Source organism: Hymenobacter metallicola (genome assembly GCF_004745645.1).
Taxonomy (GTDB): domain Bacteria; phylum Bacteroidota; class Bacteroidia; order Cytophagales; family Hymenobacteraceae; genus Hymenobacter; species Hymenobacter metallicola.
On record NZ_SRMB01000005.1, the window covers coordinates 167,979 to 225,649 of the forward strand.

Here is a 57,671-nt window from a genome sequence, read left to right on the forward strand (position 1 = left end):
GATGGGGCTGGCCGGTATTATTGAGTTGGTCGGCGGGCTGCTGATAGCCGTGGGCCTGCTTACGCGCGTGGCTGCTTTTATCAGCAGCGGCACTATGGCGGTGGCTTACTTTATGGCCCATGCGTCCAACGGGCTGCTGCCCATCATCAACCAAGGCGAACTGGCAGTGGTATACTGCTTCGTATTCCTCTACATCTGGGCCCACGGCCCCGGTATCTGGAGCATCGACAGCATGATTCGCCGCCCTGACCCGGTTCCGGTGCGGTGAATTGCCGGCTTTTTGCTTTCCATACCAGCTGCCCCCGATTATTCCGCTTTGGCTTAATCGGGGGCAGTTCGCGTGTAGGCGGATCGGGCAGGCAGTTGCGGAAAGGTGGCCTCCGCCTTGGCTGGTGTCGGCTCCGGCCGAGCCAACTGCCCAGCTAGAGCCGGAGTGATTTATAAAACCTGGCTGGCGTCCAGCGCCGTTTGTCCGGCTACTGCGCCGGGCAGCTGGGTGCGGCTTAACAGCTGCGCTAGCCGCTTGGGCAGCTGGGCCACTGTGAGGGGCAGCGCCGGCCGGGCCACGAGGTGGTAGCGGGTATCGGCCCGCTCGTGCAGGCGGGTTTTCTCGAAGGAGAACAGGCCACGCCGGGCGTAGCGGGCAAAGCTCTGGTAACTGCCGGCTTCTTCGGAGCCGTCTTCTACTTCCGCCGCGGTGGCGGCCGTCGTGTCGGGTAGCGTCAGGAAGTACTGGTGCAGCTCCAGCAGCACTTCCTGGGAGGCCGCCACCGACTCGGGCAAAATGCCGCCGCCCGAGGCTACGTGCAGGATGTGGCCCTGAATATCGGTGGCAAACCAATCGATGTCGGCGTCTTCCTGGTCTAGTTCGTCGATGCGCATAGCGGGGGCGAGAGGAGGTGAGGCGGCAAAAGTAGCGGGAAAGTTTCGCTGGCGTTTCTGCTTGGGGCAGGCAGTGCGCTTAGGAAATCTGCACCACGCCTTCAATATGGGTTACGGCCCACTGGTCGAGGCGGCGCAGGATGGGCGCCAGCTCGGCACCCTTGGTCGAAAGCTGGTAGGTGACTTCGGGCGGGAAACCGTTGTGCACGGTGCGCTCCACCAGCCCGGCCGCTTCCAGCTGCCGCAGCTGCTCGAGCAGCACTTTCTTGGATACCCGCGGAATGTCGCGCCACAGCTCGGAAAAGCGGCGCGGGCCGGAAAACAGGTGGAAGAAGATGATGGGCTTCCACTTGCCCGCCAGCAGGCTCAGCGCCACGCGGGTGGCGCAGAATTCAACGTCGTGGTAGGTATGGCGCATAGGGAGAAACAGAAGGGGAAACAAAAAGGTGAACAGGTTACCAGCCGGTAACCTTCTTGGGCCGAGGGTCGGGGTCGGGGTACTTTTGACGGGTTCGGGTCAGGCCCGAAACTGCACCAGTTCGACTTGGTTCCATGTACACCCAGACCACAACGTAACCCGCTTTCTCCATTCTCCATGCAAGTTCAATTAATTCGCAATGCCACGCTGCTCGTGAAGGTAGCGGGCAAAACCCTGCTGGTCGACCCGCTGCTGGCCCCGCGCTTCCAGTACGACCCGATACCGCAAACGGCCAACCCGGTGCGTAACCCGGTGGTCGACCTGCCGTTTGCGGCCGCCGAGCTGCCCGCCCTGCTGGCTTCCCTCGACGCGGTGCTGCTCACCCACACCCACCTCGACCACTGGGACACGGTAGCCCAGCAGCAGCTTCCCAAAGACTTGCCCATCCTGAGCCAGCCCGCCGATACCGAAACCCTGCGCGCCCAGGGCTTCACTCAGGTGCTGCCCATCGACAGCCAGCTCGACTGGGCAGGAATCCGCTTCTACCGCACCGGCGGGCAGCACGGCCTGGGCGAAATCGGACGGCGCATGGGTATCGTGTCAGGCTTCGTAGTAGAAGCCGAAGGCCAGCGCCTTTACGTAGCCGGCGACACCATCTGGTGCGAAGAAGTGCGTCAGGCCCTCGACCTCTACCAGCCCACTACCATCGTGGTAAACGCCGGCGCAGCTCAGTTCCTGCAAGGCGGCCCCATCGTGATGACGGCCGCCGATGTAGCCCAGGTGGCCCAACACGCCCCGCAAGCCACCATCTACGCCGTGCACCTGGAAGCCGTGAACCACTGCGCCGAAGACCGCGCCACTACCCGCGCCTACCTGTCCCAGCAGGGCCTCACCGCCCGGGTCCACGTGCCCGCCGACGGCCAGTGGCTGACTCTGTAGCGTAACCCTGGTTCCAGTCTGTCATTCCGAGTCCCGCGAGGAATCTCGCGTGCTGATGTTGTTTTCTCGGTCGTCCTAAATGCATAAAGGACCTTCTCACGCTGGAACGAGTCGGATCAACGATAATCGTGCTAGCATGAGAAGGTCCTTCGCAAGCTCAGGATGACAGACGAGGAATGCGCAATCCAGCTACCTAGCTGGTATGAATCGGCCTCAGAGCCGCAAGAGTGGATGCAGAAGCGGCGGAGACTTCTCTCGTGGTTATTGGATGATGCTGGTATCAAGGATAGCCACCTCCGCTACTGGCAAGGGTAGGGTGACTTGAGCTATAAGTGTAACAACGGCAGCAGGTAAAGTAGACAAGGTAATTCTTTGCATAGGAGCACCTACAAGATGATAATTAGTGTCCAGCAGCTGGTTGAGAGTTGTCTTATCGAAGGAGTAGAGGCCCCGCTGCACGTACTGGGTAAAGCTGCTCAGGTCGCCGCCGGTGGCAGCAGCTTCTGGCGTCACCTGGATTTGGTGCGTTAAGACTGGCAGGGATGTAAAGTAGTTGGCTATGTTCAGTATGGTTTTCTCCGGTAGCCGCCCCACTGCTGCGGGAACCAAGCCACCGCCAGACGCGAAATGGATCAGGTGGCCTTGGATGTCCACGGCAAACCAGTCAATATCCAGCCCGAAGTAGGCCTCTTGCTCGGGTGCGCTATGCATGGTTTCAGTGGGGATGGTAGTTGGGAAGGTAGCAAGTGGCTTGAGAAGCGGCGGGGGTAGAAACGAAAATGCCCTTTGCAGTCGCTCGGCCGTACCCACTTCTTTCGCATCGAGAAGATCTGCTACGAATTAACCTGTGCTAAGAATAGCAACTTAGCATTGTGGGAAGCTCGCAACAGAGTCGTTCTGGCGTAGGAGTCACTCGGCCTGGCCGAGCGGCTGTGGAGGCGCGCCATAATATTCCAGCAGTTTGCTGGTTAATATAGCTTCAACAGTTTCTGTATTTCGAGATTTAAAAAAGTAGTCCGTTATATCAGTGCCGTTCATAAAGCTGTAGCTGTCTCCATTATGAAAGTGTATAGTTGAATAGAAAGGAGCTGCCTTTGAAAAATTTGAAAAATGCTGAAAGCTATAATGCTTTGTTGACCAAAGTTTTTGAATTACTATAGCCTTCTCTGTAAGCGTGACGTTTATTGTAAGCACTAACACTAGTATTAGCACAAAACCTAACAGGCAAACCAGGCCTATGCTACTCAGAGGTCCCTGGAGTAGAAAATATTTGGCTGCTATTAAAGTAAGCATAGGTAATAGGAATATTAGGATAAGCCACTTCTTTATTCTGGACGAATGAAAGCCTAACGGGATATTTTGCATATACTTTTGTGCTGTATTTATCAACCTTTACTTTGCAGTAATTCGGCACTGCTGAATGACCGGGGGTTGTTGTTTACTGATGCAAACTTACTAGTTCATCGTTGCTCGCAAGAGTAGCCATCATGCTACCGATGGTATCTCTGTATTGAGCCGTGTTGGGGCTGTATATTGTGAGGTCGGTAGCAACTCGGTTTTTAACAAAGGATATGTTTTCTATATAATATAGCCGTTGACTACCATCGGCGCTACCGAGGCACCTCATGGCTATATAATTATTTAAGGTGTCAATAGTTATAGACAATAGCCTTAATGTGTTTCTGGTTCTTGTGTCCAAGGTAACTATACTGGAAGCTGCTGTTCTATTGATGTTGGTGAATGTTTGACGGCTTGTTCTGGAAAACAGCATGCAGTTGTTAACTCCTTCCGCCCGCACATTATAGGTAGTGTCAGTGTTAGAAATAATAGTGTCATAAGTGCTCGGTATGATTTGCCAATGTTTAGGTGTATTAATGGTGGCGTATTTATTCAAAGCAATCTTCTGGCTCAAAGCATGAGTAATGTCATTGGTTTTGTTATCTGATTGGCAGGAGATGATTAAAAAGCCGATAGTGATTAGTGTAACCGGCAATGAGGTGGGGAATCTGTTGCTGAACTTCATTGCTAATTAAGTGTGAGGTGGCATCATAATAGGATACAAAAAAGCCAAACGGTTACGCTTGGCTTTTTTGTACAAGTAAACTTTGGGAGCTATCTACTCCTCCAGCTTCCGCAGAATCTCCTGCGCCGCTACGGCAATAACCGTCCCGGGGCCATAGACGCCGACCACACCGGCTGAGTAAAGGAAGTCGTAGTCCTGGGCGGGGATGACGCCGCCGGCAATGACGAGGATGTCTTCGCGGCCGAGCTGGCGCAGCTCCTGAATCAGCTGGGGAATCAGGGTTTTGTGGCCGGCGGCGAGGCTGCTCACGCCCACTACGTGCACGTCGTTTTCGGTGGCTTGGCGGGCTACTTCGGCGGGGGTCTGGAACAGGGGCGCGATATCCACGTCGAAGCCCACGTCGGCAAAGGAGGTGGCAATGATCTTGGAGCCCCGGTCGTGGCCGTCCTGGCCCATTTTGGCCACCATCATGCGGGGGCGGCGGCCTTCAGCGGCGGCAAAGGCATCGGCGGCGGCCCGGGCCTTGGCAAACTCCTCGTCGTAGTTCATCTCGGCCGAGTACACCCCCGAAATAGCCCGGATGGTAGCCTGGTGGCGGCCGTACACGGCTTCGAGGGCATCGGAAATCTCGCCCAGCGTAGCGCGCAGGCGGGCCGCGTTGACGGCCAGTTCCAGTAGGTTGCCTTGCCCGCTGCGGGCGGCGTCGGTCAGGGCTTGCAAGGCGGCTTGCACGGCCTCATTATCCCGCTCGGCCTTGATTTTGGTGAGGCGGGCAATCTGGGACTCGCGTACGGCGGCGTTGTCGATGTCGAGCACGTCGATTTGCTGCTCGCCTTCGAGGTGGCGGTCGGTGAGGCGGTACTTGTTCACGCCCACCACCACTTCCTTGCCGGAGTCGATGCGGGCCTGCTTGCGGGCCGAGGCTTCCTCGATGCGCATCTTGGGCAGGCCGGTTTCAATGGCCTTGGCCATGCCGCCCAGGCTTTCCACTTCCTGAATCAGGGCCCAGGCTTTGTCGGCCAGCTCGTGGGTCAGGCTCTCGACGTAGTAAGAGCCACCCCAGGGGTCCACGACGCGGGTAATGTCGGTTTCGTGCTGGAGGTAGAGCTGGGTGTTGCGGGCAATGCGGGCCGAGAAGTCGGTGGGCAGGGCAATGGCCTCGTCGAGGGCGTTGGTGTGCAAACTCTGGGTGCCGCCCAGGGCCGCGGCCAGGGCCTCAATGGCGGTGCGGGCCACGTTGTTGAAGGGGTCCTGCTCGGTGAGCGAGTAGCCCGAGGTCTGGCAGTGGGTGCGCAGGGCCAGGCTTTTGGGGTTCTTCGGGTCGAACTGCTTCATGAGCTTGGCCCAGAGCAGGCGGCCGGCCCGCAGCTTGGCAATTTCCATGAAGTGGTTCATGCCGATGGCCCAGAAGAAGGAGAGGCGGGGCGCAAACTGGTCGACGTCCATGCCCACGGCCAGCCCGGCGCGCACGTACTCCAGGCCGTCGGCCAGGGTGTAGGCCAGCTCAATGTCGGCCGTGGCCCCGGCTTCCTGCATGTGGTAGCCCGAGATGCTGATGGAGTTGAACTTAGGCATGTGCTTGGCCGTGTAAGCGAAGATGTCGGCAATGATGCGCATGCTCGGCTCGGGCGGGTAGATATAGGTGTTGCGCACCATGAACTCCTTCAGAATGTCGTTCTGAATGGTGCCCGCCAGCTTCTCGGGGCTCACGCCCTGCTCCTCGGCCGCCGTGATGTAAAAGGCCATAATCGGCAGCACCGCCCCGTTCATGGTCATCGACACCGACATCTGGTCCAGCGGAATCTGGTCGAACAGAATCTTCATGTCTTCCACCGAGTCGATGGCCACGCCGGCCTTGCCCACGTCACCTTCCACGCGGGGGTGGTCGGAGTCGTAGCCCCGGTGAGTAGCCAGGTCGAAGGCTACGGAGAGGCCCTTCTGGCCTCCGGCCAGGTTGCGGCGGTAGAAGGCGTTGGATTCCTCGGCCGTGCTAAAGCCCGCGTACTGCCGGATGGTCCAGGGGTTCTGCACGTACATCGTGGCGTAGGGGCCGCGCAGGTAGGGCGCCGTGCCCGCCCCGAAGCCCAGGTGGTCGAGCCCAGCCACATCCTCGGCCGAGTAGTGACTTTTCACCGTGATGCCCTCGGGCGTGGTAGTGCCTTCCGTGGCAGGCGCGGCAGCAGGGAGCGGAGCGGCATTGTAGGGAATGTGGGCAAAATCAGGTTTCATCGGGCAAGCGAAAGGACGGGTGGTCGAAAACGAATTAAGGCAGGAAAGATACTTGGTTTAGCGCGAAAGAAAGTTTTGAGTGGTGTAGCAAGTAGATCTAATTATTCTATATTTGATTATTATTTCAATTGTTCAATATTCTATAACTGAATGACTACAAACTTACTTTCTCTATTTTCGTGGGTATCATCGGCGTTAATTGGCGTTGCCATGCTGACCGCTACCCCAACCTGTGCCCAGGTGGGGCGACAGCCCGGCTACATTTTGCCCCTGGCCGGCGACACCGTGCGGGGTATTGTGGTAATAGGCCGGGGCCAGAGCAATGCTCAGCTCTGCCAGTTTGAAGCCAGCGGGCAAAGCCAGACCAAGCAGTACACCCCCGGCGAACTGCGGGGCTACGGCACCACGGCCGGCCAGAGCTACGAAAGTCAGGCAGTCGTAGTGCCGCCTGCTCCTACTGCCCAGCCCGTATTCTTGGAAGTTGTCACGCGTGGTGCGCTGACTTTGTACGTGTTGCCGAGTGGCAACGCGGAGCGGTTTTTTCTGGCGGGCTACCGTCCCGGCAAGCTGGTGGAGCTGGAGCTGCGCACGGCCATGATTCAGCGCAGGGCCCAGCAGTTCCTGGCGAAGCAGCGGATGTACCAGGATACGCTGGCCCGGGCCTTTGCGGCTTGTCCGGCCCAGGCCAAGCGGTCGGCTACTGTCGAATTCCGGCTGGCTGATCTGGAGAAAGCAGTGCGCGGCTACAACTTGTGCGCCGCCCCCCAAACCGTCGGCAAGCGGGCCGCCAAGCGCGGCAGCTTCAGCTTCGGTGTCGTAGCCGGCTTAAGCGTGTTCGACCAGTTAACCTTGGGCGACGGCAGCAACACCGGAGACTTCAATCAGCAGTACGGCGGCAAGAATGCCCTGCGGGGCGGTTTGGAGGCCGTCTTCACGCCTGGTTTTAAGGGCGCCCCTCTGACGGTGCGCGTCACAGCGCTCTACGAACCCGGGCGCACCTTCACTTCCGAGCGTAACTTTTTCCCCCAGCAGTCTTACAATAAAAAGGCGGTGCTGGAATTTGACTACACGTCGTTTGCAGCGATACTGCGCTACCGCCTCGGGCAGCACCGCCTGCGGCCGTACTTCGAGGCGGGACCGGCTATTAATATGATTACCCGCGTAAAGCAGGATTATCTGACCTTTACCTCAACCACCTCCGGCAGCAAGCCCTACAACGAGAAGCTGCTGGGTGACTATAACTACTTCACTCTTGGCGGCGGGGCCGGGTTCGGGGTAGAAACGCTGATGCCGGGCGGTAATACTTTATGGCTGGGCGTACGGGCGGCATCCACGGCAGGCCCAGCCAAAGGCACGGAACGCTCGGGGGTAAAAAGCGTGTCCCTACTGGTGGGCTACACGCTGGGTCGCTAAGGTGGGCTGAGTAGGCCTTTACTGCGGCTTCTAATGGCTGTGCCTACCGACTTGCTCTACCCATCACTCTTTTCGGCATCGGCAGTGGAATAGCCGCTCAATGAGGAGGGCGTTGCCGGGTAGTCCCACAGGATTCCTTACCTACCCGGCTGTTTTCTCCACTCATAGCCTGGGTTTTAGGCATAACAAAAGGGTCCGCTACCGAGTAGCGGACCCTTTTGTATTCTGCATCACCTAGCGCCGGCCCTGCAGGCGGGCCAGTACGTCTTCGGTACTGTAGCCTTCCACGTTAAATTCCTTAAAGCCGAACAGCGACACGGCTTCCTGCATCGTGGCCAGGTCGGCGGTGAGCAGGGTAGGGGGAATAAAGTCGGGCTCGTCGACGGGCACGCGGCACACCACCCGGGCGAAGTGCCCAAACTGGTCGGGGGTGGCATACATCAGGGTGGCCGCCTCGGGCGTGGAAAATAGCACCGACAGCGTACCCTCCGGGTGGCTGGCTTTCAGCGCTAGACGTTCCTGGGTGGGCAGCAGCCGCAGAAACGACTCCAGAATCAGTTGATTGGTGTGGGTACCCAGTAGCACTACTGCTGCCCGCCGCCGCTTTTTCTCCCGGCGCTGAAAGTGCAGGGCGGTAGCCAGGCGCAGCACTTCGGACGGATAAGCGGCCCGCGTCGAATCAAACTCCTTGCTGCGCAACAGGCGCTTGGGGTTGTAGTCGAAGTGCTCCTGAGGGTTCTGAAACCGGTTGGTGCCCACAATAACCTGCTCGCCGGCGGCAATGCGCTGAAACTGGCTTTGGGCCACGGTGTGCAGTTCCTGCAGTACCATGCCAATAGCCGAGGGCAGGCCACCGGCCGCTTCCACCCGCTGAAAGGTAGCCCAAGCCTCGCGGGCCAGCTGGTCGGTAATGGTTTCCAGATAATAAGAACCGGCGGCGGGGTCGGCCACGCGGTTCAGCCCAGACTCCTCGCGCAAAATAATGGGCAGGTTGCGGGCTAGGCGGCTTGAAAACTCATTCGGGCTCTGGTAGAGCTGGTCGAAAGGAGCTACGCTAACCGCATTGGCCCCGCCCAGCACCGCGGCCATGGTTTCGGTCGTGACGCGCAACAGGTTGGTGTGCGGGTCAAGCGTCGTTTGTGACCAGGTCGAGGTTACGGCAAACAAGCGCAGGGCTGCCGCGGCCTCGGGAGGTAGCCCATAGGTGTGGAGCAGGGTAGCCCACAGGCGGCGCAAAGCCCGCAGTTTGGCTATTTCAAAAAAGTAGTTGGGGTTGAGGGCTACCTGTACCTGGAAAGCAGCCGCTACTTCCGCCACCGACACGTCTTCCGAGGGGAGCTGCTCCAGATACGTGGCTGCCGCGGCCAGGGTAAACCCAATCTGCTGGGTGATGGTCCCGCCACGGTTAGCAAAGAAGGCCCCGTTAAGCGTCAGCGCGCGAAACTCGGGCAGGTGGCGCGTCAGGCTGATAATCTTGCGCAGGCTGGCCAACTGCTGGGGCAGATCGGGGGTGTGGTCGGTTACGGGGTCGAAGCGCAGAAAGCCCCGCAGCCCAGCCGTGCCGGTAGCCAGCAGCCGCTCAACGAAGGCCAAGGCCCCTAGGCGGACGGAGAAGCCCAGGTAGGTAGTGGCCAATGGAAGCTTCTCGTGCAGGTAATTCACGTCAAAAGCCGGGGCATCTACCAAGTCGAAATAGATGCCGTCGGCGCCCCGGCTGAGTGCGTCGGCGGCCAGGTCGATGGCCTTATGGCCTTTATCGGCAGCGCCAACGGCATAGGTCGGGATATTCAGCCAGGCCCGGGCCGCATCAGTGGTTACAACAGCCGGAGTGAGGTCGGCCAGGGCCTCCCGATGGTAGAAGGGCTGCACGGTAAAGCCTTCATTGGTATGCCATTCCAGCGTGGCCGGGTCGGCCCCCTTCAAGTCACGGCTGATGCGCTCCTGCCAGGCAGCAGTGCTGATAGAATCAAATTCGGAAAATGAGACAGGCGTGGAGCGCGGTGTATCGGCCATAACGGAAGACGGTAATACGGGTGGATTGCGGCGCCATGGCGCGGCTTAAAGATACCGGATTGCCTGTAGAACCCCGCAGCAAGACTTGAATTCGGGAATTAGGGAAGTAGCTTTGTAGGTTGGCTGATGCCCATCGTGTGCTGATTCTTTTACCTATTGCTTTGTTGCATGTTCAAATTCTTACCCCTTACCCTGCTGGCTACGGTTGCCAGTGTTTCGTCCGTTATTGCCCAAAACGACTTCCGACCCGGCTATGTCGTGCCCACCTCCGGCGACACCATCCGCGGCTTGATCGACAACCGCGGTACCGTAACCCTGGCCCGGCAGATTCGCTTCAAGGCTTCGGCCGAGGGCTCTGTTACCGAATATGCCCCGGCCCAGTTGCGGGCCGCCGGCTTTACGCCGGGTCAAAATTATGAGTCCTTGTCAGTAGATGGCGGCCAGGCTTTCCTGGCTGTATTAGCTAAAGGACCAGTTTCGCTTTACCGGTATTCAGACCCCAACGACCGGCAGCACTATTATGTGTTGAGCGCAACCCGCCCCCTCACAGAATTGCTACAGCGTGATACGGTGCAGGAAGCTATGGTAAACGGTGCTGCCAAGCGCGTTAAAGTCCGCGCCTATCCTTTCCGTAAAGTGTTGGCTTCTTCTTTTACAGGCTGCTACACTATTACTGGTGATCTTGCCCGGGCCGAGTTAAAGGAATCTACGCTTATTCGGCTGTTCCAAAGTTATTACAGCTGCCAGGGCGGTGCCAGCACAGGCACAATCCGAACGCGTCGGGAGAGCAAGCTTAGGTTTAGCGTTGTTGGGGGCCTCAATCAGGGTTCGTATCTCTTTGCCGAATACAAGAATACGAGCGTGGATATAAAGTCAAAGCAGCGACCTATTGTTGGGATAGGCTTAAGCTATACTCCGGGTAGCTTCAATGAAAAGTTTGCTATTAGCATGGAGGTGCTACATTTTAAAAATCACACCATTGGCTATTACGAGCGGATGGGTGGGGGCACCAATACCTTTGGAACTGCTAAAGTCACTGTTGACTTGAACTGGACATCCATATCTGTTCCAGCCATGTTTCGCTACACATTCGCGCCTAACAGAGCAATTACTCCTTTCTTCCAAGTTGGTCCGCAGGTTTCCTATCGGCTGAGTCCGAAGGCTAGCTATACCATCCGGGAAGACCTAAATAATGGAGATAAGTTTCAAGTTACGAATGAATTAGCCGTGAAGCAGCTAAGTGTGTACGGAGTAATCGGTGCTGGGGCGCAAATCTCACTCGGCCACCTTGGGACCATTCGTCCAGAGGTACGCTATATGGCTACTGATAAATCCTCAGATACCGGCCAACTTTCCAATGAAAATATCCTCAACTTTCTGCTGACCTATAGCTTCGGCAAATAACCAGCCGAGCCTTTTGACAACGAGCAGTGCTGCCCGCAAGCCGGGCGGCACTGCTCGTTGTCGGTTAGTAGTGCCACACTTAGAACCCTGACACTACCTGTTTTGCCTGCCCGATGCCGGACAAGGAATATCAAATGCTGGTAAGTTTATACGCGCTATAGTCAACGTCGCAAATCGGGAACGGTACGGGGCGAAAACTGTGTACTAGGCGTATCTTTGCGGCCTGCCTTTCCAACTCCTATGCAATTTCTCCGTTCCCGTGTTGCTGCCCTTAGCCTGCTGACGGCTACTTTTCTGGTTTCAGCTTGTCAGCGGGGTGGCTACCAGGCCACGCCCCAACTGGCGCCCGTAACGGCTCAGCCCGTCAGCAAAACCCAGCCTGAAGACCCCAAGGCGGCCGCTACCATTGAGCCCTACCGGCAGCGCGTCACCCAGCAGATGAACGAAGTACTGGGCGTAGCGCCGGTTGCCATTACCAAAAACAACGGGGAGTCGCCGCTGGCCAACTTTGTGGCCGACTTGCAGCGGGAGCGGGCCAGCGCAGTTCTCAAGCAGCCCGTGGATGTAGGAGTCATGACCAATGGGGGCTTGCGCGCCAGTTTGCCCGCCGGCCCCATTACCATGGGCTCCGCTTTCGAGCTCATGCCTTTCGAGAATGAGCTGGTTGTGCTCGACACGCCCGGCCCGGTAATGCAGGACATGCTCAACTACGCGGCCCGGATCAAAATGGCGCTGTCGAATGTGACCTACACGGTGGGAGCCGACAACAAGCCAACCAACGTGCTGATCGGCGGCAAGCCCTTCGACCCAGCCCGCACCTACACCATCGCCATTTCCGACTACCTGGCCGGTGGGGGCGACCAGATGGTGTTCTTCAAGTCCATCAAGCCTCGCAGCACCGGCGTATTGCTTCGTAGCGCCATCGTCGACCACATCCGCGGCCTGACCAAAGCCGGCAAGCCCGTGGAAGCCAAGGTCGAAGGCCGGGTGAAAGTAATGTGATTTGCGGAGGGGAGAATGTGCCCGGGTGCTCAGGAATAGCTCGCCGAGAGGCGGCAGCAGCAGCCCAACGCATTATCCACCCCACATTATCACATCAGCACAGTAATCATTAGCCCAGTAATCCCATGAATCGTCGCGATTTTCTCAAGCATACATCCCTCGGTGCGGCTGGCCTGGGCCTGATGGGCCTCAGCCTGCCCGCCGTAGGCCGCGATACGAAGAATGTGCGCCTAACTATTCTGCACACCAACGACATGCACTCGCGCATCGAGCCGTTTCCGGACAATAGCGCGCAGTGGGCCGGTATGGGGGGCATGGCCCGGCGCGCCAGCCTGATTGAGCAAATCCGGAAGCAGGAGCCCAACGTGCTGCTGCTCGACTCGGGCGACATCTGGCAGGGTACGCCCTACTTCAACTTTTTCAGCGGGGAGCTAGAGTATAAGCTCATGACCCAGATGGCCTACGACGCCAGCACCCTGGGCAACCACGACTTCGACAACGGGCTGGAAGGTTTGAAAAAGCAGCTGCCCAATGCGGGCTTTCCTTTCCTGATTGCCAATTACGACTTCTCCCAGACCATTCTGGCCGGACAGTTCAAGCCCTACAAAGTGTTTGAAAAGGCGGGCCTGCGCATTGGCGTGTTCGGCATCGGCATCGAAATGCAGGGCCTGATTTCGGACCGCAACATTGGGGGCACCAAGTACCTAGACCCGGTGGCTACTAGCCAGTCCATGGTCACGCAGCTGCGCGGCCCCGAGCGGTGCGACATGGTTATCTGTCTTTCCCACCTGGGCTACAAGTACGAAAGCGCCAAAATCGACGACCACAAGCTGGCTGCCCAAGTGCCCGGCATCGACCTGATTCTGGGCGGGCACACCCACACCTTCCTGGAGAAGCCGGACGTAATCCTGGGGGCTGGTGGTCACCAAACCCTGATTAACCAAGTGGGCTGGTCGGGCATCAATCTGGGCCGCCTCGACTATTCCTTTGAACACGGCTCGAAGCGCCTGGCTGTCGCCAGCTCATCCGTAGTGCCTGTAACGACGGCGTGAGAAAAACAAGGAAAAGAGGGTTTTTTTGTGTCCTGACTTTTCCACATTTTTGTCTCCCCCTAGAAAAAACGGGCTGTTTTCGCCCCGTTTCTGACCCTATTGTCCGCCCTGTAAGCACTTGTTGCTTTTGTCTTAACTAATTGATGCTGAAGGATTGCCGAACCGTATGGGCCAACTGTCTTCGCGTCATCAAGGCTAATATTGGTGAGCAAAGCTTCCGCACGTGGTTTGAGCCAATCGTGCCGGTGCAGCTCCACAATAACGTCCTGATCATCCAGGTGCCCAGCCAGTTTTTTTACGAATGGCTGGAGGAGCACTATGTCGATGTCCTAAAGAAAGGTATCTACCAGGAGCTAGGTCCGGAAGGCCGCCTGGAGTACTCTATCGTCGTCGATCAGGGCAACAGCCAGAACAAGCCCCGCACGGTCAATATCCCGACGGCCCGCAAAGCGGCGGCGCCTACGCAGGCGGCTACGCCGGCCGCCGCCATTGCCGCCAGCGCCCTCACCGGCTCGGCCCGCAACGTGGCCGCGGCTGCTGCGGCCCCCGACACCAGTAACACCCTGCGTAACCCGTTTGAAGCCACCAAGGCCATCGACCGGAACTACGTGAAGTCGCAGCTCAACAACACGTATTCCTTCGAAAACTACGTGGAAGGCGACTGTAACCGCCTGGCCCGCTCGGCGGGTTTGGCCGTGGCCAATAAACCCGGCACGACTTCCTTCAACCCGCTGATGGTGTACGGCGGCGTAGGCTTGGGTAAAACCCACCTGGTGCAGGCCATTGGTAACCACATCAAGGCTACCTCGCCCGATAAGTTCGTGCTCTACGTCTCGGCTGAGAAGTTCACGAACCAGTTTATCGAAAGTCTGCGCAACAACGGGGTGCAGGACTTCGCCAATTTCTACCTGCTCGTCGACATCCTGATTCTGGACGATGTGCAGTTCCTCTCGGGCAAGGACAAGACCCAGGAAATGTTCTTCCACATCTTCAACCACCTGCACCAGGCTGGCAAGCAGATTGTGATGACCTCCGACAGGCCCCCCCGCGACCTGAACGGGTTGGAAGACCGGCTGTTGTCCCGCTTTAAGTGGGGCCTCACGGCCGACTTGCAGAGCCCGGACTTCGAGACCCGCATGGCCATCATCCAGAACAAGATGGAGCAGGATGGCATCGATATTCCGCCGCAGGTAGTGGAGTACCTGGCCCACTCGGTGAATACCAACGTGCGGGAGCTGGAGGGCGTCTTGATTTCCCTGGTAGCCCAGAGTAGCCTGAACCGCCGGGAAATTGACTTGGAAATGGCCAAGCAGGCCCTGCGCCACATCATTGAGGAAGTGGAGGCCGAAGTAAACCTGGACTTCATTCAGAAAACCGTGGCCGAGCATTTCGGCATTTCCTTGGACTTGCTTAAGGCCAAAACCCGCAAGAAGGAAGTTGTGACGGCTCGGCAGGTGGCCATGTACTTTGCCAAGGAGCACACCAGCCACTCGCTCAAGAGCATCGGTTTCCACTTCGGCGGCCGCGACCATAGCACCGTGATTCACTCCGTGCAGACCGTTTCCGACCTGATTGATAGCGACAAAAACTTCCGCAACACGATAGTAGACCTGCGGAAGAAGTTTGCTGGCAAGTAAGCTAAACGGTTTTTTCGGCTACCTGTTATCCGCACTCCTGCTTACCTCCTTGCCAAAGGCGTATACATGTAGAAAGCCCTTTACCATGCGCTGGTAAAGGGCTTTCTACATGTTATAGGACTGCCGCGGGCGGGCATGTCAACAGTTACAGCTTGGGAGCCGGGGCCGTTTCGCGCAGCGTGATGTTGTACTGGGCGGCAAAGCGGCGGATTTCGTTGCGGAAGTTTTCCCGGCGCTTCGGGCCTTTTACTTCCCGTAGGTTCAGGGTGTAGAGGTCGTTGGAGCGCAGGCGGATGCGTAGTTGCATGGGCGCCAGGTCGATGGCCTCAATCTCCTCGGCGGCAAATACCTGCTTGGGCCGGAACAGGCCGCCCTTGTGCACGATGTAGCCGGGCGTAAACTCCAGGTAGCTCTGCGTACCAAAAATGGGCGCGTTGTGCACCAGCACGTAGCCGATGTACACCAGGCTGAACACCAAGAACACGTAGTGCAGGAAGTGGTAGTCCTGCTCGCCCTGGCCGGCGGCAATCAGAAAGACGGTGTAGGCAATCCAGAGCGCGCCGATGAGCATCTGGCCCCAGAACGGAACCTTGGACGTGTCGGCGGGCCGCAGGCGGATGCGGGTGGTTTTGGTAACGCTGGGCATAGAGAGTAGAAGTCTGACAACAAAGTAAACGAAAAACCGGCAAGGCGCCGGGCCGTGCTGGTTTCTAGTTGTTCGTCGCTGGTTGCCCGTGGTTAGATCGTGCTGATTCCTACCAACGAACAACCAACAACTACTTCAGCGTCGCCGAAGCCAGCTCCATTTCCGGCACGGCCTTGAGCAGGGCCGAAATCGGGCAGTGCTCCTTGGCGTTTTCGGCCTGCTTCTGGAATTCTTCCTGGGTAATGCCTTCTACTTCTCCTTCGGTGGTGAGCGTGATTTTAACCACTTTGGGCACGTCGCCCGAGGTGTCGAGCGTCACTTTCGACTCGGTCCGGATCTGCTTGACCTGGGCGCCAGCCTTGGTGAGCTGGCCGGTCAGGAACATGGTGTAGCAGCCCGCGTGGGCCGCCCCGATGAGCTCCTCGGGGTTGGTGCCTTTCTGGCCTTCAAAGCGGGCCCCAACCGAGTAGGGCGCTTTCACCGTGCCGCTCTGGGTCGAGATTTCGCCGCTGCCTTTGATGTCGCCGTTCCAAACGGCATTTCCGCGCTGATTGATCATGATGGGTTGGTGTTAGGGTTGTGTGATAGTGTATACTGGTTGAGCTACGAAGGAGTTGACCAGATGTGACTATGTGGCGTCTGCTGCCTATTTTCACGGCTTATGCCCGCCCTTACTCCGTTTAGCGCTTCCTTACCCACTCAAATTCGCCGCTTGCTTATTGGCCTAAGTTGGCTGGGGTTGCTGCTGTCTGGGGTAGATCTGCTAGCCGCTGAGTGGGCTTACGAGACGACGAACCACGACCTGTTAAGGGTGTTTGATATTGTTAAAAACGGTTTTTTGGCGCTTTGTCCAATCGGAATGTGGCTGCAATTTGGGCCGCGGCTGTCAGCTAAGTGGCGTAGTCTGGCTGATCTGGCGTTGTGCCTGGTCCTTTTTCCCTGGTGGCTGTATTGCGGCCTGTTGCTGCTCAACGAAGACCAGTCGCCTTGGCAGGATGAGCGGGTGTTAGCGACGACCTCGGCGCCGCAAACCCGTATAGTTCGTCAATACCAAGATACTTTTGTCACGAGTAACACGCGCTACCGAGTCGTCCGGCTCACGCCGCTGGGCTGGTGGTGGCAACGGGTAGAGCCCGTTGATACATCTGAATTCCCTCTCTACTAAATGGGTCTGAAATCTGCCCTGAGCCGGCCGCTGGCGGCTTACATTCACCACCGCTACCACAAGTGGCAGCAAGACCCCGTCGCTACCCAGCAGCGCGTGTTCCGGGCCCTGATGGCTAAAGGCTGCCACACCGCCTTCGGGCGCGACCATGACTTTGCCAGCATTCGGACGCCCGCCGACCTGGCCCAGCAGGTGCCCGTGCGCGATTACGAAGCCCTGGCTCCGTACGTCGAACGGGTGAAAGCCGGGGAGGCCGACGTGCTCTGGCCCGGCAAGCCCGAGTACCTGGCCAAAACTTCGGGCACGACTTCCGGCGCCAAGTACATTCCCCTGACCAAGGACAGCATCCCGAACCACATCAACGGGGCCCGGGATGCGCTGTTTCACTACATCCACGCCACGGGCAACAGCCGCTTTCTGGACGGCAAGCTCATGTTTTTGTCCGGCAGTCCGGAGCTGGAGAAAGTGGGCGGCATTCACACCGGGCGGCTGTCGGGCATCGTCAATCATCACGTACCGGCCTATTTACGCCGCAACCAATTGCCCTCGTATTCCACCAACATCATCGAGGACTGGGAAACCAAGCTCGACCATATCATCGAGGAAACCCTGCCCGAAAACATGACCCTGATTTCGGGCATTCCGCCCTGGGTGCAGATGTACTTCGACAAGCTGGTCCAGATTACGGGCAAGCCGGTGAAAGACATCTTCCCGCAGTTCGACCTGTTCGTCTACGGTGGGGTCAACGTTGAGCCCTACCGGGCCAAACTCTTCGACACCATCGGCCGGTCCGTGGACAGCATCGAGTTGTTTCCGGCCTCCGAGGGCTTTCTGGCCTTCCAGGACGAGCCCGGCAACCCCGGCCTGCTGCTGCTGCTCGACGCGGGCATTTTCTACGAGTTTATTCCCGCCGAGCGGTTTTTTGAACCCAATCCGCCCCGGCTCACCATCGGGGAGGTGGAGCTGGATAAGCAGTACGCGTTGGTGCTCAATTCCAACGCCGGCCTCTGGGGCTATAGCCTCGGCGACACGGTGCGCTTTGTGAGCAAGACCCCATATCGGGTAGTCGTCAGTGGCCGCATCAAGCACTTTCTGTCGGCTTTTGGTGAGCATGTCATCGGGGAGGAAGTCGAGCAGACCCTGCGCGAGGCTATGAGCCGGTTTTCGGAAGTCGAAGTGGTAGAATTCACCGTGGCCCCGCGCGTAAGTGCCGACCCGCAACAGCCTTCGCGCCACGAGTGGCTGGTCGAGTTTGCCCGCCCGCCCCACGATGCTGCCGCCTTTGCCGCCGCCCTGGATGCCGGGCTGCGCCGCCGCAACGTGTACTACGACGACCTGCTTTCGGGCAGCATTCTGGCCCCGCTCCAGCTCACGCCGCTGCCGGCCGGGGCGTTTCAGCGCTACATGAAAAGCCTGGGCAAGCTCGGCGGGCAAAACAAAGTGCCCCGGCTGAGCAACGACCGTGTTATTGCCGACGCGCTGTCGGCCGTTTAAGTAGCTTGGTGAAAGCAGGACCACCGGGATATGCCGAACGAATTATTTCCAACCACTACCAATATGGCGAATGCACGAAGCTGGCCGGATCTACTCGGGCAAATCAGCCGGGAAGTCTTGTCTGATCCGGATTTTATCAGCGGAAACCGAGCTTCCCTGATTACCGAGGAGCAGCGCCAAAACCAGTGGCTCGGGGCGCCTGGGGCTACCACAGCGGCGCTAGAGGCTTTGGAGCAGCGTCTGCAGATACCGCTGCCGCCCTCGTACCGGGCGTTTCTACAAGCGTCGGATGGGTTTGGCCCACTCGACTACTTTATCTGGCGGCTGAAGTCCAGCGTGGAAGTCGACTGGCTGGTGAAGACGGAGGCTGAATTGGTGGAAATGTGGGAGGTTGACGTCGAAACCATCCCGAGCGTGCCCGACGAGGAGTATTTCATCTACGGCGATGGGCAAAACGAAATTCAGGTGCGCGGGGAGTATTTCCGGGGCCTGTTGATGATATCTGACTGGGGCGACGCCGGGTTCCTGGCCCTCAACCCCGATGTGCAGCACCAGGGCGAATGGGAAGCCTGGCATTTCGCCAACTGGATGCCGGGGGCCGTCCGCTACCGTTCCTTTGCCGAGCTGGTGCAGGCGCATTTGGCCAGCTACCAAGCCATGAAAGAAGGGCGCTCATAACAACAAGCACTACTGCAGATGGAAGGAAAGATTAAAGTTGCTGCCAGCGTAGACTATGATAAGGACTGCATTTTTGATGTATTCATCCGCAAGGACAATAGTGAAACGCATATCACCTTCGATGGAGCAGTTGATACGTGGCAGGGCTTTGCTAAGCAGTTGATAGGGTTTCCTAGAAACGTGGCAGATACGGCAGTTTTCAGTGTTGAGGGGAATAGCCATAGAGACACACTGTTGCTTGCCGCGTACTGCTATGATGGTGCTGGGCATACAGCCCTTAGGGTAGCGACTGATAATAATGCTGACTTGCCTGCTAGATGCAAAATGGAGTTCTCAATCCGGGCTGAAGCAGCATCCCTAAACAAATTGGGCCGGCTTCTATTGGGCTGGTCGGTTGAAAATGACTCTGAAATAGTATGGGAAGCCCAAACGAGTTAACAAAACAAACTCTCTACACGCTCTGCCAGCAATACGTCCAAGACCGGCTCGACGCGGTGCAGGCGGCCGTGCAGGCCGCCCAGGAATCGGCCAACAGTGAAACCAAGAGCAGCGCCGGCGACAAGTACGAAACCGGCCGCGCCATGGCCCAGAACGAGCGGGACCGGAACCTGGTGCAGCTTCAGCAGGCCCGGCAGCTGCAGGCCGAGCTGCTGCGCATCGACCCCACCAAGCCCTGCGACACGGTGCGGCCCGGGTCCTTGGTCCAGACCAGCATGGGCTGGTTTTTTATCAGCATCAGCGCCGGCAAGCTTACGGTAGATGCCACCGACTACTTCGCCGTATCGGCGGCCGCCCCGGTAGCGGCGGCTCTGAGTGGCAAGCGGGTTGGAGAAGAAGCGGTGTTCAACGGCAAGCCGCTGCGCATCAAAACTATCGGGTAACTTTATCCGGGTCTACAGCTTCGGCAGCAGACCCGAAATGCCTTTGATGTTGAGCCGCACGAAATTCTTGACCCGCTCGAACTTGGCGGTAGTTTCTTCCAGCTCCTCGTCCTTGTCGAGCTTGCTGGGGCGGTGGGTATCGAGCAGTACAAAGATGCTGTCGGCAATATCGATGTAGCCCAGAATCATGAGTAGCAGCAGCTTTTTTTCGTCTTCCTGGTAGCTTTTGGTCCGCACGGCCTTCACCAGACTGTCGAGCTGGTTGGTTTCGTCGATGAACAGGTCGCGGAGGTAGAGCCGCTGCTGCTGGTAGCCAGCTAGTTGCTCGGGCTCGGTTTGGGCGGCCGAGAACGGGAAGGAGGTCGTGAAGCTAACGGCAGCGCGGAAGTCTTTTTCGGCGGCGTACACGGTTTCCAGGTGCTTTTGCAGGCTGGTCCAAAGACCGTTGCGGGCTTTGTCGAAGGCGGAAGCTGGGGTAGGAGCGGAGCTAGTCATGGAAAAGGCGGAATACGGCTGCAAAAGTACAGGCTTCGGCCGCGCCTTCGCTGCTTTCCTCACAAATTCACCACGCCGGTTCCTGCGAGCGGCGGTTAGTCTGCCCGGTTTCGGCGCGGGCAGCCCGCGCCGAATGCCGCCAATACCGTTGGGCTTTCCCGATAACTGAAAGTTCGGCTTACTTTTGCCTACGGCAACCCCACCGTGCCGTGTAGCTGTACTTCTTCATGTCTTCTTCCTCCAAACGCGTCACCCTGCTGGGCTCCACCGGCTCCATCGGCACCCAAGCCCTCGACGTCATCCGGGCCAACCCCGGCCGCTTTCAGGTCGTCGCGCTGTCGGCCCAGTCCAATGCCGACCTGCTGATTCAGCAGGCCCGGGAATTTCGGCCGGCCGTAGTCGTCATCGGCGACGAACGGAAGTACGAAACGGTGAAAGCTGCCCTGGCCGGACAGAGCACCGAAGTCCTGACGGGGTCGGCCGCCCTGACCGAAGTAGCCGGCCGCCCAGACACTGACATCGTGCTGACGGCCATGGTGGGCTACTCGGGACTGCTACCCACGGTAGCGGCCATCCGGGCCGGGAAGGATATTGCCCTGGCCAACAAAGAAACCCTGGTCGTGGCCGGCCAGCTGATTACGCGCCTGGTACAAGAGCACGGCGTGGGCCTCTACCCCGTGGATTCTGAGCACTCCGCCATTTTTCAGTGCCTGGTAGGCGAGGAGCGCAACCCCATCGAGAAAATCATTCTTACCGCGTCCGGCGGGCCGTTTCGGGGGCGCACGGCCGAGCAGCTGGCCTCCGTTACCAAGGCGCAGGCCCTAAAGCACCCCAACTGGGACATGGGCGCCAAAATCACTATCGACTCGGCCTCGCTCATGAACAAAGGCCTGGAAGTTATTGAGGCCAAGTGGCTGTTTGGGCTGAATGACGACCAGATTGACGTGGTAGTGCACCCGCAGAGCATTATTCACTCGTTGGTGCAGTTTCAGGACGGCTCGTTGAAGGCCCAGCTGGGCTTGCCCGATATGAAGCTGCCCATTCAGTACGCCCTAGGCTACCCCGAGCGGCTGCCCTCCGATTTTCCCCGTTTCTCTTTTCTCGACTACCCCAACCTTACCTTCGAGCAGCCCGACCGGGCCACGTTCCGCAACCTGCCCCTGGCCTTTGAAGCCATGCGCCAGGGAGGCAATGCGCCCTGCGTGCTCAATGCGGCCAACGAAATTGCCGTAGCCGCCTTCCTGCGCGACGAAATCGGGTTTCTCGAAATGCCCAACTTAGTGGAAAGCTGCCTCACGAAGGTTTCGTACCTTGCCGAACCGTCGCTGGACGACTACGTGCTGACCGACCAGGAAACGCGCCGCGTGGCGCACGAACTGGTAGGCCGTCGGTAAGTGTTGTCCGGAAAAAGAATGTCATGCTGCGCAACGTCGAAGCGTGATATCGACCTGCTAATTTCCCTTTCTACTCAATACCAAGTTTCGCTTTGGAAGTATTAATCATGGCCGGCCAAATGCTGCTGGGCCTTTCTATTCTGGTGGGTTTGCACGAGTTCGGGCATTTCGCCGCCGCCAAGTACTTCAAGATTCGCGTCGACAAGTTTTACATCTTCTTCGACTTCCTCTTTCCCATGCCGGGCGTGCTGAACTTCGCCCTGTTCAAAAAGAAAATCGGGGAGACGGAGTACGGCCTGGGCTGGTTTCCGCTGGGCGGCTACGTCGCCATCCACGGCATGATCGACGAAACCACCGACGCCGACCAGCTGGCCGCCGAGCCGCAGGCCAACGAGTTTCGCTCGAAGCCGGCCTGGCAGCGCCTGATTGTAATGCTGGGCGGCATCATCATGAACGTCCTTACCGGCATCGTCATTTTCACGGCGCTTACCTTCAACTACGGCGAGAAATACCTGCCCGCTTCGGAGGCCCGCTACGGAGTGGTGCCCAACAAGCTGGGTGAGGAAATGGGCTTCCGCACCGGCGACAAAATCGTCAAAATCAACGGCCGGCCTTTCACCGAGTTTGATGAGGTGTATAGCACCGACGTGATGCTGGGCACCAACAGCTACTACACCGTAGACCGCAACGGGCAGCTGCTGGATATTCCGATTCCCAAGAACTTCATGGACCGCCTCTCCGACAAGGACCAAACGCCTTTCGTGCTACCCCTGAACCCCTTCGTGGTCGACCAGGTAGTATCGGGCAGCGGCGCGGCCAAGGGGGGCTTGCAGCCCAACGACCAGGTGACGCACGTGGCCGGCAAGCGCACCCAGTTTTTTCCGGAGCTGCAGGAAGCCCTGAAAGCCAACGCCGGCAAAACCGTACCGGTGCAGATCCTGCGCAACGACCAGCCCCAGACCCTGCAGATTGCCGTGGATGAGGAAGGCCACATCGGCTTTATGCCCAAGTCGTTGCTCAAGGAAGCTACCCGCACCTACACGCTGGGCCAGGCCATTCCGGCCGGTACCAAGAAGGCATTTGGCGTAGTAACGACCCAGATGAAGGCATTTGGTAAGATTTTCCGCGGCGAGGCTTCGGCCCGTAAGTCGCTGGGCGGCCCGATGGCCATTGCCCAGCAGTACGGCGGCGTGTGGGACTGGATGCGCTTCTGGACCCTGACCGGCATGCTGTCCATGGTGCTGGCCTTTATGAACCTGCTGCCCATTCCGGCCCTCGACGGCGGCCACGTGCTGTTCCTGCTCTACGAGATGATAGCCGGCCGCAAGCCCTCCGACTCCTTCCTGGAGAATGCCCAGAAGGTCGGCATGGTCATGATTCTGGGGCTGATGGTCTTCGTTATCTTCAACGACTTCTTCAAGCTGCTGTTCTAAGCGCTGAACTGAACGAAAAAGCTCCTGCCTTGCTTAAGGCAGGAGCTTTTTTATTTCGCGTATTTTCACGCCATGCGTCGACTTTTCTTGTTTCTGGCCAGCTGCCTCCTGAGCCTAGCGGCGGCGGCCCACGCCTACCACGCCAGCATTATGGAGGTGCGCTACAATTCCCAGAAGCAGCAGCTGGAAGTAGCCCTGAAGGTATTCACCGACGACTTCGAAAAAGCCTTGTCCGTGGGCCAGCCCCGCGCCATCAGCTTCGAACTAACCCCTCGGCCCCAGATAACCCAGCTGACCGCCGAGCTGCTGCGCAAGTCGTTGGCCTTCGGTACCAAGCCCGGTGAAACCTTGCCGCTGCAGCTTATCGGCTTCGAAAAAGACCACGAAGCGCACTGGCTCTACCTGGCCGTAAAACTGCCCAAACCCACCAACAACCTCGTCCTGCGGCACAAGCTGCTGGTCGATACCTTCCGCGACCAGATGAACATCGTGAACCTTGAGGCAGGTGGCAAAAAGCAAAGCGCCCTGTTTCGGGACGGCAATGAGGAGCAGAAGCTGGTATGGTAGGGGCCTAACGTGCTGATCGGCTGTCCTTGCGAGCAGCACGAAGTTATCCTTCCTCTGAAGTATGCTGAGTTTACTTCACTGAAAAGCCCCTAACTACACGCGGTAGTAAGGGGCTTGCTGGGTAAAGACTGCGACTACCCCCGCAGAGGACGGATTGCTTCGGCTGTGCCTCGCACTGACAGCCGATCAGCGCATTCAACGACATTAAAATTACTTCCAGTCCAGGGTGCCATCTACTGGCTTCTTATCGTCGCCGGGTTTGGGTTTGTCTTCGTCGGGCTTAATGAGCCTAAACTCGACGCGGCGGTTGATGCGGGCGTCTTCCTCGGTTATTTCCTCTTTCAGCGGCTGGGTGCTGCCGTAACCCATGCTTTCGATGCGGTTGGGCTTGAGCTTGCCCTTTTGCTCGATGTAGTGCCGGATGGCCTCGGCCCGGTCCTTCGACAGGCTTTCATTGAAATCCGGGTCGCCCTTGGAGTCGGTGTGGCCCTTAATGCTGAGGCGGAAGGTGGGGTGGTCGACCATGAACAGGGCAATGCGGTCCAGAATCGGGTGCATGGCCGGCCGGATGTTGGCCTTGTCCTGGTCAAACTCGATGTTCTTGAAAATCAGCGGCAGCCGGTAATCAATCGAGTTGGTCATGAGCTTCATCACCGTGTCGCCCTTCAGCTCGAACTGCTTTTCTACCGTGAAATAGTCCGGGCTTTGAATCAGAATGACGTAGTGAGAGCCCTCAATCAGGTCGAAGTCGAAGGAGCCGTCGGGGCGCACGTACTTGCTGGCTACCTCGATGCCGTTATCCGTGTCAATGACGCTTACAATGCCGTTGAGCGGCTTGCTGGTCACCGAGTCGACCAACGAGCCCTCGATGTGCGTGGTCGCCAGGGGCTGGGCCTCCATCGGCAGGGGGAAGGAATAGAGGTCCAGGTTTTTCATATCCTTGGCCTCGGAGCGCGCATAGTATAAGTCCTTGGATTCGGAGTCGATGGTAAAATAGTATTCCGAGCCCTTGCCGTTCACCAGCGGCCCGATGTTGCGCGGTTCCTGCCAGCGGCCCCGCACCCGGTAGGTTTTATAGATGTCGAAGTCGCCGTAGTTGAGCAGCTGCCCGCGGGAGGAAAAGTACAGCACGTTGTAGAGCGGGTGGTAGTAGGGGCTCACCTCACTTTCGCGGGTATTTACCACCGGGCCCAGGTTCTGGGCCTTGGTCCACTGCCCGGCCTTGTTCTTGGCCGAAAACCAGATATCCGACAAGCCAAAGCCGCCGAGCCGGTCGGAAGCAAAATAGAGCGTATCCTCGTTGCGCGACAACGTGGGCTGCGAGTCCCAGGCGGGCGAATTGACCGTGGAACCCAGAGACTTGGGTACCGTCCACTGTCCGTCTTTAAAGCTGGAAACGTACAAGTCGCAGTTGCCGTGGCAGGTGGGGCACTCACAGCGGGCAAAGTACAAGGTCTTGCCGTCCTTGGTAATGCAGGCCGAGCCCTCGTTGTACTGGGAATTAATGGGCTTAGGCAGGGGCTCGGCATCGGTCCACGACACGCCTTCCTTGTGAGACGTGTACAAATCCTCGTCCACGGCGTCGGCAATGCCCCGGGTTTTGCGCTTCGAGGAGAAAATCAGCTGGTCGGCCCCCGAGTTCAGCGTGGGGCCATAATCCTCGGCCTTGGAGTTGATGGCGTCGCCCATGCTCGTATACACGCCCTTGGGGGGGTGAAACGTGGCAATGCTCTTGCGGTACTCCACAATGTCGTAGTACACCTTCAGCGGCACGTAGAGGTCGGCTTCCTTCTGCTCCAGGGAGTCGTAGTAGAGCTGAATCTTCTTGACATCCTGCCGGTGGTGCTTCAGGGCCAGGCGGTAGTAGGCTTTGGCCTTCTCCTCGTTGCCAGCTTTTTCCCAGAGCTGAGCCAGGCGCCAGAGGAGGGGCGTATCTTTGGCAAAATTCTGAATGCCGAACAGGGATACGTAGCTTTCCAGCAGGCTGCGGGCCTGGTTGTAGTTGCGCCGCTTTTCGGCCTTCTGAATGGCCTTCAACGCTTTTTTGTCCTGGAAATAACCCAGTTTGTTGACGTTGATAAAATCGGGGGTGCCATCTGGGCGCACCCGCAGCTGCCGCGTCACTTTGCCCGTGAGCTTACGCGTTGGCGGGGCCGAGTTCTTTTGCTGGGCGTGCCCCGGCCCGAGGAAAACAAAAACGAGCAAAAGGGTGAGAAGTGAGCGTAGAGAGCGGAGCATAATTCAAGTAAGCACAACGGCCGACCCAAACGGCGCGGCGCAGGTTCAAAAATAGGGATTTTCTCATCTACTCAGCATGGTAGCGGGCTGCCGGAGTGGCGGACTTGTGTGCCGCCTTGGCGGGTTCTAATCCGGCACTAACCTATTCTCGTCCGTGGCATAGCACTTGACAAAGACGTATATTCGGAAGCTCGTTTGCTTCGTTCGAGGTGCTGCCGACTTTTGCTGTCATTCTGGCACCGCCTACCTATCCCCGCTACACATCCTATGAGTTCATACGACCCGCGCAAACCCAAGACGACTGCCCTGCTGATGAGTGAAGATCCTGCCGAAATGGTGTCCATTGTGGCCGCCGACCCGGACCAGCCCTTGTCGGAGCAAGAGTCGCCGGAGGTACTGCCGCTGCTGCCCGTGCGCAATACGGTGCTATTTCCTGGCGTCGTGCTGCCCGTTACGGTTACCCGTAAAAAAAGCATCCGGCTGGTGCGTAAGGCTTACCGCGGCAATAAGATTGTGGGCGTGGTAGCCCAGAAAAACACGCAGAGCGACGACCCCGCCCTGGCCGACCTGTTTGAAGTGGGCACCATGGCGCGCATTCTGAAGCTGCTGGTGCTGCCCGACGGCAACACAACTATCATCATTCAGGGCCAGAGCCGCTTCCGTATCGAGGAGCAGCTCCAGGATACGCCCTACCTCACGGCCCGGGTAAGCTACTCGCCCGAGACGTTTCCCAACAAGAACTCCAAGGAAGTAAAAGGCCTGGTGTCGTCGCTGAAAGATGCGGCGGCCAAGATGCTCAAGCTCAACCCCGAAATTCCCCAGGAGGCCCAGGTGGCGCTGGACAATATCGAGTCACCGGCTTTTTTGACCCACTTTCTCTCGTCCAACATCAACGTGGAAGTGGGCCTCAAGCAGAAGCTGCTCGAAATCAACGACGGCGTGGAGCGCGGCACCATGCTGCTGGAGATGATGATGAAGGAGATTCAGCTCCTGGAAATCAAGCACGAAATCCAGACCAAGGTCCACACCGATATCGACCAGCAGCAGCGCGACTATTTCCTGCGCCAGCAGATCAAAGTGCTGCAGGATGAGCTCGGTTTCGATGGCCCCGACCAGGAAATCGACAAGCTGCGGCAGCGGGCCAAGGATAAGAAGTGGCCCGAAGCCGTGGCCAAGCACTTCCACAAGGAGCTCGAAAAGCTGGCCCGCGTGAACCCGCAAGCCGCTGAATTTCCCATCAGCGTCAACTACGTGGAGTTTCTGCTCGACCTGCCCTGGGCCGAGTACACGAAAGACAACTTCAACCTGAAGCGCACCAAGAAAATCCTCGACCAGGACCACTACGGCCTGGAAAAGGTGAAGGAGCGCATCATCGAGTACCTGGCCGTGCTTAAGCTCAAGCAGGACATGAAGGCCCCCATTCTGTGCCTCTACGGCCCGCCCGGTGTGGGCAAAACCTCGTTGGGCCGCTCCATTGCCAAGTCGCTCGGCCGCAAGTACGTGCGCATGAGCCTGGGCGGCGTGCGCGACGAGGCCGAAATCCGCGGGCACCGCAAAACCTACGTGGGTGCCATGCCCGGCCGGATTATTTCCCAGATCAAGAAAGCCGGGGCTTCCAACCCGGTAATTGTACTCGACGAAATCGACAAGATTGCCTCCGACTTCCGTGGCGACCCGTCGTCGGCCCTGCTGGAAGTACTGGACCCCGAGCAGAACTCGACCTTCACCGACAACTATCTGGAAGTGGAGTATGACCTGTCGAAGGTACTCTTCATTGCCACGGCCAACTCTCTGGACACCATTCAGCCCGCCCTGCGCGACCGAATGGAAATTATTGACCTGACGGGCTACACCCTGGAAGAAAAAACCCAGATTGCTAAAAAGCACCTCTGGCCCAAGCAGCTCACCGAGCACGGCCTGAGCCAAAAGGATGTAACCATCACCACGCCCGCTTTGCAGCGCGTCATCGATGATTACACCCGCGAGTCGGGCGTGCGGAGCCTGGAGCGCAAGCTGGGGGCCGTGGCCCGCAACATTGCCAAGAACAAGGCTATGAAGGAGGCCTTTCCCGATACGCTGGAGCCCAAGGACGTGAGCCGCATCCTCGGGGCTGCCATCTTCGACCGGGATTTGTACCAGGACAATGAAACGGCTGGTGTGGTCACGGGCCTGGCCTGGACCAGCGTAGGCGGCGACATTCTCTTTATCGAGAGCCTGCTGAGCCGGGGTCGGGGCAAGCTCACCTTGTCGGGCCAGCTCGGCGACGTGATGAAGGAATCGGCTATTACGGCCCTTTCATACCTGCGCAGCCGGGCCGAGGAGCTGGACATCGACTACCGCGTCTTCGATCAATACGACTTGCACATTCACTTCCCCGAGGGTGCCGTGCCCAAAGATGGCCCCAGCGCCGGTATTGCCATCTTCACCAGCATTGCTTCGGTGTTTACGCAGCGCAAAATCCGCAGCCATTTGGCCATGACCGGCGAAATTACCCTGCGCGGCAAGGTGCTGCCGGTGGGTGGTATCAAGGAGAAGATTCTGGCCGCCAAGCGCGCCGGGGTTAAGGATGTAATCCTGTGCGAGAAGAACCGTAAAGACATCAACGAAATACCCGCCGACTACCTCAAGGACCTGACCGTGCACTACGCCGACCGGGTGGATGACGTGCTCAAAGTGGCCTTGCTCGACGAGAAGGTGGCGCACCCTATCAAGCTCGTTGTGCGCGATGAGCCCGCCTTGGCACCAACCTCGAGCGTGGAAGTAGCCTAGGCGAGGTAAGTGCCCGCTGCTAAAGAAACCTTCCGGGCCACGTGGTCCGGAAGGTTTTCTTTTGGCTGAAGCCATCTAACTCCTGCCTTTCACCGCTACAATAAAAGGCTGTGGTTTACGTCTTAGCTCCGAAACCCTGTATCTTAGAACAATGATTCGACTGCTACACCGCTCGGCTTTAGTCAGCTTTACTTTGTTGGGAGCCGGTTGGCTAGTGGCCCGGCCGGCCGCCGCCCAGATTGGCGGTCAGCAAGCCTTTTCTTTTCTCAACCTGCCCCCCAGTGCCAAGCTGGCGGGCTTGGGCGGCGTCAACGTATCCTCGCGCGACGCCGACGGGACTATGCTCTACGGCAACCCGGCTCTGCTCAACAAGGAAATGGATGGACGCCTGGCCCTGGGCTACGTCGATTTTCTGGCCGACATCAAGCAAAGTACCGCTACCTACGTGTTTAATACCGAGCGGGCCGGCCGCTTCGGCATCGGACTCACTTACCTGGATTACGGTCAGTTTGAGCAGTTCGACGCGGCGGGCAACAGTCAGGGGCAGTTTTCGGTCAGTGAATACGCCCTGGGTGTTTCCAATGCGTATACCAGCGGCAATTTTACCCTGGCCGGTACGCTGAAGCTGGCCGTGTCGGGCATAGCGGGCAACCATTCCGTCGCAACGCTGGCCGACGTGGGAGCCCTGTTTAAGCACCCCAGCCAGAATTTCAACGTGGGTCTGGTAGTGCGCAACGCCGGTATTCAGCTCAAACCCTACGCCGGCTCCGACCGGGAACCCATGCCGCTCGACGTGCAGATTGGTACCTCGTTTAAGCCGGAACATATGCCGCTGCGCATCTCGATTTCGGCCCACCACCTGCAGCAGCTCGACATCGTCTACCTCGACCCCAATCAGCGCGGGCAGCTCGACGAGTTCAACAACGAAGTCAAGCCCAAGAAAAGCCTGGGCGACAAGATAGCCCGACACTTTGTGGTAGGCGGAGAATTGATTCTGGGAAAGAACCTGAACGTGCGCCTGGGCTATAACCACTTGCAGCGCCGGGAGCTGCGCCTCGACAACACGGCCGGTGGCGCGGGCATCAGCTTTGGCTTTATGCTGCGCATCAGCCAGTTTCAGCTCGACTACACCCGGGCTGGCTACCATGCCTCAGGAGCGGCTAATTACTTCACCGTCGCTCGCAACATCGACACCCTGTTCAAGAAAAGCGAGTAGGAAGAATGCCGGATTTTTGGCACACAGCACCTTTTGTTTTCTCTATTCCTCTCCTATAACCTTGCCCGCCCGGGGCTGTTTGCTACCAACCTTCTGCCGCAGTTCCTGGTAATGGGAACTGCGGTCCTTTTACCATCCCGCACCTCTCTCCACCTATGCTAGATTCCGCCACGTTTCTCACCCCGGCCCAGATTGTTGCCGAACTCGACAAGTACATCATCGGTCAGCACGACGCCAAGCGCCACGTCGCTATTGCGCTACGCAACCGCTGGCGCCGCTTACACGCTCCCCTCGACATGCAGCGGGAAATCGTGCCCAATAATATTCTGATGATTGGCTCTACCGGCGTAGGCAAAACCGAAATTGCCCGGCGCCTGGCTAGCATTGCTGATGCTCCTTTCACCAAAGTCGAAGCCTCCAAGTTTACGGAAGTCGGCTACGTGGGCCGCGATGTGGAAAGCATGGTGCGCGACTTGGTCGAGCAGTCGGTGAACATGGTGAAGCAGCGCCGCAAGGAAGAAGTGAAAAGCCGCGCCGCCCAGACAGTGGAAGACATCATCCTCGACGCCCTGATTCCGCCCGTTACGGGAGGCGGCAGCCTGAGCACGCCCAAACCGGCCCTGGGCTTTGGCAATGAAGGGGGTATGCCTGAGTCGGACTATGAGCTAAACGAGCGGACCCGGGAGAAATTTCGCCTTAAGATTCGCAACGGGGAGCTTGAGGATCGTAAGATTGACATTCAAGTGCAGCAGAGCAACACCCCCGGTATCGGCGTAGTCGGTGGCCCGGCTGGCCTGGATGAGGCCTCACTTTCGGGCCTGCAGGATATGCTGGGTAGCATGATACCCAAGAAGACCCGTAAGCGGAAAGTTACCATTGCTGAGGCCCGCAAGATTCTACTGGACGAGGAGGCCGCCAAGCTCATCGATATGGATGAGGTAAAAGACGAAGCTATCCGCCAGGCCGAGAATGCGGGTATCATCTTTATCGATGAAATCGACAAAGTAGCCAGCCGGGCAGGCAAGGGTGGGGGAGGCCCCGATGTAAGCCGCGAAGGAGTGCAGCGCGACTTGCTGCCTATTGTGGAGGGCAGTGCCGTGAGCACCAAATACGGTATTATCCACACCGACCATATTCTCTTTATTGCCGCGGGTGCCTTCCATGTAGCCAAGCCCAGCGACCTTATTCCGGAGCTGCAAGGGCGTTTCCCCATCCGCGTGGAACTGCAAAGCCTGACCAAGGACGATTTTTTCCGCATCCTGAAAGACCCAAAGAATGCCCTGACCAAGCAGTATGAGGCCCTGCTCAAAGCGGAAGAAGTAGAGCTGTCGTTCGATGATGCGGCCCTAGAGCGGTTGGCTGAAATTGCCTTCGAGGTAAACTCTGAGGTCGAGAATATTGGCGCCCGTCGCCTACACACGGTCATGAGCCGCCTGCTCAACGACATCCTCTTCGACGTGCCCGACGTTATTGGCGCCCACGCCCGCATCCAGGTCACCCGCGAATTGGTGGAAGAGCGCCTGCGGGATATGGTCCGCAACCGCGACCTGAGCCAATATATTCTGTAAACGGTCGGCTCGAAAATAGCCGGTCGGGGCCAACGGGTGGCCTGGCCCCTACGTAACGCATGAAGGAGGCTGTTTACTCAGGTAGTAAGCAGCCTCCTTCACTGTTTTATTCTCTTTCTCATGCATTACTACATCATCACCGGCGCTAGTCGTGGACTGGGCAAGGCGTTGGCCGAAACCATCCTGCATCAGCCCGGTACCAGCGTTATTGGGGTTTCCCGCCACGCTGCCATCGAGCATGAGCGCTACATACACCAGCCGCTCGACTTATCCGATATTGCCGCTGTCGAAAATAACCTGCATAAGGTGTTCCCGCTTTTGGCCGACGCTACTAGTATCACACTCATCAATAATGCGGCTGTAGTCGGTGAAATCGGGTATGTGGGAGAGCAGGCCAATGAGCATTACAACTTTGTGTTCGACGTAAACGTCATTGCCCCGGCCATGCTGATGAACACCTTTCTAAGCGCTTATTCTGGCCTGAGTGTGCCGCGTACCATTCTCAATATCAGCAGCGGGGCCGCGCAGCGCCCCGTTGACGGCTGGGCTGCTTACTGCGCCTCCAAAGCTGCTTTGGAGGCCCTCACGACCACTGCTCAAAAGGAGCAGAACATCCGTGGTACCGGGGTCCGGATTCGGAGCTTGTCCCCCGGCGTTATCGATACCGCTATGCAAGAGCACATCCGGGCTGCCGATCCGGGTAGCTTCAGCGAGGCAGACCGCTTCAGCGACTATCACAGCCAAGGCAAGTTAGCCTCCCCGGACGAGGTAGCGACCAGAATTGTGCAGTGGCTGCAAGGAAACCGAAGCCAGGACGAGCCAGTGGTATTACGCTTAGCCGACCTATAACCAAATTTCAAAGCCATAAAAAAAGCCCTCACTACGCGTAGTGAGGGCTTTTTTGTGGGAAACCTAGCTAATTAATACCCGGGGTTCGGAGTAATGTTAGGGTTGGTCGTCAGTTCGCTGGCTGGAATAGGCCACAAGAACAGCGGGCTAGAATATGGAACCGCTGCAATGGCCGGAGCCGGAGCTGCAGTAGCAGAACCACAGGCGTAGAAGTCATACTTCGTAAGCTGACCACCGTTCCCGTCGATCTTAGCGGGAATACCGCCACCGGGTACGGGGCTGAAGGTTTTCTCGCCCGACAAGCGGTGAATGTCGTCCCAACGGAAGCCTTCTCCTACGAACTCGATACGACGCTCGTTCAGGATAGCCTGCGTGAGAGCTGTGCCAGTCAGGGAGCCCGGAGCGTAGCGGTCGGCGGCCGCAACGGCGCGGTTACGCACGCTGTTTAAGTGGGTCAGGGCCAGTGCTTCGTTGGTCGTGCCACCGAGGCGCGAAAGAGCTTCCGCCTGGTTCAACAGAACTTCTGCGTAGCGAATGAGCGGAGCAAAGTCGCTGCTGGTCGTGGCATCCGTATACTTTCTGATTACGTAAGCAGCAACCCGCAGACCACGGTCCTGCTGCATCAACTCCGTCCGACGAGTATCGGCGCAGGTGAAGAAGGGAGCGTTGTACAGAATCGGGCTCACAGCCAACAGAGCGCGGCCATTGATACCACCGTTTGCAATGGTAGCCGATGAGCCATATACGTTCGCCAAGGCGCCGTTTACACCAGCATTGTCATCAGAGCTGTTCTCAATGGAGAAGATGTTCTCTGCCGTTACGACAATTCCACCTGGGAAAGCGGCCCGGGGCGTAGCCGCCAGGGCATAACGGAAGCCGTTTGTGCCGGCAATCAGCTTATCGCCTTCGGCTACTGCTTTAGCCCACTCGCCCTGGTGCAGGTACAAGCGCTGCTTCAACGCAATAGCCGCACCCTTCGTGGCCCGAGCTACGCGCAGGCTACCGGCCCGAGTCCCCAGCAGATTGGTTTCCGCATAGTCCAGGTCAGCCAGCATCTTGGTGTAGTCCTCAGCTACAGTACCACGGCCCTGTGCTTTGGCTAGTTCTAGACCGGCAACGGTGTTAACTGGAATATCCCGGTAGGGAACCCCTGCCTGACTGCCCTTACCATCAGAGTAAGGACGGGAGAAGTGAATCACGAGTTCGTGATGCGACAAGGCCCGCAGGAAGCGCATCTCACCTTCGTAGTCGGCGGCCTGCTGAGCGCTGATAAGGCCGCTGGCTGCTGCCTTGCGAACCCCGTCGATAGCAACGTTGGCTTGGTTGATGACCGAATATAGGTTCGACCACATGTTTACCACGTTCGGGCTGGACGGGTTGATCGTGTTAGCGAAAACAAGACCAAAGAAGCCGGCCATATCCGAAATGTCTTCGCCACGGGCATCATCCAAAGCGTTAGCAGCACCTCCGAAAGGATACCCCCGAACTGCCAGACCAAGACCGTTCAATGGATCATAGTAACCCGACTGAGCGGCGTTATACACACCGGTTACGGCCAGGGCTATGCGGGCAGGATCTGTGAAGGCATCTCCTTCAGTCAAGGCCGTCTGAGGCAACAGGTCCGTTACTTCTTTATCGCAAGCACTCAGCCCTAAAGTTGCCGTAAGAGCTAAAGCCGCGAAACGTGCTTTGGGGAAAGAATTGATGAAATTTTTCATATGATTTCAGTAGCAAAGTTTAGAAAACAACATTTAAACCGCCCGTGAACACACGCTGCTGTGGGTTGCTGTTGTAATCGACACCGCCTTGCTGGTTGACAATCGTGTTGTCTGTTGAGTTGGCATTGGAGTTAACCTCGGGGTCAACACCTTTGTAGCCCGTAATGGTTGCAATGTTCTGAGCTTGTACGAAGAGGCGTACGCGGCTCAAGCTAACTACGCTGGTATAACGCTGGGGCAGGGTATAACCCAGGGTCACGTTCTGCAGACGGATGAAGTCACCCTTCTCCACGAAGCGGGTCAGTGCGTTGTTTTCCTGGTTGATGAAAGCACCATTACCCTGAACAACTTTGGGGGTGTTGGTGATATCACCTTCCTTCTGCCAACGGTCCAGGATTTCGGTCGAGTTGTTCACAAAGTCCATGCGCAGCAGCTGCTGACGGCTCTGGTTGAAAATCTTGTTGCCACCGCTGTAGCGCAAGAATACGTCCAGATCAAAGCCTTTGAAGGTAACCGTGTTCGACAGACCACCGAAGTACTTAGGGTTGGTCTGGCCCAGGATGAACTTGTCGCTCGTAGCCAAGGGAGCCGTGGCTACCAGAGCTGCGCCCGGGTTGTTGGGGTCGTAGAGGTAATAAGCACTCTGACGGGCACCACGGTCGGTGCTGGCCTGAATCAGCGTACCGTTGCCACGACGGTAGATAGGGTAGCCGTTAGCAGAGTTTACACCCTGGTAGTCGTAGCCGTACAGAGCGCCGATAGATTCGCCCACGCGGGTGATGTTGTAGGGAGCAACGATGTCTTCGTTGTTGCTCAGGGCCGTCACCTTGTTCTTGTTGGTCGAGAAGTTGAAGCTGGTCGACCACGTGAAGTTCTCCTTCTGGATATTCTGCGTGTTGATGCTTACCTCGAAGCCTTTGTTGTAGAGCGAGCCTACGTTAGCACGGTACGTGCTGTTGCCGGGTACACCCAACGAAAGAGGCGTTCTAACGCGTAGGATAGCACCATCAATGTTGTTTTCGTAGTAGTCCATTACCACGTTGATGCGGCCATTCAGGAAGCCCAGGTCAATACCGAAGTCGGTTTTCTTGGAAGTTTCCCACTTCAACCGGTCGTTGCCAAACTGAGTATAGGCAAGACCGTTTTGCGAGCCGTATTTGCCAGCGCCATAGAGGCCAATGTAGGGGTACTGGTCGGAGATGGCACCACCCAGGTCGGTGTTACCTACCTGAGCGTAGCTACCACGCAGCTTAAATTCACTCCAGAAAGAAGTCAGGCCCGAGCTTTTGAAGAAAGGTTCTTCCGATACACGCCAGCCCAAGGAACCACCGGGGAAGTAACCCAGACGGGTAGCTGGGGGCAGTTTCGACAGTTTATCAGCCCGTAGGGTGGCGCTGATCAGGTAGCGGTCTTTGAAGGAGTAGTTCAAACGGCCGAAGTACGATGCCAGACCGTTTTCGCTGTTACCACCGAAGATGGTGGGAGTAGACAGTGTGTTAGAAACGATACCATTCGGACCCAGAGCACGGTCCGACAGGCCCGTACCGTTAGCCTGGTAGAAGTAGTCGCTGGTCTTCTGGAATTCCGTACCGATTACAGCATTGATCTTGTGAACATCAGCGAAGGTCGTGCTATAGCTAGCCGTGTTTGCCAGGTTCCACCGAACGGAAGGACCGAAGCTCTGGAAAACCGAGCCGTTTACGCCACGGCCGTCACCAGCGCGCGGATCAAGGTACTGGAAGTCGTCGTTCATCTGGGTGTCCGTACCAATCTGTGAGCGGAGGCGCAGGCCCGTTACGGGTTCAACTTCCAGGTAGGTGTTGCCCAGGATACGGTAACCGATGGAACGGTAGATGTTGTTCTCGAGCGGGAAGATGATGTTCGTGTAAGCGAAGGAAATACCGGTGGCATTGTTTCCTTGGCCGATAGCGCCACCAGCATCCTGGTAAGGCGTGCCATCGGGGTTACGAGCGGGTACGTTGGGGAACAACGACAAAGCGTTGGTTACGTTACCCGACAGGGCGTTGGGGCTGGTGTTCAGGCCCAGGGTTTGGGTTCTGCTCAAGCCGAGGTTCATGCCTACGCGCAGCCACTTTTTTACTTCCGTATCAACGTTGGAGCGGAAGGTGAAGCGCTGTAAGGAGTTCTGTTTTACAACGCCATCCTGGTCGGTATAACCGGCCGAGAAGTAGAAGTTAGTTTTGTCGCTGGCACCCGAAACCGAAACCACGTGGTTTTGCTGGAAACCCGTGCGGAAAATTTCATCCTGCCAGTCGGTGCTTACTAGGTTACCGTTGGCGTCATAGAAAGGCGCGGCGAGCGGAGTCGTAATAGGAGCCGTGGTGGCGTTACGCTGCTTCTCGTTGCTGATGGTAATGAAGTCCTGAGCTCCGAGCACTTCGTAGCGCTTCAGGGTTTGAGCAACACCAAAATAGGTGTCGTAAGAAACCGACGTACGCCCGAGCTTACCTTTCTTGGTGGTAATCAGAATTACGCCGTTGGCAGCCCGCGAACCGTAAATAGCAGTCGAAGAGCCGTCTTTCAGAACTTCGTACGACTCAATGTCAGCGGGGTTGATGTCGGCCAGGGCGTTCGAGAAGCCTGCGCCCAATGCGCTGGTGTTACCCGTGAAAATAGGCTGACCATCCACCACAATCAGGGGCGAAGTACCCGAGGAAATCGAGTTGGTACCCCGGATCTGAATGCGGGGCTGCTGGCCTAGCAAGCCCGAGGGAGCCTGTACCTGCACACCGGCCGCACGACCAGCCAGCTGCTGGGCAAAGCTCGGAGTAGCTAAGTTGGCAACAGCTTCGCCCTGTACGGAAGCAATAGAGCCCGTTACATCCCGACGCTCCTGCGTACCATAACCAGTTACTACTACTTCACTCAGCGTTTTGCTGTCAACTGCTAAGCCAATATTTACCTGATCCTCCGTACCAATAGCACGTTCGGTCTGGATATACCCGATGGAGCTGAAAATCAACGTGCCGCCAGCCGATGGCACACTCAGCGCATACGTGCCATCCGAATTCGTTGATACTCCATTGGAAGTGCCCTTCAACAGAACCGTAACCCCAGGCAGGCCTTCACCTGTCTGACGGTCTGTTACCCGCCCGGAGATATTCCGGTTCTGGGCTGTCACCTGTTGTAATAAGGTGAACATGAGCAAAAGACTCATGAATAGAATTTTTTTCATGCAGAAAAAAGTTTGGGTTGGAATATTAGGCGGGGCGAAAGGACCGCTTTAGCTCCTTAAAAATAGGTATAGTTGACTTAAACCTAATCTTCGTTACTGTTTATTTTTACCGTATTGTCAGCGAATACCTCGTAGAGCTTGCCAATTCCGAGGTTAATAGGCGCTTTTTGTATAAAGTCTTTAATTTGGTTTTAATAAAAACTATAACTATTTTGATAATTTATTTTTATAAATATTGTGTGTTGTCTCTGACTAATAATTATTAAAAGATCAACTATCAGTATATCATCTTTGCCTGATATTGGCTGATTAAAATGATAAGGTATTGTGTTTCTTGGCTTGTTCAAGAGAAGACATGACTTCTATAGTCCGCAATCAAGAGCGAAAGCAGGAAGATGGGCGGGCGGTGCCGATAAAGATGGTTTAGGTATGTTCTTACTGTAAGCCCTACGCCGCCGCCACATCAGGCCAGGGTAATCTGCTGATGCGCAAGTGCGATATGAGTTGATAGATATGGCGCTTAATTGGGAATAGTTCTTTCTGTTAGTGCTCTAGGTTTTTATCTCAAAGGCACGGGCCTAGAGGTAAATAACTACAAAGGCACCGTAGCAACGTCATCATCTACGCCGCTACGGTGCCTTTGCACTCTGATATCTGAAAGAACTAGTTATATTTTCTTATTCTCATCTCCTGCTTGATAAGGAAGATAAAGCATGATGAGGTTAAGCATTTCACTGCGAGTTTCCATAAGGTCTTGCGAAATAACCATACGAGGAGGACTGAATGGGTTATTTGGATTATTAGCAGTGTTGTCATAAACTCCTTCTACCATAATCACTGAGCCTTTTGGCAAATGCTGCATTTGGCGGAATCGGTAAGCTTCCTGCCAACGAAAGTCCCACTCTGGAATATTGATAAGGTTGATCTGCTTGCCATCGGTAGTAGTAGCCCATGCTTTGAATGATTTGCCGAGCAAATGCATGTGGGGCCATACATACAACAGAGACAGATCCTGAGCTACTTCCAAACGTATGCGAAACTTCTTGACGCTATCAGCCGGAATGATAAGGGGCGGATCAATTTTGCCAATGCCCGCGGAACCCAAGCTTACGGATTGAATTTCGCGTTTGATAGGGTTTTTGGTGAAGTGAATCTTGACCTGCGACCAGTCCGCCGTATCAATGGCCGAAGGACCGTAGTGCACTGTCAGGAGGATAACCCCGCGCTTAGGCATTGTAAAGCCAACACCAGCAGGGAAGGTCTGCGTTGTGCTACCCGGAATCCAGCCGCCATAGTAGGCTACCTCTTTCATGAGAGGCTGAAACTCCCGCATGTTACTCAAGAATTGGTCTGAAACCACATAGTCGCTGCCTTTGTAAATATCAATTTCAGGCCCGACCTTCTGCACCGCATAGTTGACATGGTGCAGGAGCCGACGGTTGTTGGGAGCAAACTCAATGGCCTGTACTGCTCTTTCAGCCGGCAGCTCGAAGGGGATTTTGAACAATACAAAATTTTCGTTGCCGTCTCCTTTGATCCGAAAGGCCTGCTTAGGCTTGAGCACCAGATCAGGACTACCTAAGTTGACCCCAGCTGCCGCCACTGGAACGGGCGCTTTTTTGTCAGGACCCTTCAACGCGCCGGTTCCCGCCCACGTCTTGATGAGCTGAATTTGCTCATCGGTCAATTGGCGTTCATTAGCAAAGGAGACGTAGTGGGGATCAGCCTTCCATGGCGGCATATACCGGGTTTCGGTAACATGCTGAATAGTCTTTGCCCGGCGAGCTACATCCGGATAAGTCAGCAGAGAGAAAGGTGCGGCCCCGGCTGGTTTATGACAAACGACACAGTTGGCAGCTATAATAGGGGCAATATGCTCAGTATAGGTTACCGGCCGCGCCGACTGCGCCATGCCATCCCTTGCTACGAGTGTAAACAGTAAGGCAAATACACCAAAACCTGTTGTCAAGCGCGACATTGGTAAAACATTGAGTGAAAGAGGAGAGTAGCTTAGCACAAGTACAATCTTGGTGGAAGGTCAGTTCTTCACAATGGCGAAGACTATTCCAAAGATACCTATTGTTCGGCTTGTAACAGGACGAAGCTTACTCGGTAGCTGGTAGGTACAATAAAAAAAGCTCTCCATTTCTGGAGAGCTTTTTTTATTGTACTCGAAGCAGTGGATTAGAACTTATCCCACCACAGCTTGGTAGAAATTACGTCAGCACCCTGACGAGCTACTGCTTCAGCACGGCTAGCCGCGTTTACAGACTGCTCGTTGGTGGGGTAGCGGAAACGTACTGGGAACTTGCCAGCAGCAGCAGCAGCAGGCGACTTCGCAGGGCTCAGGCGAGGATAGTCAAGACGGCGGAATTCCGACCACGCCTCAACACCCTGACCATAGAGGGCAATCCATTTCTGGGTACCGATAACTTCGCGGTAGTTAGCTGCCGTGATAGTCCGGTTAACAGAGGGCTGAGCCAAGTAAGCCGTTACGCCAGCAGCATCAATGCCGTACTGACCTAATGAAGCACGGATAGCATTGCGGTATTCAGCCGACGCATCACCAGTGATATAACCACGGGCAATAGCCTCTGCTTTAAAGAACAATACTTCAGCATACGTCATCAGCACGCCAGGAGCTTCCGCCGAGGTAAAGTAGCTACCTACTTTCGAGCTGCTGCACAACGAGCCGAAGGCGTTAGCATTGGCAGTAGTCAAGCCGTTAGGAATGCCACGGTACAAGCCCGTAGAGTCTGGACCGGCGAAGTTACCTGTCTTCGGACCAGCGCATTCAGCTGGGTTAGCGTAGATAGGCAGACGGGGGTCATTCAGACGCGACAGTACAGTCGTGAGAGAACGGCTTACGCGGTGGTCATCACGGGTCAGACGGTTCTCATAAATAGGGTTCGTGTTAGGCGTAGCAGCCAAGAACACAAACTCAGCATTGTCAGCGTTATTGCGGAACAGGGGCGTAGTACCGTTCAGCAGCTCGGCTACTTCCGTGCGGGTCAGGGCTTCATTGGCATCCGAGATGCGCATGGCCAGACGCAGACGTAGTGAGTTAGCGAAACGCTTCCAATGGTCCATGTCGCCTCCATAGATGATATCACCACCTACAGATGAACCCGAGGCGTCAACAAGGGAGCTAGCACGCTTCAAATCAGCGAGCAGACCTTTGTACACATCTTCCTGACGGTCATACTTAGGCGTAATGATGTTCTCCTGCAGACGCAAGGCTTGGCTGTAAGGAATGTCACCGTACACATCGGTCAGCACCGAGAAGAAGTAGCTGCGCATGATCAATCCTACTGCTTGCAGATTCGGATTGTTGGTTGTTTCCCCCTGCTTTACCAGGTAGTTGAAGTCCTGCAGGCCGTTTGCGTAGAAGCCATCCCAGATGCTCTGGTACGAACCATCACGGAACTGGTAACGGTCTTCTTCGGTGTACTGAGCTTTAGCCCAGTGCTGTACGATAAGCAAGCCGCCGTCCTGATTCACAGGTATATCGAACAAACGGTAAACGTTCGAACGCTGCGCATTGGTCAATACGTAAGCTGGGTTCCCAACAGTAGCGTTGTTAGGGTTGGTACCAATTGCATCCAGCCCTTTTTCGCAAGCCCCCAAGGCCAGCGCAAAAGGCAATACCAGTGCAAGTTTGCGGTATCTTGTAAACATGATGTGAGAGTTAAGAAGGAGGGTAAAAGGGCCACCGGGAAACCGGTGGCTCTCTAAACATTACAGCGTCACGTTGATGTTGAAGCCGAGGCTACGAACCGAAGGAATCTGAGTCGATTCCAGACCCTGAGCGTTACCATTGTTGAACGAAGTCTCGGGGTCGAGACCCATAGCGTTCGACTTGATCAGCCACAGGTTACGACCTACGAAAGAAACGCCAACACCTTTTACGAAGGTTCCTTCAATGAGAGATTTTGGGAGCTGGTAGCCGAAGCGTACTTCACGCAGTTTTACGAAAGAAGCGTCGAGTACCGAGCCTTCACGACCAGCGATGTAGCCGTAAGCTTTATAGTAGTCTTCAGCCGTGGCACGCACGTCATTCGGACGGAAGCTGCCGTCAGCGTTACGCAGTACGCCAGCAGCTACCAGGCCGCCTTCGCGACCTTCGAGCGTGTTAGCCAGCGAGCCAGCGTAAGTACCCCACATCACAGTTTCGCTCTGGAACTCGCCGCCCTGACGGGTGTCAATAGTGAAGCTCAGTTCCATGCCTTTGTAACCGAAACGGTTGGTGATACCACCGATCCAGTCGGGAGTAGCGTAGCCGAGAGTGCGACGAGTTGGATCTGCCTGGGGCAGGCCGTTAGCATCAAGGATTAGCTGACCCGCATACTGTCCATCAGGAACTTTGAGGAAGCCGGTAGCGAAGATAGCACCGTAACGCTCACCTACGCGAGCTTCAATGTTAGTATTGAAGCCAGACGAACCGATTACAAAGTTCTTGATCAGGCCTTCGTCGTCGAATTTCACTACACGGTTGCGGTTAGCGGCGAAGTTAGCAGTGATGTTCCACTGGAAGGGACTCTCAGCAGCAAAGGGTGCAACCGTCAGGATAGCTTCGATACCCTGGTTTGTAACTTCACCAGCGTTCAATACTTTGGAAGTATAGCCAGCCGAAGCAGAAGTCAGTACGGTGATGATCTGGTCAGTGGTAACGGTTTTGTAACCCGTTACATCCAAACCAATCCGGTCTTTCAGAAAACGTACTTCGACACCAGCCTCATAAGAAGCAGTGTTCTCAGGCTTCAGGTTTGGGTTGTACGAAGTGTTGAAGATCGTCTGTACGGGGTCTGTTCCGAAAGCAGTTCCACCCGTGAAGATATCCTGAGTTTGGTATGCGAAGGTGCCGTCGTTACCAGCATTAGCGATACCAGCACGAATCTTAGCAAATGACAAAGGAGAGTCTGTAATGCCGAAGGCATCCGTCAGAACCACCGAAGCGTCTACCGAGCCATAGCCGAACGAGCGGGCATTAGCGGGCAGGTTAGAAGACCAGTCATTTCGGTAGGAGCCACCTAGGAAGGCCCAGTTCTTATAGCCAATACGCCCCGAGCCGTATACGCTATTCACGCGACGGTTCTGAACGGGGTTCAGGATGCCACCGTTGTTGCTGTTGGAAGTGCCGAAGTTGTTGCCGGTTACCAGCGGAGAAGCCGAGTTGCCGAGCGTGAACAGGCCAGGGACAGCCAATTCAGGAGCAGCAATCTGGCTGCGGTCCAATTCTGCGTCACGACGGTTAGCGCCGAGCAGTACGTCCAAATTGATGTCTTCGGTCAGGTTACGGTTAGCCGTAGCTAGGAATTCCGTGTTGCGCTCCAATACGCGGATGCGCTCTTCAGTGTAGTCATCCTGGACGTCGTTGCTGATCGTTTCAATTGGCACACGACGCTGGTTGAACTGATTGTAAATGTCGTTCGTGGTACGAGCAGTCAGATTCAGCCAATCGGTCAGAGCGTAGGTTAGGGTCAGGTTACCGATGATACGGTCACGCTGGTCATCATTGGTGGCTTCGCCTAGTACGAAGTACGGGTTGTTATGGTAGTTAGAGTTCCAGTTGTAGTTGCGCTGGCCACTCTCATAGTAGTTCTTCAGGTCACGTACATCAACCTGACGGCCATACCACGTGTAGAGTTGCTGCATTACGTTCAACTCATCGTAGCCTTGGCCAGGACGACGACCACGGGTTTCCGAGTAGTTGATGTTGGTGCTAACCTTGAACTTGCTTGTGATGTCAGCACCACCGTTCACGTTTACCGTATTACGACGCAGGTAGGTGTTGTACAGGATACCTTTGCTGTCGAGGTTGGTGAACGATACACGAACACCTGCTTTCTCGTTACCACCGCTAACAGCGATGTTGTTGGTCAGCGTACGGCCGGTTTCGAAGAAGTGCTTCTTCAGGTTGTCTTTGCCGGGGCCTACCCAAGGAGTAGCCTGGCGCACACCATTTACTACGGGCGAATTGTACTGGGGAATCAACTGACCGTTAAAACGAGGACCCCAGCTTTCGTCGCTACCATCGTTTACACCCGAGCCTTGGCCATCAACATACGAGAATTCGCCGTTGTTGCCTTGGCCGTATTCGTTCTGCAGATCAGGTATAGTCAGAGCACTTTCAAATGAAGTCGTGCTGTTCAGCGAGATACCCAGGCCACGAGCTTTGCGGCCCGATTTGGTCGTAATAACTACCACACCGTTAGAGCCACGTACACCGTACAGGGCAGTAGCATTTGCGCCCTTCAGTACCGTCATCGACTCGATGTCGTCTGGGTTCAAGTCCGAAGCAGCGTTGCCGTAGTCAATGCCGCCACCTGCACCGGAGTTAGAGAAGCTAGAGTTGTCAATCGGTTGACCGTCAATCACGAACAGAGGCTGGTTGTTGCCTTGTACTGATTTAGGACCACGGATTACGATACGCGACGAGCTACCGGCAGCACCGGTGCTGTTCGAAATCTGCACACCAGCTACACGACCGGCCAACGAGTTAACTACGTTGGTTTCACGAGCTTGGGTCAGTTCAGCGCCCTGTACGTCTTGTACAGCGTAACCGAGGCTTTTCTTCTGCTCTTCGCGGCCCAGAGCTGTTACTACTACCTCGCCAAGTTGCTTGGTGTCAGCGCTCAGACCGATATCGATAGTGGAAGCGGTACCAATAGGACGGTCAACCGAAACGTAACCGATAGAGGTAAACGAAAGGGTAGTAGCAGACGCTGGTACACTCAGGGTGTACGTACCATCCGAGTTGGTCGAGGCACCAATTGTGGTACCCTTAACCAGCACGGTAACCCCGGGTAGTCCTTGCCCGTTGGCACGGTCAGTAACCCGTCCAGAAATGGCCCGGTCCTGCGCGATGGCCTGCTGCAACAGGCTAGTCATCAGCAGGATGACCATGAATAAGAGTTTTTTCATTTGACTGTTGGTTTGGTGAGTGAAAAGGTGAAGAAAATAGTTGTGAAAGTGGGCGAATAGGGCAAGTATAGCGGTAAAAACACCATTTAGCAACTTTTAGGAAACATAGGGTAGGATGCTCAACTTCCCCGCTCTTGGGTTTGTATCCAACCTCGTTAAAAGTAATGTGCTACTAACACATGCCTAATCCGCACAGATCCAATCTTAAAGATAGAGGTTTGTGCGGGAAAAAATGATTTCTATTAGCGTAAAAATGCAGATTTGCCCAAGAAATCAAATATAGTACTTTGGCTAGTTTTGCATTAAAAAGCCTTTTATGTACTCATCTAAGTCACCATCTAGCACAGCTTGGACGTCGGTGCGCTCAATGCCGGTGCGTAGGTCCTTTATAAGCTTATAGGGGTGCAGAACGTAATTACGGATCTGCGAACCAAAGTCAATTCGCTTTTTTCCAGCTTCAATCTTGTCCCGCTCCGCATTGCGCTTATCCATCTCAATCTGATAAAGACGGGATTTAAGCATCCGTAAAGCATGCTCTTTGTTCATAAGTTGGGAGCGTTCGATCTGGCATTCGATGATAATACCGGAGGGAGCATGCTTGAGCCGAACGGCAGTTTCAACTTTATTGACGTTTTGCCCGCCAGCCCCGCCGGCCCGGTATGTGTCCCAGGTGATGTCGGCCGGATTTATCTGGATGTTAATCGTTTCATCGACCACAGGATAAGCAAAAACGGAAGCAAAGGAGGTGTGACGCCGGCCACTGCTGTCGAAAGGCGATATGCGTACCAGACGATGCACCCCGATTTCACTTTTTAGGTAGCCATAGGCAAAGTCACCATTGATTTCAAGGGAAGCTGACTTAATACCCGCACCTTCTCCAGGCTGATAACTAAGCTGACGCACCGCAAAACCGTGCTTTTCGCCCCACATGATATACATGCGCATAAGCATCTCAGCCCAATCCTGACTTTCGGTACCTCCGGCACCGGGGTTGATGTCGACAATGGCCGACAGCTGGTCTTCCTCATCGGAAAGCATGCGTTTGAACTCCAGTTGCTCTACCTGCTTCTGAGCAGCCTCGAATTCCTGTTGAAGTTCCGCTTCCGTAACGTCGCCTTCCCGATAAAAATCAAAGAGAACTTCTACCTCTCCAACCGCCTTTTCTACCGTCTCGAAGTCGTCGGTCCAGACCTTTACCGTCTTTATTTCTTTGAGGAGAGCCTCCGCTTTCTTTGAATCATCCCAGAAGCCAGGGGCAGTTGTCTGCTTTTCTGACTCTAGGACCTGTGCTTTACGGTTGTCGTAGTCAAAGGTACCTCCTCAAGGCCTCAGCACGGCCTTTCAATTCCTTAACCTGATCTTGGGTCATTGGAAAAAATGAATGATGAACAATAGGGTGTTTAGCAAAGGTAGCTAATGCAAAACGCCCGCCCCCGATTATATTCAGGGACGGGCGCTTACTGGTTAGCAAGGTTTTTTAAGGGCTACACTTGCACCATCCAGTTGTGCGTATCGGGTGCTTCACCCGTCCGGATAGCACTCAGAATAGCACTAGCTTTTTGCGAGAAAGAGGTCATGCTAGGGGCTGGAAGGGTATAGTCTTGGCCTTGGAAACCAATAACGGCAATAGGGGCAATGGTAGCAGCAGTGCCCACCCCAAACGCTTCCTGCAAGGTGCCGTTGGCCTGGGCAGCCATAATCTCAGTAGCCGATACTTTACGCTCTTCTACAGGCATGCCCAGGTCATGGGCAACTTGCAGAACGCTCTTACGGGTAATACCATCCAGAATAGAAGTGCTCAGGGCGGGAGTGACAACGCGGCCGTCAATCACAAACATTACGTTCATGGTGCCTGATTCCTCAATAAACTGGTGGGCGGAAGAATCCGTCCAGAGCAACTGATGGTAGCCTTCCTGCTGGGCTAGCTTGGTGGGCCACATGGCGGCACCGTAGTTGCCGGCGGCTTTGGCGTAACCTGCGCCGCCTTCAGCAGAACGCACAAACTTTTCTTCGAAACGCACCCGCAGTGGCTTGTTGTAATACAACCCTACGGGGCAGGTGAAAATCATGAAGCGGTAGTTGTCCGAAGGCCGAACCCCAATGAATCCGTCGGTGGCAAACATGAACGGGCGAATGTAGAGGGCACTACCGGGCGAATCGGGCACCCAGTTGGCGTCCAGGCGAATCAACTGGGACAGGCCCTGCATGAATAGCTCTTCCGGAATGGCGGGCATGCACATGCGCTCCGCCGAAAGGTTAAGGCGCTGCAGGTTATCGTAGGGGCGAAACAAGGCAATATCTCCCTGGGGATTTTTATAGGCCTTCATGCCCTCAAAAATGGCTTGACCGTAGTGCAAGGCCGAATTGGCGGGACTTACGGCCATGTCGCCATAGGGCACGATTTGGGGTTCCTGCCATTCGCCATCCTGGTAGTCGACAACAAACATGTGGTCGGAGAATACCTTGCCGAATTCAAGGCGGTCAGGATCCAGCTGCTGGAGACGCGAAGCCGTGGTGCGCTGGGTCCGAATAGTGATTGTGTCGAGCATATGCAGGAGAGTGGGAGAGTGGGAAAAGTGCGGGTGGGAGAAAGCAGGAATATTCCTGAAACGGGCCTAGGAGAGGCGCGGTTTCCAGGTAACCTCTTCGGCTCCTAAATCGTGCGCCATCTGCCGGCTTAGCACGAATAGGTAGTCCGATAACCGGTTAAGATACATGGGTACTAGGTCGGCCACGAAGGAGTCTTCGCGAAGCGCAATTACCAGCCGCTCGGCCCGACGGCATACGCAGCGGGCTACGTGCGCATACGACACCGACGCGTGGCCACCTGGCAGGATAAACACTCGGAGCTCGGGGAGGTTTTCATTCATGCTGTCCATTTCACGCTCCAGCAGCAGAATATCTTCTTCGTGCAAATCCGGGATTTTCATCTTGGATTTCTCCGGATCGGAGGCCAGGGAAGCGCCCATCGTGAAGAGCCGGTCCTGAATTTCCTTGAGCAAGTCGCGTCGGGAGGCATTGACATCCTGGTCGCGCACAAGGCCGATGTAGGAGTTCAACTCATCGACTGTGCCGTAGCACTCAATACGCAGGCTGGATTTTGGAACGCGGGTGCCGCCGATAAGGGAAGTAAGCCCCTTGTCGCCGGTTTTGGTGTAGATTTTCATGCCGTGAGCGAAGGACAGATAGCAGGAGCTGAGGTTGCAGTAAAGAGGATGAACAAAAAAGTCAGCTCAATGGACGGGGCTCTGGCCTAAGAAGTCAGCTGCGAGTGGTGATTCGCAATATCGGTGTTGACAGCGTCGGACTCTACCAGGCCGTCGCGCAGGCGCACGATGCGGTGGGCGTAGCGAGCAATATCTTCTTCGTGGGTTACCATGATAATGGTATTTCCCTTCACGTAGAGGGCCTCAAACAAGTCCATGATTTCGTAGCTCGTCTTGGTATCGAGGTTACCCGTCGGTTCGTCGGCCAAGATAATGCTGGGGTCGTTGACGAGGGCGCGGGCAATAGCAACCCGCTGGCGCTGACCACCGGACAGCTCGTTGGGCTTGTGCTTGGCCCGGGTGTCGAGGCCTACGCTTTTTAGGGCCAGCATAGCTTTTTCCTCCCGCTGACTTTTACTGTAGCCCGCGTAGATCAGGGGCAGCGCGACGTTGTCGAGGGAGCTGGCGCGGGGCAGCAGGTTAAAGGTCTGAAATACGAACCCAATTTCCTTGTTGCGCACTTCGGCCAGCTGGTTGTCGGTCATGCGGCTAACGTCCTTGCCGTTGAGGATATAATTGCCCCGGGTAGGCGTATCGAGGCACCCGACAATGTTCATCAGCGTCGACTTGCCCGAGCCGGAAGGCCCCATGAAGGCGACGTACTCACCCCGCTGAATCGTGATGGTAACGGACCGTAGGGCCTGAATGAGCTCGGTGCCCATCTGGTATTCCTTCGCAATGTCGTGCGTTTCAATTACAGGAGGTAGCATAGGCCGCTAGGTTAGTTCCAAGGGGTAGCGGAAGCCGCTTGAGTGGCCCGCCGCGCGTTGTACTGCGAAAGAAAGGTACTGTATTCCGCGGGTGAAAGCAACGTGCGTAGTTTTTCCAGGGAGGCCGCCGCATATTCGCTTAAGCCGGCTGGAATGGCCGCCAGGGTGTAGGCTTTGAGCAAGGGCACTGACTCGGGGTTGTAGTCCAGGCCTTTGAGCAGGGCATTGTAGGCCGGCATGTCCTGCCCCTGGCTCAGGTAGAAATCGGCGGCGGCTACAATACCTTCTTCCAGGAAGGGGGCTTGGCGCACTACTTGCGCATACAGCTGCGTAGCGCGAGACTTATTATTTGACAAGCGGGCCACGGCAGCCTGATAGTAAAGCTGATAAGGCCGGTCTTGGCGGACGAAGTAGGCGTTTTGTAAGAGCAGGCGCAGCGGTTCCCGCTGTTGGCTTTGCAGGTAAACTTGCCCACGCACCACGTTCCAGGCCGAAGCTGCGGCAGTCTTGGTAGTAGGTTTGGGGGCAAACAGTTCCACTGCCTGTTGAGCCGCGGCCAGCTGGCCCGCCCGAACGGCCCGGGGAATCTGAGCCAGCAGAGCCGCCTCGCGCGAAGCGGCCGAGCCCAAGGCGGCGGCGCGCGGAATCAGGCTTTCCGGATGCAGCGAATAGCCCCGCAGCACTAGGTACTGGGCTTTTATTGAATCGGGCGCGGTGGGATATTGGGTGTTAAAATCCAGGTTAAGTATTTGCAGAAGCTGCTGGGCCCGGCGGCTCGTGCCAAAGGTCTGGTCTGCCAATGCCTTAGTACCTGAGGCCCGGGCGGAGTCAGTCTGGCTTAGCAAAGCCTGGGCGTAGGCCCGGAACAGGTATGCCTCCGGATACCCATTACGGCCCGCCTCAGCAAAACGAGCCGAGGCCCCTCCGTAGAGGCCCTGTTCCAATAGCCACAGGCCCCCTAGGTTCTGGTAGTAGGCACTACCCGTGGAGTTGCTGCTCATGAGTGGCAGCAGCACACTTTGAGCGGCCACGGCCTGGCCCCCATAGTGTTGAGTAAGGGCGCGCAGGAAGGTGAGCTGGTCCAGGTAAGCACTATTCTCTGGCTGCTCGGCAAGGCGGGTCAACAGCGGCAACTGACTTGTGTCGCCCAGCGCGGCGCGGCGTAGGCTGTTGTGGTACACGTGGGCAAACGCCGCCGTTGTCAGTACCGGGGAGGCGGGAGCAACGGCTTGAGCCGGTTTTTCTTCGGCCGTTAGCAAGCCGAGCAGGGAAACATTGCTAGCCCAGGCGGCGCCCGTAGCCTTCGATTCGGCTATCAGCTGGCGGGCGGCGGCGGTTTGTTGGGTTTGGAGCAGGAAAGCCAGGCGGTTGGCTTGCACCGTCTCGCTGCCAGGGGCCAGGGCCTCGGCCCGCTGCAGGTAGTGTTCAACCGAGTCGGTTAGGGCAGAGCGGGTATAGAGCTGGGCCAGGTCGTTGGCGAGCAAAAAGCTGCGGGGCGTGTTTTTCAGGCCTTGGCGCAGCACCTGTAGGCGGTCGAAAAAGTCACCGGGCTCATTGTATAAAGCAGCCAGGCGCAGGGAAATCTTCTCGGAAGGAGCCCGGCTCAGCGCCCGCCGTAGGGCATTGATTTCGTTTTGGCGCTGGGAGCGGAAATGATACAGCGCTGCCCGGCCCATAGTGGCGCGGTGGTTGTGCTGGTCGAGCACGTCACTTTCGGCATAATAGCGCTCGGCCAGCAAGGCCAGGCCCTCACCGTTGGGCTGCTCTTCGCTCTGCAGTCGGGTCAGGTCGCCTACATTGTTGAAGTAGCCGGCCTGTACTTGGTCGACTACATAAAAGTTGTTGCGCATCTCCACGGCCAGTACCGCCCCGGTACCGACTACATACACAATGTAGAAGGGCAGGCGCCGCGGCTCGTACACCACCCGAAACACGCGGAGCTTCTGCCGGATGAGCGTAACAAAGTTAAAGAGAAGGTACAGCAGAAAGGCCGCCCCCACGGCTAGCAGGGCCAGGGCGGTAAAGTCGCGGGCAGCAGCCAGCAGCGGGTCGTTGGCCGTGGCAAAGGCGAAGCCCAGAAACCCGGTGGCCACTGTAAACAAGATCAGCAGCAGCGCCTGGGCCGATTCAAAGGGCACCCAGTCGCCGTAGGTAGCGGCCCGGCGGCGCAGATTGAGCCAGCTGATAACGGCCGCGGGCAGAAGCAATACCAGCGGGTCGAGCTGGACGCCGGGCAGAATCAGCAGCTCCCCGTTGTTCCAGTAGTACATCAGCAAGGTACCCAGATACAGGCTGCTGACCAGCAGGAACGGCAGCAATCCGAAGCGGCTGCCGGGGTTTTCGGCCTGCGTATTAAACCAGAGCAGGCCGTAGATATTCTCGATGCCAAGCCATAGTACCAACAGCGCTACGGCAGCAGCTCCGCTGCTGGTTGCATAGCTGATTAGGTGCAGGGCCGTGGTATCGGTTGGATTGTCGCTGCGCTGGAACAGCAAGAAGCTCAGCCCCGCCACGAGTAGGGCAAAGGAGAGCAGGCGGCGACCAAACGATACGTCCTGCCAGAAGGCGTGAAACACGTACGCTGGCACGCCCAGTGCCAACAAAGTCAGAATCAGGAAGTATTGCTCCCGCGAGTCGAAAATGCCGAGCATGTCAGCATTGAACGACATCAGCAGAAACATCAGCAAGGCCATACCGGCCACGAAGGACAGGCGGGGCAGCGTGCTGACAACCGCCAGGTAGGACACCAGGCAGGCCGCCACCAGGCCCAGAAGAATAACGGCCGCGTCGGGCCGGACAAAGGGGCCAATAACGTCATGTGTTTCCGTGACCAGGTACCCATTGACCCGGATGGGCAACTCATCAAGCCCGATTCGCACGTGCTGTAGCACCGCCGGCACGGGTTTGAGCTGGGCTATTTGCTGCACCGGCAAAGTGAAATCGTTGCCAGTGAAGTAGTAATAAACGGCCAGGCCGAAAGAAATGCTGGCAACCAGGCCCAGAGCCCACAGGGCGCTGCGCCAGCCAGTAGAGCGGGAAGACGGCAGAAGAAGGGTCAAGGCGAGGGGTTATTCCAGTACTTTAGGTACGCGGAAGTAGTCAGAATCCTTGCGGGGAGCGTTGCGGAGGCCTTCCTGGTGGCTCACCGAGTTCCGGGCCTCGTCGGGCCGCAGCACGTTGATTTCGTGCGACAAGTGCACCAGGGGCTCTACGTTGGTCGTGTCAAGCTCACTGAGTTGGGCTACCCAGTCCAGAATCTTGTTCAGGTCGCCCAGCATTTGCTGCTCTTTGGTGGCGTCAAACTCGAGACGGGACAAGTGGGCCAGTTTGCGCAGGGTTGATAAATCGGTACTCACGGTAAGGAAAAAGTAAAATGTTCAGATTACGAGCGGGGTAGCCCTAGTTCGGTGTTGGTTTCCGCCGCAGAGGCTGTGTCCGTGGTTGAAGCCGGCCGGTGCCGACGAATACGGGAAGGCTCCGGAATACCGGCCGCTTCGGGGCGAAAGGCACTGGCAATAGTACGAAAAGCTTGGTCCCGGATACGGGGCACATCGGCAATGGTAAGTCCTTCGGTGAAGATAGGCTCGTGAATGACGACCTGCAATGGAGTGTAGCGCACCCGGATACCGCCAACATCGGGCATGAACCGGTGGTTCAATGGCATCGAAACCGGCACAATGGGTACGCCCGTGGCAATGGCCAGCTGAAATGCCCCGTCCTTGAAGGGCATCATTTCCTCGCCCGGCTTTTTGGAAATGGTGCCTTCCGGAAAAATCACAACCGAGCGGCCCGCTTCCAGACTTTGCTTGGCCTGAACCATCGCCCGGCCCCGACTCACAGCGCTGTTACGGTTCACGGTGATGTAAACGCTGCCAAAGACGGGGCCCCACAGCGGCACTTTGGCCAGGGCACTTTTGCCAATAATGTTCAAAAAGCCCGGAATGGCCTTGAACAGCACCGGAATGTCGATGTAGGAGCTGTGGTTGGAAACGTAGATGCAGGGCTGCGACCGGGGCAGCGGCTTTTTGCGCACAATGTCTACGGGCATGCCCCACATCCGGATAGCAAAAGCCGACCAGCCCCGGTTAATAGCATGCAGGTGTTTATGCAGCGAGGGGCGCCGACCCAGCAACACCTGGATAGGGTAGGTCACTACAAAGGGCAGCACAAACCAGAAGGTGCTCCAAGTAGTGTAGATGCGGTGCCAGATATAACGCAACAGTCGACGCATACGGCAAAAATACGAGCTAGAAACTTAGGAGCGGCGGTGTCCCGACGGGTTGGGCCCGCTTAGCCCCGGCGGCTGCTCAAAATACGCTCCGCCTTGAGCAGGCCCGCCACGCTGATACAATCGGTGATGCGGTTATCCATGACCATGGCTATTGCTTCGGCCAGCGGCAGTTTCCATAACCGCAAGTCCTCGGTTTCTTCGGGTTCTACCTCCCCGGCTTCCAGCTCTTCGGCCAGAAATACGAAGCCTTCTTCATCGGTTACTGAGTTGGAGGTATGCAAACGGGCAATGTTGGTCCAGCGGCGGGCCGTGAAGCCGGTTTCTTCCTTCAACTCCCGTTGGGCCGATTCGAGAATGTCCAATTCCACCGGGCCGCCACCCATTGGAATTTCCCAGGAGTACTCATTCAAGGCATAACGGTACTGGCCCACCAGCCAGGTATTGCCCTCAGCATCCACGGGAATGATACCCAAAGCTTTGTTTTTCATGGAAACCACCCCGTAAATGCCCCGGCCGCCCTTCGGATTGATTACCTGATCTTCCCGGACCCGGATCCAGGGGTTGTGGTATTTTACTTCCGAGCTGAGCGTTTGCCACGGATTATGCATTTCATCGAAGTCGGGAGCAGGGGTAGCAAGCATAGAAAAGCTGAATAATTAAGAGGCGAAACATGGCAAAGGTACAATTTCGGACGTAGCCGAGCGGGGTATTCAACGTCCGTCGGGCCACAAGCTGGGTTAGTCGGGCAAGGAGGTGCGTTTGACAAAAAACGGCGCAATAAATGTCTGAGAGCAAGTAGTTTTGTCGTAGAAAGGAACCAGCACAAATAGAGGTTGTGGAAAGGAAGTCTCTGTTTGTGTAAGCTCCGACCGGGTCAAGGAGTAGGGTGGATGAATTTCTACCGGTCGGTGCAAAATAAAGAGCCGTTGCCTAGAGCAGCGGCTTTTTTTGTGCCCATTCCGTTCGGCTGCCTAAGCCAAAATCTTGTAGGCCGATTCTGGCCGCTCCGGCTCAACCCCAACACTACGGGGCGCGTACCAGTCAGAAACCGGTTGTTTACATCCCAGCCGGCCCCGGATATTTTTATGGCAAATCAACCCAAAAATCAGTCCGCTCAGTCCCAACCCGGAGACCCATTGTTCAACCTGAAGCACGCGCAAGCCGAAGCCGAGTTGGCCCAGAATACGGGGGGCCTTGGTCCCATTACCAACGTATATATAACCACCGACGAGGACGACGCCATTGACGAAGGCCCTCGTGACAAGCAAGGTAACCGCCGTGGCGAGCCCGACGCCCCCGATGCTGGCACCACCGCTGGCCGCCATTAAGAAGTAGTAATATCTCTCCTAAAAAGGGCCTCTCCGGTTGCTACGGCTGCCGGGGAGGCCTTTTTGTTTGTCCCGGGTATTGGGTAGCGCCGGCCAGGCACAGTACCTTCGCGGCATGATGCTGCTTGCCTCCCACACCGGGCTTCCATTGGAAGCCGGACTCGACGAAGCTGGCCGGGGCTGTCTGGCCGGCCCCGTCTTTGCTGCCGCCGTTATCCTGCCCCCTGACTTTGCCCCAGCTTACCTGAACGACTCGAAGCTGATGACGGCCAAGCGCCGGGAGGTAATCCGGAAGGAAATCTGCCGGGAAGCAGTGGCTTGGGCCGTGGCAGAGGCCAATACCGACGAAATTGCCTCCATCAATATTGCCCAGGCCAGCTACTTGGCCATGCACCGGGCCGTGGACCAGCTACGCCAGCGGCCCGAGCACCTGATTGTGGATGGCAACCGTTTCCGGGCCTATCCGAGCATTGAGCATACTTGTTTTGTGAAGGGCGACGGGCGTTACCGTAGCATTGCCGCCGCCTCGGTGCTGGCCAAAACCTTCCGCGACGACCGAATGCAGGCCCTGGCCCTGGAGTACCCGATGTACGGCTGGGAGCAAAATGCCGGTTACCCCACCGAAAAGCACCGGGCAGCTATCCGGGAGTATGGGCCTTCCGAGCATCACCGGATGGGTTTTCGGCTGCTGTAGCCAACAGGGAAATGTGCCGTGCCTTCAGAACGGAAAAGCCCTGTACTCCCGCAGGAGTACAGGGCTTTGCGGTAACAGACTATAGTTGTGCCGCCGGCGACTTGCTTCACGCTGCTTGCAAGCACAGGAATGGCGTTTGGAATGCCGGGTGAAAAGGCTCAGTCTTTTAACCGGAGCAAGTCCAGGAAAAGGCTAAAGCCATCAACCGTCGAGCCACCTTCCCCGAACTTGTCAAAATTCAGCGGCTTGATGATATAGCCACTCACGGCCAGATCCCGGGCTTTGAGGCGGTCCGTTTCCAAGTCGGAGGTCGTCATTATAAAGACATTCAGGCCGACAAACTCGGGGTCGGAGCGCAGATTGTCCAGCAGCTCCAGCCCGTTCATGCGGGGCATATTGATGTCGAGCATCACCACGCTGGGCTTGCTGATCTGGGTTTGGCCACCTTCGCCGCGCAACAGGTGCAGGGCTTCCCGGCCATTTTTGGCAATGTGTAAGGGAACATTGATGTCGTGTTTGCGCAACTCGCGCTGCACGTTCATAATGTCCATTTGGTCGTCTTCAACGAGGAGAATGCTGGGGGCAAAAGCGTCGGTAGACATATGGAAGAGGAGTAGAATCAGGACTTAAACCCTCCTCTATACGGGAGTTTTAATATTCAGACGGTTTTAGAAGCCGGCGGAACACTGCTCAAACGGCGTTCTGCCTGCGGGGCCCGCTCCTTGGGCCAGGTGAAAGTAAAGGTAGCCCCCTGGCCTTCTGTCGATTCGACATGAATAGTGCCGCCCTGACGCTCCACAATTTTCTTGACAATAGCCAAGCCTACTCCCGTACTTTCCAGCGTGTCGCGCTCTACCAGGGTCTGGAAAATAATAAAGATCCGCTCGTGGTACTCCGGGTCGATGCCCGGCCCGTTGTCAGCAATTGAGAAAGTGTACTGCTGCCGGTCTTCGCGGCAGCCAATGCGCACCACTCCTTTGTTGGGCTGATCGTGGTACTTGAGGGCATTGCTGATCAGGTTGGTGAATACTTGCTCCAGCTGCACCCGATTAGAAACCATTGTGGGCAGGTAAGTGGGCAGCTCGATGCGGAAGCCGGGCGGGGGAGCAAGGGAGTCGATAATTTCGTTTAGCAGCTCGCGCACGTTGATGCGCTCATCGGCCTGCTTGGTGCGCCCAATCCGGGCCAGGTCCAGAATGCCGCTGATCAGGTTTTCCATGCGGTGCACCCGGGTCCGCATCAACAGCAGAAACTCCCGAATATGCTCGGGCACGTCCTGGCCCATGTCTTCCTCTATCCACCGGGAGGCGCTTTCGATGCCCCGCAGCGGGGCCTTCAGGTCGTGCGACACGACGTAGGCAAACTGGTCGAGTTCCTGATTGCGCCGTTCCAGCTGGGTAATGGTCGAGTCGATGGTGCGGGCCATAACGTTGAGCGAGTCGGCCAGCTCGCTGAGCTCATCCTGGGCCGTATCCTGAATGCGGGTGGTGTAGTCGCCGGTGGCAATCTGGGTGGAAAGCCCCACCATCATATCGATGCGCTGGGCAATCAGGCGGGTGATGTAGGAGGCCCACAATAGGCCAATGCCAATGGCCAGCACCGTGACAATAATGGAAATCAGGCGCGTCTGCTTGATGCTGTCTTCCAGCTTCTGGCGCACCTTGTCGCGCTCGGCCAGCTCCGTCCGCTCGAAGCCGGCAAACAGCACCCGGATCTGGTCCATGATCTGCTTGCCGGTCAGGCTCTCGGCCAGGGTCCGGTGCTCCATGCCCTCCATGCCAATCTGGTTGGGATTGCGGCGGCGGGCTTCCCGCTTTTCGCTGATCAGCAGGTGGGAATAGGCCGACCACTGCTGGTAGAGGCGCTGCGTGCGCAGAATCCGGGCGTACTGCGGGTCATCGATGTCGATTTGGTTGCGCAGGGCCGTAAAACGCTGTAGCAACTCCTGCTCCCCCTGGTAATAGGGTTGGAGCACGGCTTCGCTGCCAATCAGCATGAAGCCGCGGAAGCCCGATTCCATGTCAATGATATTGCGAAACAGGGCGGAGGCCTCGCCCGTGATAAGCTGGGAGGCCTGCACCTTCTCGGAGTTGCGCAGTACTTGACGGGAGAGTTGGTAGTTAACGAAAACTACCATGGCAAACAGGGCCGAAATGACCAGGAAGCCTGCAAATAGTTTGGTAGAAAGCTTGAGCTTCATGCAGCACAGCTACGAAAGGACGAGGTAAACTAGCCTGGGGTACGCAGCTGGTTCTGGATGGTTTGCAGCAAACGCGGGATTCGGTCGATTGTCGGCAGCAAATCGGTTAACCCCGCGCGGGCCTGCTCTTCGAAACCCTGCAGGGCCATGTCCATGAGCTGGTTGGCTTCGCGGTGCAGTAGGCGGTGCAGGCGGTCTAGTTCGGCCCACTCGGGCACGTAACCCCAAGGGCCCCGCCGCCGCTCCGCTATCCAGATGCCTAGGCTGCACAGGTCCGGGTCGCGGGTGGGGGCCGAAGCAAAAGAGCCTCCGTAGAGAAAGGAGCGAAGCTTAGATTTAAAGATGAGGTGCTGCCCCATAGCTACCCCAAAGTCTTGTCTGATATCGATATCCATACTAGTAAACAGCCGCTGGAAGCCTTATTTGCTTGAAAAAGACGACACTGCCTTCGAGTGAAGGTTCCTGCAGCAGGGGAAGTATAGTAAAGCAAAAGGCGAATGGTTGAGCTTGTACGGTGCAGCCGGGGGAAATGGCTAATTTCGCCCATACTTTCGCAAGGCATCAGCAAAAATCTCCTCACTTCCCAACCCGCCCCATGGCCGAAGACCTCAAAACCGTTGTTCTGAATGACGTTCACCAGCAGCTAGGCGCCAAAATGGTTCCTTTTGCCGGTTATAACATGCCCGTGCGCTATTCTTCCGACCTGGAAGAGCACCGTACCGTCCGCCGCGCCGTGGGTATCTTCGACGTGTCGCACATGGGCGAGTTTCGGGTGCGCGGCCCCCAGGCCCTGGACCTGATTCAGCGCGTGACCAGCAACGACGCCAGCAAGCTTACCGACGGCAAAGCCCAGTATTCCTGCCTGCCCAACGAAGACGGCGGCATCGTGGACGACCTGCTGGTATACAAGCTGGCCGACGAAGACTATATGCTGGTGGTGAATGCTTCCAACATCGACAAAGACTGGAACTGGATTAGCCGCTTCAACACGGAAGGGGC

Annotated in this window: 47 protein-coding genes (2 of these 47 cut by a window edge); 22 read left to right on the forward strand and 25 right to left on the reverse strand. The window is 56.6% G+C overall.

Annotated elements, in window-relative coordinates; all coding sequences use genetic code 11:
• Window positions 1–268, forward strand: partial view of a DoxX family protein gene (locus E5K02_RS21490; protein WP_135397852.1) — the 3' portion only. 140 nt of this gene lie to the left of the window's left edge; 268 of the gene's 408 nt are visible here — the last part of the coding sequence; its start codon lies off the left edge, out of view; the stop codon is at window positions 266–268.
• A 170-nt stretch (window positions 269–438) separates the two neighbouring features.
• Here the strand turns inward: E5K02_RS21490 and E5K02_RS21495 are convergent, their stop codons facing one another.
• Entirely contained in the window at window positions 439–882 is a 444-nt protein-coding gene (locus E5K02_RS21495; RefSeq protein WP_135397853.1) for a hypothetical protein, read from the reverse strand.
• Window positions 883–961: 79 nt separating this feature from the next.
• Window positions 962–1,300 (reverse strand): winged helix-turn-helix transcriptional regulator, encoded by a 339-nt coding sequence (locus tag E5K02_RS21500; protein WP_135397855.1) that lies wholly within the window; start codon window positions 1,298–1,300, stop codon window positions 962–964.
• 177 nt (window positions 1,301–1,477) lie between these two features.
• Here E5K02_RS21500 and E5K02_RS21505 point away from each other — a divergent pair, with 177 nt between their 5' ends.
• Entirely contained in the window at window positions 1,478–2,239 is a 762-nt protein-coding gene (locus tag E5K02_RS21505; protein ID WP_135397857.1) for an MBL fold metallo-hydrolase, read from the forward strand.
• A gap of 261 nt (window positions 2,240–2,500) precedes the next feature.
• On the opposite strand, the gene E5K02_RS21510 is transcribed toward E5K02_RS21505, so the two are convergent.
• The gene (locus E5K02_RS21510) at window positions 2,501–2,950 is read right to left on the reverse strand and encodes a hypothetical protein (RefSeq protein ID WP_135397859.1); all 450 of its coding nucleotides are present in this window, start codon (window positions 2,948–2,950) and stop codon (window positions 2,501–2,503) included.
• A 1,405-nt stretch (window positions 2,951–4,355) separates the two neighbouring features.
• On the reverse strand, window positions 4,356–6,491 hold the full coding sequence (gene scpA / locus E5K02_RS21515) for a methylmalonyl-CoA mutase (RefSeq protein WP_135397860.1): 2,136 nt from the start codon (window positions 6,489–6,491) through the stop codon (window positions 4,356–4,358).
• Between the two features lie 210 nt (window positions 6,492–6,701).
• Here scpA and E5K02_RS21520 point away from each other — a divergent pair, with 210 nt between their 5' ends.
• On the forward strand, window positions 6,702–7,904 hold the full coding sequence (locus tag E5K02_RS21520; protein ID WP_135397862.1) for a PorT family protein: 1,203 nt from the start codon (window positions 6,702–6,704) through the stop codon (window positions 7,902–7,904).
• Between the two features lie 234 nt (window positions 7,905–8,138).
• Here the strand turns inward: E5K02_RS21520 and E5K02_RS21525 are convergent, their stop codons facing one another.
• Window positions 8,139–9,917, reverse strand: a complete 1,779-nt coding sequence (locus tag E5K02_RS21525) for a methylmalonyl-CoA mutase family protein (RefSeq protein ID WP_135397864.1) — start codon at window positions 9,915–9,917, stop codon at window positions 8,139–8,141.
• A 168-nt stretch (window positions 9,918–10,085) separates the two neighbouring features.
• Here E5K02_RS21525 and E5K02_RS21530 point away from each other — a divergent pair, with 168 nt between their 5' ends.
• The 4 genes from E5K02_RS21530 (at window position 10,086) to dnaA (ending at window position 15,012) form a co-directional block, all read left to right on the forward strand.
• On the forward strand, window positions 10,086–11,321 hold the full coding sequence (locus tag E5K02_RS21530) for a porin family protein (RefSeq protein WP_135397865.1): 1,236 nt from the start codon (window positions 10,086–10,088) through the stop codon (window positions 11,319–11,321).
• Window positions 11,322–11,561: 240 nt separating this feature from the next.
• The gene (locus tag E5K02_RS21535; RefSeq protein WP_240737390.1) at window positions 11,562–12,323 is read left to right on the forward strand and encodes a 5'-nucleotidase C-terminal domain-containing protein; all 762 of its coding nucleotides are present in this window, start codon (window positions 11,562–11,564) and stop codon (window positions 12,321–12,323) included.
• Between the two features lie 125 nt (window positions 12,324–12,448).
• Window positions 12,449–13,375: a bifunctional metallophosphatase/5'-nucleotidase gene (locus E5K02_RS21540; protein ID WP_135397867.1), complete on the forward strand. Its 927-nt coding sequence runs from the start codon at window positions 12,449–12,451 to the stop codon at window positions 13,373–13,375.
• Between the two features lie 143 nt (window positions 13,376–13,518).
• On the forward strand, window positions 13,519–15,012 hold the full coding sequence (gene dnaA, locus E5K02_RS21545; protein WP_135397869.1) for a chromosomal replication initiator protein DnaA: 1,494 nt from the start codon (window positions 13,519–13,521) through the stop codon (window positions 15,010–15,012).
• A gap of 145 nt (window positions 15,013–15,157) precedes the next feature.
• Here the strand turns inward: dnaA and E5K02_RS21550 are convergent, their stop codons facing one another.
• Window positions 15,158–15,658, reverse strand: coding sequence for a hypothetical protein (locus tag E5K02_RS21550; protein ID WP_135397871.1), 501 nt, complete (start codon window positions 15,656–15,658; stop codon window positions 15,158–15,160).
• Window positions 15,659–15,788: 130 nt separating this feature from the next.
• On the reverse strand, window positions 15,789–16,217 hold the full coding sequence (locus tag E5K02_RS21555; RefSeq protein ID WP_206026001.1) for an OsmC family peroxiredoxin: 429 nt from the start codon (window positions 16,215–16,217) through the stop codon (window positions 15,789–15,791).
• Window positions 16,218–16,319: 102 nt separating this feature from the next.
• Between E5K02_RS21555 and E5K02_RS21560 the strand changes: the two genes are divergently transcribed.
• From E5K02_RS21560 to E5K02_RS21580, 5 genes are all read left to right on the forward strand, one after another.
• The gene (locus E5K02_RS21560; RefSeq protein ID WP_135397873.1) at window positions 16,320–16,823 is read left to right on the forward strand and encodes a hypothetical protein; all 504 of its coding nucleotides are present in this window, start codon (window positions 16,320–16,322) and stop codon (window positions 16,821–16,823) included.
• Window positions 16,824–18,317, forward strand: a complete 1,494-nt coding sequence (locus tag E5K02_RS21565; protein WP_135397875.1) for a GH3 family domain-containing protein — start codon at window positions 16,824–16,826, stop codon at window positions 18,315–18,317.
• A 63-nt stretch (window positions 18,318–18,380) separates the two neighbouring features.
• Window positions 18,381–18,995 carry an SMI1/KNR4 family protein gene (locus E5K02_RS21570; RefSeq protein ID WP_167856533.1) on the forward strand — a complete coding sequence of 205 codons (615 nt, stop codon included), beginning with the start codon at window positions 18,381–18,383 and terminating at the stop codon, window positions 18,993–18,995.
• 18 nt (window positions 18,996–19,013) lie between these two features.
• Window positions 19,014–19,433: a hypothetical protein gene (locus E5K02_RS21575; RefSeq protein ID WP_135397879.1), complete on the forward strand. Its 420-nt coding sequence runs from the start codon at window positions 19,014–19,016 to the stop codon at window positions 19,431–19,433.
• On the forward strand, window positions 19,412–19,876 hold the full coding sequence (locus E5K02_RS21580) for a 3-oxoacyl-ACP synthase (protein WP_135397881.1): 465 nt from the start codon (window positions 19,412–19,414) through the stop codon (window positions 19,874–19,876). Before E5K02_RS21575 ends, E5K02_RS21580 begins: the two co-directional genes overlap by 22 nt.
• A 12-nt stretch (window positions 19,877–19,888) precedes the next feature.
• Here the strand turns inward: E5K02_RS21580 and E5K02_RS21585 are convergent, their stop codons facing one another.
• Window positions 19,889–20,371: a hypothetical protein gene (locus E5K02_RS21585; protein WP_135397883.1), complete on the reverse strand. Its 483-nt coding sequence runs from the start codon at window positions 20,369–20,371 to the stop codon at window positions 19,889–19,891.
• Window positions 20,372–20,598: 227 nt separating this feature from the next.
• Here E5K02_RS21585 and E5K02_RS21590 point away from each other — a divergent pair, with 227 nt between their 5' ends.
• From E5K02_RS21590 to E5K02_RS21600, 3 genes are all read left to right on the forward strand, one after another.
• On the forward strand, window positions 20,599–21,765 hold the full coding sequence (locus E5K02_RS21590; protein WP_135397885.1) for a 1-deoxy-D-xylulose-5-phosphate reductoisomerase: 1,167 nt from the start codon (window positions 20,599–20,601) through the stop codon (window positions 21,763–21,765).
• 92 nt (window positions 21,766–21,857) lie between these two features.
• Window positions 21,858–23,198 (forward strand): RIP metalloprotease RseP, encoded by a 1,341-nt coding sequence (gene rseP, locus E5K02_RS21595; RefSeq protein WP_135397887.1) that lies wholly within the window; start codon window positions 21,858–21,860, stop codon window positions 23,196–23,198.
• A gap of 72 nt (window positions 23,199–23,270) precedes the next feature.
• Window positions 23,271–23,765, forward strand: a complete 495-nt coding sequence (locus tag E5K02_RS21600; protein ID WP_135397888.1) for a DUF6702 family protein — start codon at window positions 23,271–23,273, stop codon at window positions 23,763–23,765.
• Window positions 23,766–23,975: 210 nt separating this feature from the next.
• On the opposite strand, the gene E5K02_RS21605 is transcribed toward E5K02_RS21600, so the two are convergent.
• Window positions 23,976–25,970 (reverse strand): OmpA family protein, encoded by a 1,995-nt coding sequence (locus E5K02_RS21605; RefSeq protein ID WP_240737392.1) that lies wholly within the window; start codon window positions 25,968–25,970, stop codon window positions 23,976–23,978.
• A gap of 300 nt (window positions 25,971–26,270) precedes the next feature.
• Here E5K02_RS21605 and lon point away from each other — a divergent pair, with 300 nt between their 5' ends.
• From lon to E5K02_RS21625, 4 genes are all read left to right on the forward strand, one after another.
• Complete coding sequence (lon, locus tag E5K02_RS21610; RefSeq protein ID WP_240737393.1) at window positions 26,271–28,772, forward strand: endopeptidase La; 2,502 nt, start codon at window positions 26,271–26,273, stop codon at window positions 28,770–28,772.
• A 151-nt stretch (window positions 28,773–28,923) separates the two neighbouring features.
• Window positions 28,924–29,988, forward strand: a complete 1,065-nt coding sequence (gene porQ / locus E5K02_RS21615) for a type IX secretion system protein PorQ (protein ID WP_135397892.1) — start codon at window positions 28,924–28,926, stop codon at window positions 29,986–29,988.
• A 155-nt stretch (window positions 29,989–30,143) separates the two neighbouring features.
• The gene (gene hslU / locus E5K02_RS21620; protein ID WP_135397893.1) at window positions 30,144–31,556 is read left to right on the forward strand and encodes an ATP-dependent protease ATPase subunit HslU; all 1,413 of its coding nucleotides are present in this window, start codon (window positions 30,144–30,146) and stop codon (window positions 31,554–31,556) included.
• Window positions 31,557–31,676: 120 nt separating this feature from the next.
• Window positions 31,677–32,405: an SDR family NAD(P)-dependent oxidoreductase gene (locus E5K02_RS21625; RefSeq protein ID WP_135397895.1), complete on the forward strand. Its 729-nt coding sequence runs from the start codon at window positions 31,677–31,679 to the stop codon at window positions 32,403–32,405.
• Window positions 32,406–32,476: 71 nt separating this feature from the next.
• Here the strand turns inward: E5K02_RS21625 and E5K02_RS21630 are convergent, their stop codons facing one another.
• The 13 genes from E5K02_RS21630 to E5K02_RS21690 all read right to left on the reverse strand — a co-directional run bounded on the left by E5K02_RS21630 (window position 32,477) and on the right by E5K02_RS21690 (window position 53,091).
• A complete protein-coding gene (locus E5K02_RS21630; RefSeq protein WP_240737394.1) occupies window positions 32,477–34,006 on the reverse strand; it encodes a RagB/SusD family nutrient uptake outer membrane protein in 1,530 nt (509 codons plus the stop codon).
• 136 nt (window positions 34,007–34,142) lie between these two features.
• Window positions 34,143–37,319 carry a SusC/RagA family TonB-linked outer membrane protein gene (locus E5K02_RS21635; RefSeq protein ID WP_240737395.1) on the reverse strand — a complete coding sequence of 1,059 codons (3,177 nt, stop codon included), beginning with the start codon at window positions 37,317–37,319 and terminating at the stop codon, window positions 34,143–34,145.
• Between the two features lie 667 nt (window positions 37,320–37,986).
• On the reverse strand, window positions 37,987–39,297 hold the full coding sequence (locus E5K02_RS21640) for a cytochrome c (protein ID WP_167856534.1): 1,311 nt from the start codon (window positions 39,295–39,297) through the stop codon (window positions 37,987–37,989).
• Between the two features lie 206 nt (window positions 39,298–39,503).
• Window positions 39,504–40,997, reverse strand: coding sequence for a SusD/RagB family nutrient-binding outer membrane lipoprotein (locus E5K02_RS21645; RefSeq protein WP_135397901.1), 1,494 nt, complete (start codon window positions 40,995–40,997; stop codon window positions 39,504–39,506).
• Window positions 40,998–41,057: 60 nt separating this feature from the next.
• Window positions 41,058–44,243: a SusC/RagA family TonB-linked outer membrane protein gene (locus E5K02_RS21650; RefSeq protein WP_135397903.1), complete on the reverse strand. Its 3,186-nt coding sequence runs from the start codon at window positions 44,241–44,243 to the stop codon at window positions 41,058–41,060.
• Window positions 44,244–44,534: 291 nt separating this feature from the next.
• Window positions 44,535–45,612, reverse strand: a protein-coding gene (prfB, locus tag E5K02_RS21655; protein ID WP_135397905.1) for a peptide chain release factor 2 whose coding sequence is annotated in 2 segments (ribosomal slippage) — window positions 44,535–45,560 and window positions 45,562–45,612 — 1,077 coding nt in all. Because the reading frame shifts where the segments join, the coding sequence is not laid out codon by codon here.
• A 115-nt stretch (window positions 45,613–45,727) separates the two neighbouring features.
• The gene (locus tag E5K02_RS21660; protein WP_135397907.1) at window positions 45,728–46,792 is read right to left on the reverse strand and encodes a branched-chain amino acid aminotransferase; all 1,065 of its coding nucleotides are present in this window, start codon (window positions 46,790–46,792) and stop codon (window positions 45,728–45,730) included.
• A 66-nt stretch (window positions 46,793–46,858) separates the two neighbouring features.
• Entirely contained in the window at window positions 46,859–47,410 is a 552-nt protein-coding gene (locus E5K02_RS21665) for a cob(I)yrinic acid a,c-diamide adenosyltransferase (RefSeq protein ID WP_135397909.1), read from the reverse strand.
• 86 nt (window positions 47,411–47,496) lie between these two features.
• Window positions 47,497–48,219 carry an ABC transporter ATP-binding protein gene (locus E5K02_RS21670; protein ID WP_135397910.1) on the reverse strand — a complete coding sequence of 241 codons (723 nt, stop codon included), beginning with the start codon at window positions 48,217–48,219 and terminating at the stop codon, window positions 47,497–47,499.
• An 11-nt stretch (window positions 48,220–48,230) separates the two neighbouring features.
• Complete coding sequence (locus E5K02_RS21675) at window positions 48,231–51,278, reverse strand: tetratricopeptide repeat protein (protein WP_135397912.1); 3,048 nt, start codon at window positions 51,276–51,278, stop codon at window positions 48,231–48,233.
• Window positions 51,279–51,287: 9 nt separating this feature from the next.
• Window positions 51,288–51,575, reverse strand: coding sequence for an Asp-tRNA(Asn)/Glu-tRNA(Gln) amidotransferase subunit GatC (gene gatC, locus E5K02_RS21680; protein WP_135397914.1), 288 nt, complete (start codon window positions 51,573–51,575; stop codon window positions 51,288–51,290).
• A 26-nt stretch (window positions 51,576–51,601) separates the two neighbouring features.
• A complete protein-coding gene (locus E5K02_RS21685) occupies window positions 51,602–52,450 on the reverse strand; it encodes a lysophospholipid acyltransferase family protein (RefSeq protein WP_135397916.1) in 849 nt (282 codons plus the stop codon).
• Window positions 52,451–52,509: 59 nt separating this feature from the next.
• A complete protein-coding gene (locus E5K02_RS21690; protein WP_240737396.1) occupies window positions 52,510–53,091 on the reverse strand; it encodes an NUDIX domain-containing protein in 582 nt (193 codons plus the stop codon).
• A 444-nt stretch (window positions 53,092–53,535) separates the two neighbouring features.
• Between E5K02_RS21690 and E5K02_RS21695 the strand changes: the two genes are divergently transcribed.
• Window positions 53,536–53,778, forward strand: coding sequence for a hypothetical protein (locus E5K02_RS21695; RefSeq protein WP_135397918.1), 243 nt, complete (start codon window positions 53,536–53,538; stop codon window positions 53,776–53,778).
• A gap of 118 nt (window positions 53,779–53,896) precedes the next feature.
• Entirely contained in the window at window positions 53,897–54,472 is a 576-nt protein-coding gene (locus tag E5K02_RS21700; RefSeq protein WP_135398261.1) for a ribonuclease HII, read from the forward strand.
• Window positions 54,473–54,630: 158 nt separating this feature from the next.
• Here E5K02_RS21700 and E5K02_RS21705 read toward each other — a convergent pair whose 3' ends face one another.
• From E5K02_RS21705 to E5K02_RS21715, 3 genes are read right to left on the reverse strand one after another with little or no spacing between them, the layout of a single operon-like run.
• Window positions 54,631–55,074, reverse strand: coding sequence for a response regulator (locus E5K02_RS21705; RefSeq protein WP_135397920.1), 444 nt, complete (start codon window positions 55,072–55,074; stop codon window positions 54,631–54,633).
• A 56-nt stretch (window positions 55,075–55,130) separates the two neighbouring features.
• A complete protein-coding gene (locus tag E5K02_RS21710; protein ID WP_167856535.1) occupies window positions 55,131–56,672 on the reverse strand; it encodes a sensor histidine kinase in 1,542 nt (513 codons plus the stop codon).
• 29 nt (window positions 56,673–56,701) lie between these two features.
• The gene (locus E5K02_RS21715) at window positions 56,702–57,067 is read right to left on the reverse strand and encodes a CZB domain-containing protein (protein ID WP_135397922.1); all 366 of its coding nucleotides are present in this window, start codon (window positions 57,065–57,067) and stop codon (window positions 56,702–56,704) included.
• A gap of 200 nt (window positions 57,068–57,267) precedes the next feature.
• Here E5K02_RS21715 and gcvT point away from each other — a divergent pair, with 200 nt between their 5' ends.
• Window positions 57,268–57,671: the beginning of a glycine cleavage system aminomethyltransferase GcvT gene (gcvT, locus tag E5K02_RS21720; protein ID WP_135397924.1), read on the forward strand. Its footprint extends 703 nt past the window's final position; 404 of the gene's 1,107 nt are visible here — the first part of the coding sequence; the start codon lies at window positions 57,268–57,270; the stop codon falls past the right edge of the window.

Coding starts and splice junctions, on each gene's coding strand:
- E5K02_RS21535 (WP_240737390.1), top strand. CDS start 11,562: ATGCAATTTCTCCGTTCCCGTGTTGCTGCCCTTAGCCTGCTGACGGCT.
- E5K02_RS21530 (WP_135397865.1), top strand. CDS start 10,086: ATGTTCAAATTCTTACCCCTTACCCTGCTGGCTACGGTTGCCAGTGTT.
- E5K02_RS21665 (WP_135397909.1), bottom strand. CDS start 47,410: ATGAAAATCTACACCAAAACCGGCGACAAGGGGCTTACTTCCCTTATC.
- E5K02_RS21640 (WP_167856534.1), bottom strand. CDS start 39,297: ATGTCGCGCTTGACAACAGGTTTTGGTGTATTTGCCTTACTGTTTACA.
- E5K02_RS21625 (WP_135397895.1), top strand. CDS start 31,677: ATGCATTACTACATCATCACCGGCGCTAGTCGTGGACTGGGCAAGGCG.
- E5K02_RS21645 (WP_135397901.1), bottom strand. CDS start 40,997: ATGTTTACAAGATACCGCAAACTTGCACTGGTATTGCCTTTTGCGCTG.
- E5K02_RS21550 (WP_135397871.1), bottom strand. CDS start 15,658: ATGCCCAGCGTTACCAAAACCACCCGCATCCGCCTGCGGCCCGCCGAC.
- E5K02_RS21575 (WP_135397879.1), top strand. CDS start 19,014: ATGGAAGGAAAGATTAAAGTTGCTGCCAGCGTAGACTATGATAAGGAC.
- E5K02_RS21705 (WP_135397920.1), bottom strand. CDS start 55,074: ATGTCTACCGACGCTTTTGCCCCCAGCATTCTCCTCGTTGAAGACGAC.
- lon (WP_240737393.1), top strand. CDS start 26,271: ATGAGTTCATACGACCCGCGCAAACCCAAGACGACTGCCCTGCTGATG.
- E5K02_RS21520 (WP_135397862.1), top strand. CDS start 6,702: ATGCTGACCGCTACCCCAACCTGTGCCCAGGTGGGGCGACAGCCCGGC.
- E5K02_RS21650 (WP_135397903.1), bottom strand. CDS start 44,243: ATGAAAAAACTCTTATTCATGGTCATCCTGCTGATGACTAGCCTGTTG.
- E5K02_RS21585 (WP_135397883.1), bottom strand. CDS start 20,371: ATGACTAGCTCCGCTCCTACCCCAGCTTCCGCCTTCGACAAAGCCCGC.
- E5K02_RS21695 (WP_135397918.1), top strand. CDS start 53,536: ATGGCAAATCAACCCAAAAATCAGTCCGCTCAGTCCCAACCCGGAGAC.
- scpA (WP_135397860.1), bottom strand. CDS start 6,491: ATGAAACCTGATTTTGCCCACATTCCCTACAATGCCGCTCCGCTCCCT.
- E5K02_RS21660 (WP_135397907.1), bottom strand. CDS start 46,792: ATGCTCGACACAATCACTATTCGGACCCAGCGCACCACGGCTTCGCGT.
- dnaA (WP_135397869.1), top strand. CDS start 13,519: ATGCTGAAGGATTGCCGAACCGTATGGGCCAACTGTCTTCGCGTCATC.
- E5K02_RS21685 (WP_135397916.1), bottom strand. CDS start 52,450: ATGCGTCGACTGTTGCGTTATATCTGGCACCGCATCTACACTACTTGG.
- E5K02_RS21715 (WP_135397922.1), bottom strand. CDS start 57,067: ATGGATATCGATATCAGACAAGACTTTGGGGTAGCTATGGGGCAGCAC.
- E5K02_RS21570 (WP_167856533.1), top strand. CDS start 18,381: ATGGCGAATGCACGAAGCTGGCCGGATCTACTCGGGCAAATCAGCCGG.
- E5K02_RS21635 (WP_240737395.1), bottom strand. CDS start 37,319: ATGAAAAAAATTCTATTCATGAGTCTTTTGCTCATGTTCACCTTATTA.
- E5K02_RS21590 (WP_135397885.1), top strand. CDS start 20,599: ATGTCTTCTTCCTCCAAACGCGTCACCCTGCTGGGCTCCACCGGCTCC.
- E5K02_RS21565 (WP_135397875.1), top strand. CDS start 16,824: ATGGGTCTGAAATCTGCCCTGAGCCGGCCGCTGGCGGCTTACATTCAC.
- hslU (WP_135397893.1), top strand. CDS start 30,144: ATGCTAGATTCCGCCACGTTTCTCACCCCGGCCCAGATTGTTGCCGAA.
- E5K02_RS21525 (WP_135397864.1), bottom strand. CDS start 9,917: ATGGCCGATACACCGCGCTCCACGCCTGTCTCATTTTCCGAATTTGAT.
- E5K02_RS21700 (WP_135398261.1), top strand. CDS start 53,897: ATGCTGCTTGCCTCCCACACCGGGCTTCCATTGGAAGCCGGACTCGAC.
- E5K02_RS21670 (WP_135397910.1), bottom strand. CDS start 48,219: ATGCTACCTCCTGTAATTGAAACGCACGACATTGCGAAGGAATACCAG.
- E5K02_RS21510 (WP_135397859.1), bottom strand. CDS start 2,950: ATGCATAGCGCACCCGAGCAAGAGGCCTACTTCGGGCTGGATATTGAC.
- E5K02_RS21560 (WP_135397873.1), top strand. CDS start 16,320: ATGCCCGCCCTTACTCCGTTTAGCGCTTCCTTACCCACTCAAATTCGC.
- E5K02_RS21555 (WP_206026001.1), bottom strand. CDS start 16,217: ATGATCAATCAGCGCGGAAATGCCGTTTGGAACGGCGACATCAAAGGC.
- E5K02_RS21600 (WP_135397888.1), top strand. CDS start 23,271: ATGCGTCGACTTTTCTTGTTTCTGGCCAGCTGCCTCCTGAGCCTAGCG.
- E5K02_RS21540 (WP_135397867.1), top strand. CDS start 12,449: ATGAATCGTCGCGATTTTCTCAAGCATACATCCCTCGGTGCGGCTGGC.
- E5K02_RS21690 (WP_240737396.1), bottom strand. CDS start 53,091: ATGCTTGCTACCCCTGCTCCCGACTTCGATGAAATGCATAATCCGTGG.
- E5K02_RS21505 (WP_135397857.1), top strand. CDS start 1,478: ATGCAAGTTCAATTAATTCGCAATGCCACGCTGCTCGTGAAGGTAGCG.
- E5K02_RS21710 (WP_167856535.1), bottom strand. CDS start 56,672: ATGAAGCTCAAGCTTTCTACCAAACTATTTGCAGGCTTCCTGGTCATT.
- E5K02_RS21500 (WP_135397855.1), bottom strand. CDS start 1,300: ATGCGCCATACCTACCACGACGTTGAATTCTGCGCCACCCGCGTGGCG.
- porQ (WP_135397892.1), top strand. CDS start 28,924: ATGATTCGACTGCTACACCGCTCGGCTTTAGTCAGCTTTACTTTGTTG.
- E5K02_RS21580 (WP_135397881.1), top strand. CDS start 19,412: ATGGGAAGCCCAAACGAGTTAACAAAACAAACTCTCTACACGCTCTGC.
- E5K02_RS21495 (WP_135397853.1), bottom strand. CDS start 882: ATGCGCATCGACGAACTAGACCAGGAAGACGCCGACATCGATTGGTTT.